This is a genomic window from Bradyrhizobium sp. USDA3010 (assembly GCF_056429065.1).
In genome coordinates this window covers 277,478-332,649 of the sequence record NZ_JBWJZD010000002.1, presented here as the reverse complement: position 1 = coordinate 332,649, position 55,172 = coordinate 277,478, and the positions used below count along the sequence as shown (strand labels likewise).

At 63.0% G+C, this 55,172-nt stretch carries 57 protein-coding genes and 1 tRNA gene (2 of these 58 running past the window's edge); 25 read left to right on the top strand and 33 right to left on the bottom strand.

Annotated elements, in window-relative coordinates; genetic code table 11:
• The 3 genes from rpsI to AC066Y_RS04620 all read right to left on the bottom strand — a co-directional run.
• Nucleotides 1-470, bottom strand: partial view of a 30S ribosomal protein S9 gene (gene rpsI / locus AC066Y_RS04630; RefSeq protein ID WP_092114692.1) — the 5' portion only. Its footprint begins 7 nt before the window's first position; the window shows 470 of its 477 coding nt (coding positions 1-470); the start codon lies at nt 468-470; its stop codon lies beyond the left edge, outside the window.
• The gene (gene rplM / locus AC066Y_RS04625; protein WP_050405657.1) at nt 470-934 is read right to left on the bottom strand and encodes a 50S ribosomal protein L13; all 465 of its coding nucleotides are present in this window, start codon (nt 932-934) and stop codon (nt 470-472) included. Before rplM ends, rpsI begins: the two co-directional genes overlap by 1 nt.
• Before the next feature lie 153 nt (nt 935-1,087).
• Entirely contained in the window at nt 1,088-1,516 is a 429-nt protein-coding gene (locus AC066Y_RS04620) for a PaaI family thioesterase (RefSeq protein WP_342728767.1), read from the bottom strand.
• A gap of 70 nt (nt 1,517-1,586) precedes the next feature.
• On the opposite strand from AC066Y_RS04620, the gene AC066Y_RS04615 reads away from it, so the two are divergent.
• The 8 genes from AC066Y_RS04615 to nadC all read left to right on the top strand — a co-directional run bounded on the left by AC066Y_RS04615 (nt 1,587) and on the right by nadC (nt 9,510).
• A complete protein-coding gene (locus AC066Y_RS04615) occupies nt 1,587-2,414 on the top strand; it encodes an enoyl-CoA hydratase (protein WP_176530969.1) in 828 nt (275 codons plus the stop codon).
• 110 nt (nt 2,415-2,524) lie between these two features.
• Complete coding sequence (locus AC066Y_RS04610) at nt 2,525-3,109, top strand: CoA-binding protein (protein WP_092114695.1); 585 nt, start codon at nt 2,525-2,527, stop codon at nt 3,107-3,109.
• A 147-nt stretch (nt 3,110-3,256) separates the two neighbouring features.
• Nucleotides 3,257-4,537, top strand: a complete 1,281-nt coding sequence (locus tag AC066Y_RS04605) for an O-acetylhomoserine aminocarboxypropyltransferase (protein ID WP_420964254.1) — start codon at nt 3,257-3,259, stop codon at nt 4,535-4,537.
• 158 nt (nt 4,538-4,695) lie between these two features.
• The gene (locus AC066Y_RS04600) at nt 4,696-5,100 is read left to right on the top strand and encodes a hypothetical protein (RefSeq protein ID WP_478272846.1); all 405 of its coding nucleotides are present in this window, start codon (nt 4,696-4,698) and stop codon (nt 5,098-5,100) included.
• A 14-nt stretch (nt 5,101-5,114) separates the two neighbouring features.
• Nucleotides 5,115-6,074 (top strand): NUDIX hydrolase, encoded by a 960-nt coding sequence (locus tag AC066Y_RS04595; RefSeq protein WP_478272845.1) that lies wholly within the window; start codon nt 5,115-5,117, stop codon nt 6,072-6,074.
• 54 nt (nt 6,075-6,128) lie between these two features.
• Nucleotides 6,129-7,115: a quinolinate synthase NadA gene (gene nadA / locus AC066Y_RS04590; RefSeq protein WP_478272844.1), complete on the top strand. Its 987-nt coding sequence runs from the start codon at nt 6,129-6,131 to the stop codon at nt 7,113-7,115.
• The gene (locus AC066Y_RS04585) at nt 7,112-8,662 is read left to right on the top strand and encodes an L-aspartate oxidase (RefSeq protein ID WP_478272843.1); all 1,551 of its coding nucleotides are present in this window, start codon (nt 7,112-7,114) and stop codon (nt 8,660-8,662) included. Before nadA ends, AC066Y_RS04585 begins: the two co-directional genes overlap by 4 nt.
• Nucleotides 8,659-9,510 carry a carboxylating nicotinate-nucleotide diphosphorylase gene (nadC, locus tag AC066Y_RS04580; protein ID WP_478272842.1) on the top strand — a complete coding sequence of 284 codons (852 nt, stop codon included), beginning with the start codon at nt 8,659-8,661 and terminating at the stop codon, nt 9,508-9,510. Before AC066Y_RS04585 ends, nadC begins: the two co-directional genes overlap by 4 nt.
• A 4-nt stretch (nt 9,511-9,514) precedes the next feature.
• On the opposite strand, the gene AC066Y_RS04575 is transcribed toward nadC, so the two are convergent.
• Complete coding sequence (locus AC066Y_RS04575; protein ID WP_478272841.1) at nt 9,515-10,600, bottom strand: COX15/CtaA family protein; 1,086 nt, start codon at nt 10,598-10,600, stop codon at nt 9,515-9,517.
• Between the two features lie 191 nt (nt 10,601-10,791).
• Here AC066Y_RS04575 and AC066Y_RS04570 point away from each other — a divergent pair, with 191 nt between their 5' ends.
• Nucleotides 10,792-11,001, top strand: coding sequence for a DUF2842 domain-containing protein (locus AC066Y_RS04570; protein ID WP_050400909.1), 210 nt, complete (start codon nt 10,792-10,794; stop codon nt 10,999-11,001).
• Here AC066Y_RS04570 and AC066Y_RS04565 read toward each other — a convergent pair.
• Entirely contained in the window at nt 10,998-12,062 is a 1,065-nt protein-coding gene (locus AC066Y_RS04565; protein ID WP_478272840.1) for a polysaccharide deacetylase family protein, read from the bottom strand. The two genes, AC066Y_RS04570 and AC066Y_RS04565, sit on opposite strands and share 4 nt — an antisense overlap.
• A 132-nt stretch (nt 12,063-12,194) precedes the next feature.
• Between AC066Y_RS04565 and AC066Y_RS04560 the strand changes: the two genes are divergently transcribed.
• Entirely contained in the window at nt 12,195-13,388 is a 1,194-nt protein-coding gene (locus AC066Y_RS04560; RefSeq protein ID WP_478272839.1) for a GNAT family N-acetyltransferase, read from the top strand.
• A gap of 3 nt (nt 13,389-13,391) precedes the next feature.
• Here AC066Y_RS04560 and AC066Y_RS04555 read toward each other — a convergent pair whose 3' ends face one another.
• Nucleotides 13,392-14,330: a LysR family transcriptional regulator gene (locus AC066Y_RS04555; protein ID WP_478272838.1), complete on the bottom strand. Its 939-nt coding sequence runs from the start codon at nt 14,328-14,330 to the stop codon at nt 13,392-13,394.
• Between the two features lie 323 nt (nt 14,331-14,653).
• On the opposite strand from AC066Y_RS04555, the gene AC066Y_RS04550 reads away from it, so the two are divergent.
• Nucleotides 14,654-15,991 (top strand): MFS transporter, encoded by a 1,338-nt coding sequence (locus AC066Y_RS04550; protein WP_478272837.1) that lies wholly within the window; start codon nt 14,654-14,656, stop codon nt 15,989-15,991.
• A gap of 84 nt (nt 15,992-16,075) precedes the next feature.
• Here AC066Y_RS04550 and AC066Y_RS04545 read toward each other — a convergent pair whose 3' ends face one another.
• Entirely contained in the window at nt 16,076-18,412 is a 2,337-nt protein-coding gene (locus tag AC066Y_RS04545; protein ID WP_478272836.1) for a GumC family protein, read from the bottom strand.
• Between the two features lie 175 nt (nt 18,413-18,587).
• Here AC066Y_RS04545 and AC066Y_RS04540 point away from each other — a divergent pair, with 175 nt between their 5' ends.
• The 4 genes from AC066Y_RS04540 to AC066Y_RS04525 all read left to right on the top strand — a co-directional run bounded on the left by AC066Y_RS04540 (nt 18,588) and on the right by AC066Y_RS04525 (nt 23,413).
• Nucleotides 18,588-19,220: a polysaccharide biosynthesis/export family protein gene (locus tag AC066Y_RS04540; protein ID WP_478272835.1), complete on the top strand. Its 633-nt coding sequence runs from the start codon at nt 18,588-18,590 to the stop codon at nt 19,218-19,220.
• A gap of 3 nt (nt 19,221-19,223) precedes the next feature.
• Entirely contained in the window at nt 19,224-20,363 is a 1,140-nt protein-coding gene (locus AC066Y_RS04535; RefSeq protein WP_478272834.1) for a glycosyltransferase family 4 protein, read from the top strand.
• Between the two features lie 115 nt (nt 20,364-20,478).
• Entirely contained in the window at nt 20,479-22,014 is a 1,536-nt protein-coding gene (locus AC066Y_RS04530; RefSeq protein ID WP_478272833.1) for an undecaprenyl-phosphate glucose phosphotransferase, read from the top strand.
• 130 nt (nt 22,015-22,144) lie between these two features.
• Nucleotides 22,145-23,413 carry an O-antigen ligase family protein gene (locus AC066Y_RS04525; RefSeq protein ID WP_478272832.1) on the top strand — a complete coding sequence of 423 codons (1,269 nt, stop codon included), beginning with the start codon at nt 22,145-22,147 and terminating at the stop codon, nt 23,411-23,413.
• Here the strand turns inward: AC066Y_RS04525 and AC066Y_RS04520 are convergent.
• Complete coding sequence (locus AC066Y_RS04520; RefSeq protein WP_456656640.1) at nt 23,385-23,858, bottom strand: MarR family transcriptional regulator; 474 nt, start codon at nt 23,856-23,858, stop codon at nt 23,385-23,387. The genes AC066Y_RS04525 and AC066Y_RS04520 overlap by 29 nt on opposite strands.
• A gap of 148 nt (nt 23,859-24,006) precedes the next feature.
• On the opposite strand from AC066Y_RS04520, the gene AC066Y_RS04515 reads away from it, so the two are divergent.
• On the top strand, nt 24,007-25,206 hold the full coding sequence (locus AC066Y_RS04515) for an FAD-dependent oxidoreductase (protein ID WP_478272831.1): 1,200 nt from the start codon (nt 24,007-24,009) through the stop codon (nt 25,204-25,206).
• A gap of 131 nt (nt 25,207-25,337) precedes the next feature.
• On the opposite strand, the gene AC066Y_RS04510 is transcribed toward AC066Y_RS04515, so the two are convergent.
• The 3 genes from AC066Y_RS04510 to AC066Y_RS04500 form a co-directional block, all read right to left on the bottom strand.
• On the bottom strand, nt 25,338-26,513 hold the full coding sequence (locus AC066Y_RS04510; protein ID WP_478272830.1) for a saccharopine dehydrogenase family protein: 1,176 nt from the start codon (nt 26,511-26,513) through the stop codon (nt 25,338-25,340).
• Nucleotides 26,514-26,593: 80 nt separating this feature from the next.
• Nucleotides 26,594-27,379 (bottom strand): DUF169 domain-containing protein, encoded by a 786-nt coding sequence (locus AC066Y_RS04505; protein WP_478272829.1) that lies wholly within the window; start codon nt 27,377-27,379, stop codon nt 26,594-26,596.
• Between the two features lie 92 nt (nt 27,380-27,471).
• Nucleotides 27,472-28,266, bottom strand: a complete 795-nt coding sequence (locus tag AC066Y_RS04500) for a YdcF family protein (RefSeq protein ID WP_478272828.1) — start codon at nt 28,264-28,266, stop codon at nt 27,472-27,474.
• A 570-nt stretch (nt 28,267-28,836) separates the two neighbouring features.
• On the opposite strand from AC066Y_RS04500, the gene AC066Y_RS04495 reads away from it, so the two are divergent.
• Both AC066Y_RS04495 and AC066Y_RS04490 read left to right on the top strand, forming a co-directional pair.
• Nucleotides 28,837-29,784: a thymidylate synthase gene (locus AC066Y_RS04495; protein ID WP_478272827.1), complete on the top strand. Its 948-nt coding sequence runs from the start codon at nt 28,837-28,839 to the stop codon at nt 29,782-29,784.
• A 4-nt stretch (nt 29,785-29,788) separates the two neighbouring features.
• Nucleotides 29,789-30,703, top strand: a complete 915-nt coding sequence (locus AC066Y_RS04490) for an alpha-glutamyl/putrescinyl thymine pyrophosphorylase clade 3 protein (protein WP_478272826.1) — start codon at nt 29,789-29,791, stop codon at nt 30,701-30,703.
• On the opposite strand, the gene AC066Y_RS04485 is transcribed toward AC066Y_RS04490, so the two are convergent.
• The 12 genes from AC066Y_RS04485 to AC066Y_RS04430 form a co-directional block, all read right to left on the bottom strand.
• Entirely contained in the window at nt 30,700-31,803 is a 1,104-nt protein-coding gene (locus AC066Y_RS04485) for an ImmA/IrrE family metallo-endopeptidase (RefSeq protein ID WP_478272825.1), read from the bottom strand. The two genes, AC066Y_RS04490 and AC066Y_RS04485, sit on opposite strands and share 4 nt — an antisense overlap.
• Complete coding sequence (locus AC066Y_RS04480) at nt 31,796-32,173, bottom strand: hypothetical protein (protein ID WP_478272824.1); 378 nt, start codon at nt 32,171-32,173, stop codon at nt 31,796-31,798. Before AC066Y_RS04480 ends, AC066Y_RS04485 begins: the two co-directional genes overlap by 8 nt.
• A gap of 258 nt (nt 32,174-32,431) precedes the next feature.
• Complete coding sequence (locus tag AC066Y_RS04475; protein ID WP_478272823.1) at nt 32,432-33,268, bottom strand: hypothetical protein; 837 nt, start codon at nt 33,266-33,268, stop codon at nt 32,432-32,434.
• A gap of 51 nt (nt 33,269-33,319) precedes the next feature.
• Entirely contained in the window at nt 33,320-33,730 is a 411-nt protein-coding gene (locus tag AC066Y_RS04470) for a hypothetical protein (protein WP_478272822.1), read from the bottom strand.
• Between the two features lies 1 nt (nt 33,731).
• On the bottom strand, nt 33,732-35,300 hold the full coding sequence (locus tag AC066Y_RS04465) for a hypothetical protein (protein ID WP_478272821.1): 1,569 nt from the start codon (nt 35,298-35,300) through the stop codon (nt 33,732-33,734).
• Entirely contained in the window at nt 35,300-35,452 is a 153-nt protein-coding gene (locus AC066Y_RS04460) for a hypothetical protein (RefSeq protein WP_478272820.1), read from the bottom strand. Before AC066Y_RS04460 ends, AC066Y_RS04465 begins: the two co-directional genes overlap by 1 nt.
• 1 nt (nt 35,453) lies before the next feature.
• Entirely contained in the window at nt 35,454-35,879 is a 426-nt protein-coding gene (locus tag AC066Y_RS04455) for a hypothetical protein (RefSeq protein ID WP_478272819.1), read from the bottom strand.
• 303 nt (nt 35,880-36,182) lie between these two features.
• On the bottom strand, nt 36,183-36,539 hold the full coding sequence (locus AC066Y_RS04450) for a hypothetical protein (protein ID WP_478272818.1): 357 nt from the start codon (nt 36,537-36,539) through the stop codon (nt 36,183-36,185).
• A gap of 194 nt (nt 36,540-36,733) precedes the next feature.
• Entirely contained in the window at nt 36,734-37,129 is a 396-nt protein-coding gene (locus AC066Y_RS04445; RefSeq protein ID WP_478272817.1) for a hypothetical protein, read from the bottom strand.
• 233 nt (nt 37,130-37,362) lie between these two features.
• A complete protein-coding gene (locus AC066Y_RS04440; RefSeq protein WP_478272816.1) occupies nt 37,363-38,262 on the bottom strand; it encodes a hypothetical protein in 900 nt (299 codons plus the stop codon).
• 126 nt (nt 38,263-38,388) lie between these two features.
• Nucleotides 38,389-38,640, bottom strand: a complete 252-nt coding sequence (locus AC066Y_RS04435) for a hypothetical protein (protein WP_478272815.1) — start codon at nt 38,638-38,640, stop codon at nt 38,389-38,391.
• A gap of 297 nt (nt 38,641-38,937) precedes the next feature.
• Nucleotides 38,938-40,572, bottom strand: coding sequence for a tyrosine-type recombinase/integrase (locus tag AC066Y_RS04430; RefSeq protein WP_478272814.1), 1,635 nt, complete (start codon nt 40,570-40,572; stop codon nt 38,938-38,940).
• A gap of 158 nt (nt 40,573-40,730) precedes the next feature.
• Between AC066Y_RS04430 and AC066Y_RS04425 the strand changes: the two genes are divergently transcribed.
• The 4 genes from AC066Y_RS04425 to AC066Y_RS04410 all read left to right on the top strand — a co-directional run bounded on the left by AC066Y_RS04425 (nt 40,731) and on the right by AC066Y_RS04410 (nt 44,494).
• Complete coding sequence (locus AC066Y_RS04425; RefSeq protein WP_478272813.1) at nt 40,731-41,681, top strand: acetamidase/formamidase family protein; 951 nt, start codon at nt 40,731-40,733, stop codon at nt 41,679-41,681.
• A gap of 87 nt (nt 41,682-41,768) precedes the next feature.
• Nucleotides 41,769-43,595, top strand: a complete 1,827-nt coding sequence (locus tag AC066Y_RS04420) for an AMP-binding protein (RefSeq protein WP_478272812.1) — start codon at nt 41,769-41,771, stop codon at nt 43,593-43,595.
• A 173-nt stretch (nt 43,596-43,768) separates the two neighbouring features.
• Nucleotides 43,769-43,969, top strand: coding sequence for a hypothetical protein (locus tag AC066Y_RS04415; protein WP_016844973.1), 201 nt, complete (start codon nt 43,769-43,771; stop codon nt 43,967-43,969).
• Between the two features lie 48 nt (nt 43,970-44,017).
• Complete coding sequence (locus AC066Y_RS04410; protein WP_478272811.1) at nt 44,018-44,494, top strand: GcrA family cell cycle regulator; 477 nt, start codon at nt 44,018-44,020, stop codon at nt 44,492-44,494.
• A gap of 74 nt (nt 44,495-44,568) precedes the next feature.
• On the opposite strand, the gene AC066Y_RS04405 is transcribed toward AC066Y_RS04410, so the two are convergent.
• From AC066Y_RS04405 to AC066Y_RS04395, 3 genes are all read right to left on the bottom strand, one after another.
• Nucleotides 44,569-45,531, bottom strand: coding sequence for an SDR family oxidoreductase (locus AC066Y_RS04405; RefSeq protein ID WP_478272810.1), 963 nt, complete (start codon nt 45,529-45,531; stop codon nt 44,569-44,571).
• A gap of 508 nt (nt 45,532-46,039) precedes the next feature.
• Nucleotides 46,040-46,252, bottom strand: coding sequence for a hypothetical protein (locus AC066Y_RS04400; RefSeq protein ID WP_050400924.1), 213 nt, complete (start codon nt 46,250-46,252; stop codon nt 46,040-46,042).
• Nucleotides 46,253-46,648: 396 nt separating this feature from the next.
• Nucleotides 46,649-48,187 carry a porin gene (locus AC066Y_RS04395; RefSeq protein WP_456722825.1) on the bottom strand — a complete coding sequence of 513 codons (1,539 nt, stop codon included), beginning with the start codon at nt 48,185-48,187 and terminating at the stop codon, nt 46,649-46,651.
• 453 nt (nt 48,188-48,640) lie between these two features.
• On the opposite strand from AC066Y_RS04395, the gene AC066Y_RS04390 reads away from it, so the two are divergent.
• Nucleotides 48,641-49,153 (top strand): MarR family winged helix-turn-helix transcriptional regulator, encoded by a 513-nt coding sequence (locus tag AC066Y_RS04390; RefSeq protein WP_456722824.1) that lies wholly within the window; start codon nt 48,641-48,643, stop codon nt 49,151-49,153.
• A gap of 62 nt (nt 49,154-49,215) precedes the next feature.
• On the opposite strand, the gene AC066Y_RS04385 is transcribed toward AC066Y_RS04390, so the two are convergent.
• The 7 genes from AC066Y_RS04385 to AC066Y_RS04355 all read right to left on the bottom strand — a co-directional run bounded on the left by AC066Y_RS04385 (nt 49,216) and on the right by AC066Y_RS04355 (nt 54,070).
• Nucleotides 49,216-49,293, bottom strand: a tRNA-Pro gene (locus tag AC066Y_RS04385).
• 98 nt (nt 49,294-49,391) lie between these two features.
• The gene (locus AC066Y_RS04380) at nt 49,392-49,985 is read right to left on the bottom strand and encodes a MerR family transcriptional regulator (RefSeq protein WP_456722795.1); all 594 of its coding nucleotides are present in this window, start codon (nt 49,983-49,985) and stop codon (nt 49,392-49,394) included.
• 122 nt (nt 49,986-50,107) lie between these two features.
• Nucleotides 50,108-50,443, bottom strand: coding sequence for an integration host factor subunit alpha (locus AC066Y_RS04375; RefSeq protein WP_021079083.1), 336 nt, complete (start codon nt 50,441-50,443; stop codon nt 50,108-50,110).
• A 130-nt stretch (nt 50,444-50,573) separates the two neighbouring features.
• Nucleotides 50,574-51,551: a beta-ketoacyl-ACP synthase III gene (locus AC066Y_RS04370; protein ID WP_478272809.1), complete on the bottom strand. Its 978-nt coding sequence runs from the start codon at nt 51,549-51,551 to the stop codon at nt 50,574-50,576.
• Nucleotides 51,548-52,609 (bottom strand): phosphate acyltransferase PlsX, encoded by a 1,062-nt coding sequence (gene plsX / locus AC066Y_RS04365; protein ID WP_092114721.1) that lies wholly within the window; start codon nt 52,607-52,609, stop codon nt 51,548-51,550. The genes AC066Y_RS04370 and plsX overlap by 4 nt, the downstream gene beginning before the upstream one ends.
• Nucleotides 52,610-52,934: 325 nt before the next feature.
• Nucleotides 52,935-53,522 carry a YceD family protein gene (locus AC066Y_RS04360; protein ID WP_478272808.1) on the bottom strand — a complete coding sequence of 196 codons (588 nt, stop codon included), beginning with the start codon at nt 53,520-53,522 and terminating at the stop codon, nt 52,935-52,937.
• Entirely contained in the window at nt 53,519-54,070 is a 552-nt protein-coding gene (locus tag AC066Y_RS04355; protein WP_478272807.1) for a ubiquinol-cytochrome C chaperone family protein, read from the bottom strand. The genes AC066Y_RS04360 and AC066Y_RS04355 overlap by 4 nt, the downstream gene beginning before the upstream one ends.
• 137 nt (nt 54,071-54,207) lie before the next feature.
• Here AC066Y_RS04355 and AC066Y_RS04350 point away from each other — a divergent pair, with 137 nt between their 5' ends.
• The gene (locus tag AC066Y_RS04350; RefSeq protein ID WP_478272806.1) at nt 54,208-54,687 is read left to right on the top strand and encodes an outer membrane protein assembly factor BamE; all 480 of its coding nucleotides are present in this window, start codon (nt 54,208-54,210) and stop codon (nt 54,685-54,687) included.
• A gap of 152 nt (nt 54,688-54,839) precedes the next feature.
• Nucleotides 54,840-55,172, top strand: the 5' portion of a protein-coding gene (locus tag AC066Y_RS04345; RefSeq protein WP_478272805.1) for a Bug family tripartite tricarboxylate transporter substrate binding protein. 675 nt of this gene lie beyond the right edge of the window; the window shows 333 of its 1,008 coding nt (coding positions 1-333); the start codon lies at nt 54,840-54,842; its stop codon lies beyond the right edge, outside the window.

The following is a 55,172-nucleotide window of genomic DNA, read 5'->3' as shown; positions in this document are numbered from 1 at the left end:
TTCGAGAACTGGAAGGACTTGCGGGCCTTGGCCTTGCCGTACTTCTTGCGCTCGACCGTGCGGCTATCGCGGGTCAGGAAGCCGCCCTTCTTGAGGACGCCGCGCAGCTCGGGCTCGAAGTTGGTCAGCGCCTTCGAGATACCGTGGCGGACGGCACCGGCCTGGCCGGACAGACCGCCGCCGGCGACGGTGCAAATCACGTCGTACTGGCCGTTACGGGCGGCAGCGACCAGCGGCTGCTGGATCATCATGCGCAGCACCGGGCGGGCGAAGTAGATTTCGATGTCGCGGGTGTTGACCGAGATCTTGCCGGCGCCCGGCTTGATCCAGACGCGGGCGACCGCGTCCTTGCGCTTGCCAGTGGCATAGGCGCGGTTGAACTTGTCGACCTTCTTGACGTACTTCGGCGCGTCGGGAGCCGCCGGCTTGACCTGCGAGAGCTGGTCGAGGGACTGCAAAGTATCGGACATTATGCGGCCCTCGTGTTCTTGCGATTCAGGGAAGCGATATCGACCTTCTCGGGGCTCTGGGCCTCATGCGGATGCTCGGCACCCGGATAGACGCGCAGATTGCCCATCTGCATGCGGCCGAGCGGACCGCGCGGGATCATGCGCTCGATCGCCTTCTCGACGACACGCTCCGGGAAGCGCCCCTCGAGGATCTGCTTCGCGGTGCGCTCCTTGATGCCACCGATGAAGCCGGTGTGCTTGTAGTAGACCTTCTGGTCGCGCTTGCGACCGGTCAGCACCACATGCGCGGCGTTGACGATGATGACGTTGTCGCCGCAATCGACGTGCGGGGTGTATGTAGGCAGGTGTTTGCCGCGCAGGCGCATCGCGACGAGCGTGGCGAGGCGACCGACGACCAGACCCTTGGCGTCGATCACAACCCACTTCTTCGTCACTTCGGCGGGCTTGGCCGAGAACGTGCTCATGTGTGAAATCCGTGAAAAGGAAATCGGCGCCGAATGCGCCGAACTGCGTGGGTTTCTAGAGAAGCCGCGGGTGCGCGTCAACGTCGAAACGCGCAATTTATATCAGTGAAAACAATAGCTTGTAAATATGGTGCAATAATACCGCAAAAAAGCCTATTGATTTGGAATGGAATAGGTCGCCGTGACATGGGCGATCGGATCCGGAGAGGTGCCGGACAGCAGGTTCACCTCACCGACCGCAAGCCGCTTGCCGAGCTTGAGCAGCTTGGCGACCGCGAGCACGTCCTGCCCCGGCTGCCCCTTGCGCAGGAAATTGATGTTGAGGTTGGTGGTGACGGCAAGGCCGATCGGCCCGATCGCCGACAATAGCACCACATACATCGCAAAATCCGCCAGCCCCATCAGGGTCGGTCCGGACACCGTGCCACCCGGCCGCAGCATGCGTTCGCTGTAGCGCTGGCGCAGCAAAGCCGTCTCGCCGTCGGCACTTTCGATCCTGATGTCGTCGTGGGTGAATGCCTGCGGAAATTCCTTGCGCAGGAACTCCTCCAGATCAGCCACGCTCATTTTCGCAATCGCCATGCCGCCCCTGCCCTCGCTTCAGCCTGCCTGTTACATTAAGTTGTCATACAGACCAAAGTGGAATTTCACCATGTCCGCCCAAGCCGCCCGCGCGGAAGCGCCGCAACACCAGCCGATCCTGCTGCGCGAGACCGTCGGCAGTATCGCGCTACTGACGCTCAATCGCCCCGCGGCCCGCAACAGCCTCTCCGAGGGCCTGATCGGCGAGTTGCACGCGGCGCTGAACGATATCGGCGCTGACAAGAGCATCCGTGCCGTCGTGCTCGCCGCCAACGGCCCGGCCTTCTGCGCCGGCCATGACCTCAAGGAGCTCACCGCGCGGCGCACCGACGCCGACCGCGGCCGCGCCTATTTCGCAGAGATCATGAACGCCTGCAGCGCGATGATGCAGGCGATCGTGCACCTGCCGAAGCCGGTAGTGGCGTCCGTCCAGGGCATCGCAACCGCGGCGGGCTGCCAGCTCGTCGCGAGCTGCGACCTCGCGGTCGCCTCCGAAGCGGCGGCGTTTGCGACGCCAGGCGTCGATATCGGGCTGTTCTGCTCGACGCCGATGGTGGCGCTGTCGCGCAACGTGCCGCGCAAGCAGGCGATGGAGATGCTGCTGACCGGTGAACCGGTCTCGGCGGCAACGGCGCAGAGCATCGGCCTCGTCAACCGCGTGGTATCGGCCGGCACCGAACGCGACGCCGCGATCGCGTTGGCCGAGAAGGTCGCGCTGAAATCGGCCTACACCGTCAAGCTCGGCAAGGAAGCGTTCTATCGCCAGGCCGAGATGAGCCTCGCGGACGCCTATCGCTTCGCGGCCGAGGTGATGACCGAGAACATGATGGCGCGGGACGCCGAGGAAGGCATCGGCGCCTTCATCGAGAAGCGCGACCCGAAATGGCAGGACAAATAACCTTCGTCGTTGCGAGCGGAGCGAGGCAATCCACCTCACCATGCGACCATAGAATGGATTGCTTCGTCGCTACGCTCCGCGCAATGACGTCACCGGACAATTGATCAGAAATGAACCACGACGCCTACGACGACAACTACATCCGCAGCATCCTGAACAACGTGAAATCGATCGCGATGGTCGGCGCCTCGCCGGTCAATGTGCGGCCGAGCTATTTCGCGTTCAAATATCTGGCGCAGCGCGGCTACGACATGATCCCGGTCAACCCCGGCCATGTCGGCAAGGCGCTGATGGGCAAACCGTTCGTGGCATCGCTCGCTGACATCGATCGCCCGATCGACATGATCGACATCTTCCGCAATTCGAGCCACATCATGCCGGTCGTCGAGGAGGCACTGAAATTGTCGCCGCTGCCGAAGGTGATCTGGATGCAGCTCGGCGCGCGCGACGATGCCGCTGCCGAGAGGGCGGAAGCCGCGGGACTCAAGGTGGTGATGAACCGCTGCCCGAAGATCGAGTATGGCCGGCTGTCGTCGGAGATTTCCTGGATGGGCGTCAATTCGCGCACGCTGAGTTCCAAGCGCGCGCCGATCCCGACGCAGGGCATGCGGCTGTCGCTCAACCGCACGAGCTTTGGCGGCGGCCAGACTGCGGCATCCGACCGCGCGGCGAAGAACAAGACGGAGACGACCTGACATCGTAGCGGAATAATCGCTCCGATCGTCCGGTATAGCCCGGGATGCCTCTCCCAAAACCGGCGGCGTACCCAACTCGCTTGACGGCGAGCGCCGCCGCCATCAGCATGCCGCGCGTTTCGACCAGGCCACAACAGGACACAAAGAATGACCGATCGCCTTCCGGGATTTTCCACCCTCGCCGTGCACGCCGGCGCACAGCCTGATCCCACCACCGGCGCGCGGGCGACGCCGATCTACCAGACCACGTCATTCGTCTTCAACGATGCCGACCATGCGGCTTCGCTGTTCGGCCTGCAGGCTTTCGGCAATATCTATACCCGCATCGGCAACCCGACCAACGCGGTGCTCGAGGAACGCGTCGCAGCGCTCGAGGGCGGCACGGCAGCGCTGGCGGTCGCCTCCGGCCACGCCGCGCAGCTCGTGGTGTTGCAACAACTGCTCCGGCCCGGCGACGAAATCATCGCAGCGCGAAAACTCTATGGCGGCTCGATCAACCAGTTCACCCACGCCTTCAAGGCGTTCGGCTGGAACGTGGCCTGGGCCGATCCCGACGAGATCGAAAGCTTCGAGCGCGCGGTGACGCCACACACCAAGGCGATCTTCATCGAATCGATCGCCAACCCCGCCGGCAGCATCACCGACATCGAGGCGATCGCGGCCGTCGCGCGCAAGGCCGGCGTGCCGCTGATCGTCGACAACACGCTGGCTTCGCCCTATCTGATCAAGCCGATCGACCATGGCGCCGACATCGTCGTGCACTCTCTGACCAAGTTCCTCGGCGGTCACGGCAACTCGCTCGGCGGCATCATCGTCGACGCCGGCACCTTCGACTGGTCGAAGGACAACAAATATCCGATGCTGAGCGAGCCGCGCCCGGAATATCACGGCATCCGGATCCAGGAGACCTTTGGCAATTTCGCCTTCGCGATCGCCTGCCGCGTGCTCGGCCTGCGCGACCTCGGCCCCGCGCTGTCGCCGTTCAACGCCTTCATGATCCTGACCGGCATCGAGACGCTGCCGTTGCGCATGCAGAAGCACTGCGACAATGCCAAGGCGGTGGCGGAATTCCTCTCCACCCACCCGGCCGTGTCGGCCGTGAACTACGCCGGCCTGCCCGGCGACAGGTACAACGCCCTGCAGCGCAAATACGCGCCGAAGGGCGCCGGCGCGGTGTTCACCTTCAGCCTCAAGGGCGGCTACGACGCGGGCGTCAATCTGGTGTCGAACCTGAGGCTGTTCTCGCACCTCGCCAATGTCGGCGACACCCGCTCGCTGGTGATCCACCCGGCCTCCACCACCCACAGCCAGCTCGACGACGCCGCCAAGGTGAAGTCCGGCGCAGCGCCCGAGGTGGTGCGGCTATCGATCGGCATCGAGGACAAGGAAGACCTGATCGCCGATCTCGACCAGGCCCTGCGCGCCTGATCCCGACGTTGGTTCCGGAGCGGTGCGCCCAGCGTCGCTCCGGCAATCTTGCCCGAAACGACCGTCTCGTTAACGCTTAATGCCGACGGGTCTCTCGTTAACGCTCAATCCGGCATAAAGTGGCAGTGATAGGCTCCGGATGATTCGGGAGACCATTGATGCTGCGCTGGATATTGCCGCTCGCGATCGCGCTGTTTGCGATTTCGCCCGCTGACGCCGCCGACGGCCCTGTCGTCACCAAACGCGCCACCGTGAAGGCTGCGCGCCAGCTGCCGGCCGGCCTGCCGCGCCGGCACTACGCCTACCGCACCACCATCACACAGCCGACCTATGTGCGGCGCGGACGCCAGCTCGTGGTCGTCGAGCCCGAAGTGATCCCGCTCAACGCAGAGCCGTATATCCCGTTCGTGCCGGGCGAACCGCTGCTGCCGGGGTCATCGTCGCTGCCGGGCTATTACGGCAACTGGCATTCCTACAACTATTTCGGCCCGTATTACGGCGGCGCCTATGTCGACTATTGGGATCGCCTGCCCTACGCCTGCGGCGTCTACGGCTACTGCTAGCCCGGAACGCGCGCGTGGCCAGATCGCCGCAGAAGAAAACCAGCGCACCGGCTTCGGGCAACGCGGTGACCGCCGACCTCGTGGCGGTGCTGGTCGCCGTGACCGACGGCACGCCGAAGATCATGACCATCGCCGGCGGCTCCGCGCTGCCGAGCGGCCCGTTCGAGTTCACCCACCGCTCGCTGCAGACCGCGCTGCGGGCGTGGGTCGAGGCCCAGACCGGCCATCCGCTTGGCTACGTCGAGCAGCTCTACACCTTTGCCGACCGCGGCCGGTCCGGCGACGCCAAGACGCCGCATAGCGTCTCGATCAGCTATCTCGGCCTGACCCGCGAAGACCAGGTCGGCGAAGGCTTCGAGGCGCATTGGTCCGGCTGGTACGACTATTTCCCCTGGGAGGATCACCGCGCCGGCACGCCGGCCTGCCTGGCGAAGATGATCGCGCCGAAGCTGAAGACGTGGGCGAAGGCGGCACCGTCACCAACGCTGCAGCGCGAGCGCTGGCAGCGCTGTGCGATCACGTTCGGTCTCGAAGATCGCGGCTGGAACGAAGAGCTCGTGTTGCAACGCTACGAGCTGCTGTACGAGGCGTTGCTGATCCCGGAAGCCGGACGCGCGCATGACCGCGAGGCGCCAATCGTGCCGGGCAAGCCGATGACGGCGGATCATCGCCGCATTCTCGCGACCGGAATCGCGCGGCTGCGCGCCAAGATCAAATACCGTCCGGTGGTATTCGAATTGATGCCGGCCGCGTTCACCCTGCTGCAACTGCAACGCAGTGTTGAGGCACTCGCAGGCCGGCTGGTCCACAAGCAGAACTTCCGCCGGCTCATGGAGCAGCAGGAACTCGTTGAAGAGACTGGCGCAATGGCCGGCGATACCGTCGGACGGCCGGCCAAGCTGTTCCGCTTCCGCCATGCCGTCTTGGCCGAACGGGCCGTCGTCGGCACCAAGCTTCCGCTTTCGCGCACTTGACACGCCTTATGCTCAGGATAAGTATAAGCCATCTTATGCTCAAGGAGAGTATAAATGGTTGCACTCGATACCGATCTGCTCACCCGCACCGCGCCGATCTATGAGCGCGTCAAGCGCGTCATCCCGCCGTTCGAATGGGCCACTTTCGCCGAGGACGTCGATGCTATCCTCGACCTGAAGCGCCGCCGCAACGCGGTGGTGCTGGCACACAACTACCAGACGCCGGAGATCTTCCACGGCGTCGCCGATATCGTCGGCGACAGCCTCTTGCTCGCGCGTGAAGCGACCAAGGTCGACGCCGATGTCATCGTGCTCGCGGGCGTGCACTTCATGGCAGAGACGGCGAAGCTCTTGAACCCGGCCAAGACCGTGTTGATCCCCGACCTCAAGGCCGGTTGCTCGCTGGCGGATTCCATCACGGCACAGGACGTGCGGCTGATGCGCGCGCGCTATCCGGACGCGCCTGTTATCGCCTATGTCAACACATCGACCGCGGTGAAGGCGGAGTCCGATATCTGCTGCACGTCAGGCAATGCGCTCAGGATCGTGGAATCGCTCGGCACCGAGCGCGTCATCATGCTGCCCGATGAATATCTGGCACAGAACATCGCCAAGCAGACCAGCAAGAAGATCATCGCCTGGAAAGGCCACTGCGAGGTGCACGAGCTGTTCACCGCCGACGACGTGCGCCAGCTGCGTGAAAATTATCCCGACGTCACCATCCTGGCGCATCCGGAATGCCCGCCCGAGGTGGTCGCCGAAGCGGACTTTTCGGGGTCGACGGCAGCGATGCAGTCGTTCGTCGAGACCAAACGTCCGCCGCGCGTCGTGCTGCTGACGGAATGTTCGATGAGCGACAACATCGCGGCCCGCAATCCCGATGTCGACTTCGTCCGGCCCTGCAATCTCTGTCCGCACATGAAGCGGATCACGCTGAAGAACATCCGCCACGCGCTGGAGACCAATCAGCACGAGGTCACGATCGACCCCGCGATCGCCGATCGCGCGCGCAGGAGCGTCGAAAGGATGCTGGCGATATGAGTACCGATATCTCCGATCTCAACGGCCGCCCCGTCATCATCGGCGGCGGCGCCGCCGGGCTGATGACCGCGCTGCAACTCGCGCCCGAGCCGGTCGTGCTGCTGTCGAAATCGCCACTCGGCGCGGAAGCCTCCAGCATGTGGGCGCAGGGTGGCCTGGCCGCACCGGTCGGCGCGGATGACACCCCTGCTCTCCATCTCGCCGACACGCTTGCGGCCGGCGCCGGCCTCTGTGATGCGGCCGCAGCATCGCGGATCGTCCATGCCGCGCCTGCCGCCGTGGAGCATCTGGCCGAGCTCGGCGTCGCCTTCGACCGGCGCGCCGACGGCAGCTGGCGTCTCGGGCTCGAGGCCGCGCACGGCCGCAACCGCATCGTGCACGCCGCCGGCGACGGCACCGGCCGCGAGATCATGCGCGCGCTGATCGCCGCGGTCCGCCGGACGCCATCGATCACCTTGCTGGAAGGCGTCGAGGCGCGGCGGCTGCTGGTCGAGGACAATGCAGTCAGGGGCGTGCTCGCAGCCAGCGACCGCGGCGCGCTGACGATCGCGACCAACCGCGTCGTGATCGCGACCGGCGGCATCGGCGGGCTGTTTTCAGACAGCACCAATCCGGGCGGATGTTTCGGCCAGGGGCTCGCGCTCGCGGCCCATGCCGGCGCAAAACTGTCGGATCTCGAATTCGTCCAGTTTCATCCGACCGCCTTCGATGGGCCGTCACGGCCGATGCCGCTGTTGACCGAGGCGATCCGTGGCGACGGCGCGACCCTGATCGACGAGACCGGCCAGCGCTTCATGGCCGATCAGCCCGGCGCCGAGCTTGCGCCACGCGACATCGTCGCGCGCGCCGTCTGGCACCATCGCGCCGCAGGACACCGCACCTTCCTCGATGCGCGCCAGCATCCGGGCGCGGACTTCGCGCAGCGCTATCCCGTGATCAGCGCGTTCTGCAAGATGGCCGGCATCGATCCCGCCACGGATCCGATCCCGATCCGGCCGGCGGTGCACTACCACATGGGCGGCATCGCGGTTGACGGCCATGGCCGCAGCACGGTGCAGGGCCTGTGGGCCTGCGGCGAGGCCGCGCGCACCGGGCTGCACGGCGCCAACCGGCTCGCCAGCAACTCGCTGATGGAAGCGATCGTCTGCGCGCGCTGGGTCGCCGAGAGCATCGAAGGCGTCAGCGCAGGTCCACGCGCGATGCTGAGCGACGAGGTCATGTCGCCCGCCGCCGATCCTTCCGCCGTGCGTCCGATCCTCACCCAGGGACTCGGCGTGCTGCGCGACCGCGACGGCATCGCACGCGCGATTAGCCGCCTCTATCCGCTCGCGCGCAGTCCGAGTGCGGCATCCGACGCAGCATTGGTCGGCTTGATGATCGCGGTTGCCGCAATCAGGCGTGAGGAAAGCCGCGGCGGTCATTTCCGCACCGATTTTCCGCACACCGCTTTATCGGCGGCGCCGTCTTCCCTCACCCGTGACGAGGCGCTCGCCGCCGCGCACGACATCGTTGAATCCAAGCTACCAGCCAGGAGTGCCCGCTCATGACCCTCAATCCCCTGTTGCCGCTGCTGTATGAGCCGATCGTGCAAACCGCCTTGCGCGAGGATCTCGGCCGCGCCGGCGATATCACGGCGGACGCCATCGTGCCCGTCAGCCAGCAGGCCCGGCTGGTGATGCGGGCGCGGCAGCCCGGCGTGATCGCCGGGCTCGACATCGCACGGTCAGCCTTCCAGACAGTGTCGCCGGCGATCGAGCTGCGCGCCGAGCGGCCCGACGGCAGCGCGGTCGAACCCGACCAGGTGATCGCGATCATCGACGGTCCGGCGCGCAGCCTGCTCACCGCGGAGCGCACCGCGCTCAACTTTCTCTGCCATCTGAGCGGCGTCGCGACCGCCACCGCCACGCTCGTCAAGGCTGTCGCTGGCACGCGCGCGCAGATCGTCTGCACCCGCAAGACCACGCCCGGACTGCGTGCGCTGGAGAAATATGCGGTGCGCGCCGGCGGCGGCGGCAATCACCGTTTTGGGCTCGACGACGCCGTGCTGATCAAGGACAACCACATCGCGCTCGCCGGCGGCATCCGCACCGCGATCGAACGTGCCAAGGCCAATACCGGTCATCTCGTGAAGATCGAAGTCGAGGTCGACACACTGGCGCAGCTTGAAGAGGCGCTGGCACTCGGCGTCGACGCGGTGCTGCTCGACAACATGACGACCGAACAGCTCAGCCAGGCGGTGGCGATGGCGCGCGGCAAGGCGCTCACCGAAGCCTCCGGCCGCATCACGGCTGCGACCGCCGCGGCGATCGCCGCCACCGGCGTTGATTTGATCTCGGTCGGCTGGGTGACCCACAGCTCGGCCGCGCTCGATATCGGGCTCGACTATCTGTCCTGACGGACTAAAGCGACTGGCCGACCGGAACGAGGGTCGGCTGGTCGCGCTCAGTCCGCCGCGCCGCGAAGCGCTCGGCCTGCAGCACCGCCAATGTCAGCACGACGATCGCGACCGCCTGGTGCGTCAGCGCCAGGTCGATCGGCACCTGATGCAGCAGCGTCAGGATGCCGAGCGTCGCTTGCAGCGTGATCGCCGCCACCAGCCACCAGGCGCCCGCTATCACCGCACTTCCGGCGCGCGCACGCACCGCATCGATCGCATGCGCGATCGCCAGCGCGAACAGCAGGTAGGCAGTCATGCGATGCTCGAACTGCACCGTCAGCGTGTTGTCGAACAGGTTGCGCCACCACGGCGTCTCGAACCAGAGACGGTCGGCCGACGGAATCAAGCCGCCGTCGATCTCAGGCCAGGTGTTGTAGACCCGCCCCGCGCGCAGGCCCGCGACCAGCGCGCCGAAATAGAGCTGCACGAAGGTCAGCACGAGCAGCACGGCGCTGGTGATCTTCAGCCTGAGCGGCGCGATCACGGACGGACGGTCCGTCAAGCGCCGCAGCGTCCAGACGATCGCCGCGAAGATCAGGAGCGCCAGCACCAGATGCGTCGCCAGTCGATACTGCGACACCTCGACGCGCTCCGAGAGGCCGGACGCCACCATCCACCAGCCGACGCCGCCCTGCAGCGCGCCGAGGCCGAAGATCACCCACAGCCGCCGGCCGAGCTCGCCGCTCACCGCGCCGCGCCACAGGAAATACAGGAACGGCAGCAGATAGGCGGCGCCGATCACCCGGCCGAGCAGCCGGTGGCTCCACTCCCACCAGAAGATCGTCTTGAATTGCTCGAGCGTCATCCCGGCGTTGAGCTCGCGATATTGCGGGATGGTCTTGTAGCCCTCGAAGGCCTTCGTCCACTGCACCTCGGTCAGCGGCGGCAGCGCGCCGGTCACCGGCTTCCATTCGACGATCGACAGGCCGGACTCGGTGAGCCGCGTGGCGCCGCCGACCAAAACCATCAGCGCGATCAGGGCGGCGACAGCGATCAGCCAGACCCTGACGGCGCGGAGCTGCGATGGATTTGCGGAAATACCGGCCATTTCGCCCTGACTTGATTGGATTTTCGAGCCCCTTATAGTCCGGCGTATCAGCCGCGCAAGCGCCGCCCGGAGCCTCGTTCGGATCAATCCGGAACGAAGCTCCAGAATCTTGTTTTGACGCGTTTTCTTAACGCGAACCGGTGTCCGCTTCGCTCGAAAACGCTCTGGATCACGAGTCATACATATCCGCCATGGCCATACGCACCCGCAAATTGCTCGGAACCATCGCCCTGCTCATCCTGGTCGTGGTGTGGTCGCTGCTTGGCATGACGGTCGCCCAAACCCCCTGGCTCGCCAATTCGGGGCTGCTGCAGGCGATCTTCTACGTCGTCGCGGGGCTCGGCTGGGTGCTGCCGGCAATGCCGATCGTCTCCTGGATGTCGCGGCCCGACCGCGCCTAGGTCCCGCCCTCGTCGCGCGCATGCCGCGTCGGCCGCACCGGCGCGAACATCACGCCCGAGAGCAGCACGCGCATCATCCGCAGCGATCGCACGCGGCCGTCCCATGCGATGCGCGGCAGTGCGTGAAGGTTGGTGCGCCCCTGCGCCTCGACCACACCTGAGATGGTCGACACCGCGCTGGCGAAGCCGGCCTCCTCGGCCATCACGACATGCGGACGGCGGAACGCGTCGCGGTCCCCGAAGGGGAATGCGAAATGCTTGATCGGCCGCCGCAGCGCACTCTCGGCAACCGCCTTTCCCATCGCCATCTCGCGCTGCGCGGCCGCATCCTTCAGGCTCGACAGCGCCGGATAATTCACGGTCGCGCTACCGAATGTCACGTTCGGATCAGCCGCAAGCTTCGCCAGATCATTCCAGTCGAGCGACGCGCCGCGTGACAATTGCGCCGCATCGGCCGAATAGCGCCGGCCGAGATCGTTCACCGCATAGGACAGATCAGGCGGCGACAGCTTGCGCAGCCAGCCGGACAGGAAATCGAACAGTTCGTATTTGTCCGACAGGCTCGAGACCACGAAATGCCGCTCCCTGCCGTCGATCATCAGGCTGATGCGGCTCTCGCGCGCGATGATGTCCTCGAGCACCAGCCACCACGCCGTGCCCACGCCGTCCGGGAAAGCCGTCGGCAGATAGAGGGTGAAGGGGACGCCATGTCTGGCGAGCACGGGATAGCCATGCGTGACGATGTCCCTGGTCGCACCATCGAAGCTCAGGCAAACAAAGCGGCGGCGCTCCGGCAGGGTCACCGCGCGGCGGCAGGCCTCTTCGATCCCGACGATGTCGTACTTCCAGCGCTTCAGCGCGCGGATGCTGCGATCGAGGAATGCCGGCGTGATCTCCTGGGATTTCAGCGGCTGGAACCGGCCCCGGCGCGCAGGACGGACGCGCGCGAAGCGCAGGATCACCCCGGCGCCCCCGGCCTCGTGTTCCCGCAGCCTGAAGGCGCCGCTGAAATAGGCGAACTCCATCCGGGCCCGCCGCAAAATCCCGTTGTCCGGCGCCAAGATCCCCGCCTCTGCCCGGCGGTTCCCACACCCCGCCGCGGCATTGTTATTACTCTTTGTTGACATTTCCCTGCGAAGGTCGGCCGCAGCCGAGACCTGTAAATTAATACCTTAAAAAATTTGGGCTCCGAAATGATCATGGCGGCGGCAGTTGAAGGCCAGACGGCGGGGACGCAACCATGGCCGAACGCAATCCGCGTTGCCGGCGTCGACATCTTTCATGACCTCACTGCGGCCGAGGCGACCTGGCGCAGTCTCGAGACACCGCGACACAGCTACACGCCCTATCAGCGCTTCGATTTCCTCGCCCACTGGCAGCGCCAGGTCGGCGAGCGCGAGGGCCTGCGGCCCTTCATCGTCGTCGCCCATGACAGCGAACGCCGTCCGCTGCTGCTGTTGCCGCTCGCCGTCGAGCAGCGCCTCGGCGCGAGCTGCGCGGGCTTCATGGGCGGCAAGCATGCGACCTTCAACATGGCGCTGTACGACAAGGACTTCGCCGCCAACGCAACCGAGGCCGACATCACGGCCCTGACCGGATCAATCGCCGAGCGGTCTCGCGTCGACGCGCTCGTGCTGTGTCAGCAGCCGCTGCGCTGGCAGGACCAGCCCAATCCGCTGGCGTTGCTGCCGCACCAGGCTGCGGTGAACGATTGCCCGCTGCTGGTGATCGAGCCCGGCGCAGCCCCCGCGGCGCTGATCAGCAACTCGTTTCGCCGCCGCCTCAAGGGCAAGGAGCGCAAGCTGCAGGCGCTGCCCGGCTACCGCTACCATGTCGCGAGCGCCAGCGCCGACGTCTGCCGCCTGCTCGACTGGTTCTTCCGCGTCAAGCCACAGCGCATGGCCGCGCAGAAACTGCCCGACGTGTTCGCCGAGCCCGGCGTCGAGCAGTTCATTCGCAGCGCCTGCCTCGCGCCGCGCGCCGACGGCAAGGGCTACGCGATCGACATCCACGCGCTGGAGTGCGACGAGGAAGTGATCGCGATCTTCGCCGGCGTCTCCGACGGTCATCGGTTCTCGATGATGTTCAACACCTACACGATGTCGGCGAATTCCAAGTTCAGCCCCGGCCTGATCCTGATGCGCGACATCATCGATCGCCATGCCGGCCTGAACTACCGCGCCTTCGACCTCGGCATCGGCTCGGACGAGTACAAGCGGCTGTTCTGCAAGGACGACGAAGCGATCGTCGACAGCTTCATTCCGCTCAGCCTGCGCGGCAAGCCGGCGGCAAGCGCGCTGTCGGCCATCAGCCGCGCCAAGCGCGCCGTGAAGCAAAATCCGGCGCTGTTCGAGATCGCGCAGAACCTGCGCAGCATGTTCCGCTGAGCCTCAGCTCGCCGCTTCACCCTGCTCTGCGTCGCCACTCGGTACGCCGAGCCGCCTCATCGCGTCGAACAGCAGCGCCGCGGCAGGTGACAGCGCACGCTTGCGCAGCTTGATCAGGCCATAATTCTCCAACAGGAGCCGGTCGCGAAGACGCAGCATCCTGAACCGTTGCGGGTCGACCAGATCGAACACCAGCATGGGAACCGGCACGATCGCGTCGATGCCGGCGGCGATTCCAACCGAGGCAAAGAACGACTCGGTGTTGATGACCCGGCGCGGCGGCGTCACGCCGCGGCTCATGAACAGCCTCTCGAGCGCCTGGCGCATGAAGGATTCCCGCGGCTGGCAAATCCACTGCTGGTCGGCCATGTCCTCCAGCTCGACGGTCTCGCGGCCGGCCAATGGATGCTCGGCACGAACCAGCAGCACCGCCTCTTCTGCGCCGATCTCATAATAGTCGAATTGCCGGGGGTCGATGCCGGCCGGAATCCTGGCGACGACGAAGTCGAACTCGAGCGCGAGCAGACGCGTGATCAATGGCGGGCTGGTGCTGACATCGAGCGAGATGTTCACCCGGTTCAGCTTCTCGCCGAGATACTGGATCACGTCGACAACCAGGTCGATGCTGGGCTTGGCGACTGTTCCGACGGAGACGGTGCCGAGCTCGCCGGACTTGTAGCCCGCGAACTCGTCGGTGACCTGGTCGAGATCGGCAAGCACGCTCTTGCCGCCGCGAATCAGGATCGAGCCATAGGCGGTGGGCTCGACGCCGCGCGCCGTCCGCTCAAACAGGGGAACCCGCGCCAGCGCCTCGATTTCGGCGAGCATCTTCGATGCCGCAGACTGGGTGATGTTCAACCGCTCGGCCGCCAGCTGCAGCTTGCGCTCATTGTCGAGAGCGACCAGCAGGCGCAGCTGGCGCAATTTCAGGTTATTGATCACGGCCTGCTACCATCCTGCCCGGCAAGGGCCTCTTCGTTCCGATTAGATCGGAACGGGGCTCCAGATTCTGTCCTGACGCGTCTTCTTTACGCGAACCGGTGTCCACTTCGCTGGAAAACACTCTGGGGTTCCCGCGCTTATACCGCGGTGCATCATGACAGTTTCGCCGTGGCTCCATTCCCAAATGCCATTAGTCACGCGGCTCTCGATTACACAACAATGAATGCAATACTTGCAAGGGCAAGGCGACGGACCGCTGTGGCTGACGAAGATGCCGCCCGGACAGCGCGATCACCGTGCGCCGAATCGAAAAACCGGAAGGGATGGGAACGATGAGTGACGATGTCGAGAAGCGCGCAATCGGAAAGATGATGCGGCGGCTGATTCCGTTCCTCATCCTGTGTTACTTCGTGGCCTATCTCGATCGCGTCAATGTCGGCTTCGCCAAGCTGCACATGAATACAGCGCTTGGCCTCAGCGAGGCCGCCTACGGCCTCGGTGCGGGCCTGTTCTTCGTCGGCTACTTCTTCTTCGAAGTGCCTTCCAACATTCTTCTGGAACGGTTTGGCGCGCGGCGCTGGATCGCCCGCATCATGATCAGCTGGGGCATCGTCTCGGCGGCATTTGCGTTCATCCCGCAGATGTCCGCGGCGACCGGAATCTCGAGCGAGTGGGTGTTCTACTGCCTGCGGCTCCTGCTCGGCGCCTGCGAGGCCGGTTTCTTCCCCGGCATCATTTTCTATCTGACGCTCTGGTTCCCTTCGGTGTATCGCGCGCGCGTCATCAGCCTGTTCATGCTCGCGATCCCGATCTCGAGCATCATCGGGGCGCCGATCTCGGGTCTGCTGCTCAACCTGTCGGGGTTCAACCTGCACGGCTGGCAGTGGCTGTTCATCTGCGAGGCGCTGCCGTCGGTCCTGGTCGGCTTCGGCGTGCTCGCCTTCCTGCCCGACTTCCCACGTCAGGCGAGCTGGCTGCATCCCGACGAGATCAAATGGATCCAGACCACGCTCGAACGCGAGCGGCAGCAAACCGAGGCCGTGGAGCACATTTCCGTGTTGCAGTCGCTGACCGATTCGCGGGTTCTTGCCTGTGCCTTCGTTTATTTCTGCCTCAATGCGGCGAGCTACGGTGTCGCGTTCTTCCTGCCCACCATCATCAAGGCATTTGGCGTCACCGACACCCAGACCGGCCTGATCGCGGCCCTGCCCTTCGTGTTCGGCGCGGTCGGCATGGTGCTGCTAGGCCGCCATTCCGACAAGACCGGCGAGCGGCGATACCATGTCGCCGGAGCGCTGACGCTCGCAGCCGTCGGCATCGGCCTCGCCGGTCTGGTCTCGAGCCCGTTCTTGATCATCGGCCTGCTCTGCCTCGCGCAAATCGGCGTGTCGGCGGTGCCGCCGATGTTCTGGCCGATGCCGGCCAGCATCCTCACCGGCGCCTCGGCCGCGGCGGGCATTGCCGCGATCAACTCGCTCGGCAATCTGTCGGGCTTCGCCGGTCCCTTCGCCGTCGGCTACCTGAAGGACCTGACCGGCAGCTTCACCGCAGGGCTGCTGCTCCTCGCCGTGATGGGACTGATCGGCGCGCTGGTCACGATCAGGCTGCGGATCGATCCCGTGCTCGAACGCGCCGCGCGCGCGCCGGTGATGGCGCACTGAGGCGTCATCTGGAAGCGAGAGGCGCTCTTCGAAGAGAAGCGCGATGATGTCTCAAACTGAGCTCATCGCGCCCTGGAGGTCCGGTCAGGCCGCCACCACCCGCGGGCCCGTCACGACCGTTTCCGACGGCGCGCAGGGCTTGCTCAGCATCGTCACTTCGGAGAAGCCGACGGCCCTGAGCTGATCGACCATCGAGCGGCGGGCTTCCTGCGCCATGCCGGCGTCGGGCACGACGACAGCTTGCGCCTTTGCGGCCAGCAGCTCGGCCGGCAGGTCGACGGCCGTGCCGGCGTCGAGCAGCACGTGGTCGTAGACCCGGAGCAGCGCGTCGATCGCAAGCGACAGCCGCGGCGATTGCAGATGCGAGCGATCGAAGCCCGGACGCCCGGCGCTGACGATCTGAACCCGCGACTGCCGATCCTTGGTGATGATCTGTGCGAACGTCGCGTCGCCCTGCATCAATTCGGCAAGGCCGGGCGCGCCGGGATCGACCGTGGCCGCCGTCAGCGCCGGCGAGGACGCGACGAGATCGACCACCACGACCTTGGCCTGACGCGCCATCAGACGGGCCAGCGTCAGCGCGGTCAGCGTGACGCTCTCGGCGGCAGCCGGGCCAAGCACCGTGACCTTGTGGGCGGCGGGACCGGCCGCGACCAGACGCTCGGCCAGCTCATCGATCTCGTTGGCCGTCCGGGCGGGCGCAGGCTGCGGCTCGCTGACGACCGGCTCATATGCGACTGCGGGGTCGGGCCTCAGATCAGGCTCGGGCGACAGGCTGGGCGCGAGCGGCGACGCGAGCTCAGGTTCAGGCGGCAGCGTCAGTGCCGGCTCGTCGACAGTTGCGGTCTCCATGACCGGCTCGCGGCGCCGGATCACTGCGGCGGCCGGCGCGAAGGCACGGCCAACCGCGCCGGGCGCGGAGATGCGCAGCAGTTCGCCGGTGATGATGATGCCGGCCGACAGCAGCAGCGTCGCCAGCGTCGCGATCAGCACGATCGGCAGCTTCTTCGGATAGGCCGGCGTGTTCGAGACCGTGGCGCGCGAGATGATGCGGCCGTCGGTCGGCGCGGCCTCGATGTTCTCGCGTGCGGTCGCCTCGCGATATTTGGCAAGATAGGCTTCCAGCAGATCGCGCTGCGCCTTGGCTTCACGCTCGAATCCGCGCAGCTGGACGTCCTGACTGTTGCTCGACGACGCCTGCTTCTTCGATTGATCCAGGCCCACTTGCAGCGCCTGGACGCGGCCATCGGCGACGCGGGCGTCGTTGTCGAGCGAGCGCGAAATCTTGCCGGCTTCCTCGCGCAGTTGGCGGTCGAGGTCGGCGATCTGCGCCTTCAATTCCTTGATGCGCGGATGGTTGTCGAGCAGCGTCGACGACTGCTCGGCGAGCTGTGCGCGCAGCGTGCCGCGCTGTTCGGCGAGCCGGCGGATCAGCTCGGAATTGAGCACTTCCGTAGCCTCGATCGGCTTGCCGCCCTGAAGCATCTCGCGGATCAGGCGCGCCTTGGTCTCGGCATCCGCCTTCAGCGCGCGGGCATTGTTGAGCTGCGTATTCAGCTCGCCCATCTGCTGGTTCGACAGCGGGATGTTGTTGGTGCCGACGAACAGGCTCGACTTGGAGCGGAATTCCTCGACCCGCGAATCCGCTTCCGCGACCTTGCTGCGCAGCTTGTCGATCTCGCCCAGCAGCCAGGTGCTGGCGGACTTGGCCTGGTCCTGCCGCGCCGCCTGCTGCAGCACCAGATAGCCGTCGGCAATCGAGTTGGCGACGCGCGCCGCAAGCTCGGGATCCTCCGACTGGAATTCGATCACCATGACGCGCGACTTGTCGACCGCATAGGCCTGGAAGCGCTCGTAAAAGGAATCGAGCACCCGCTCTTCCGGCGTCAGGCTGAACGGGTCACGGCCGATGCCGAACAGCGCCAGCAGCGACTTCAGCGGGGAAAAGCCCCGCAGCACCGGATCGAACTCGGGGCGCTCGGCGAGCTTGTTCTTCTTGATGATGTCGCGGGCGAGATCGCGCGACAGCAGCAGTTGCACTTGGCTGGTCACGGCCTCGGCGTCGAGCGAGGTGCGCTCGAGGTCGCGCTCGCCGTTCGGGCGCAGGAAGGCGTTCTCGCGATTGTCGATCAGGATTCGGGCTTCCGACTTGTAGCGCGGCGTCACGACGTTGACGGCGGCAAGCGACACCGCAAACACGAGCACGGTCGGCACGATGATCCAGCTTCGCTTGCGCGCCAGCGCACGCCCGAGCACATGCAGATCGAGATCTGTCGCCTCCGCCGGAGGCGCCGGCCTGTCAGGAGCTGATATCGGCGAAGCCGGCCTCGCAACGGCTTCGGCGGCAACGGGCGCAGACTTCGGCAATGCCCGTTGCACCGCGGCCTTTTCCTTGCCTCTACGCCAGAATGCAAAACGCATAACCAACTCCCGCGGACACCGCGATTCCATCTCAATGGCCGCGATTACAGTCCATTAAGGTTGCTGCTGGGTTAATCGGCGCGGTTGACGGATGCGGCGGCCACCACCGTTCCGTCATCGTTTGTTAACCATGAGTGCCGTTAATCGACGCCGATATTGTTGCGGGATTCCTCACATGCGCGATCTGCGCGCTCCCCTCGTTTGTCTGATTGCTGCGCTCGCGCTGTCGGGCTGCATGGGCCGGACGTCGCCGGTTGCCGGCGACCCGGCCCTCGATTCGATGGCGTATGTGCAGCCGGCCTTTGCCACGCCGATGGCCGTGGCCTACGCCGAGCCCGCGCCGACGCGCGAGGCTTACAATCTCGGCCCCGGCGACAAGCTTCGCATCGTGGTCTATGGCCAGGAAGGCCTGACCAATTCCTACGCGATCGATGCGGCCGGCGCGATCACGATGCCGCTGATCGGCTCGGTGCCGGCGCGCGGCCGCACCCCTGCCGGGCTCGCCGCCGAGATCACGGCACGGCTGCGCAACGGCTTTATCCGCGAGCCTTCGGTGGCGGTCGAGATCGAATCCTACCGCCCGTTCTTCATCCTCGGCGAAGTCCAGGCCCCCGGCCAGTACCCCTATTTACCCAACATGACGGTCGAGAGCGCGGTGGCGATCGCCGGCGGCTTCTCGCCGCGCGCCCAGCGCGACCAGGTCACCCTCACCCATACCGATGCATCGGGCGCCGGCCGCTTTGTCGTTCCCTTGGGTACGCCGATCGGGCCCGGCGACACCGTCTTCGTCGGCGAACGCTGGTTCTGATCGATGGCACAGGATCAAAAAGAGGAACCGCTGCTTCGCATCCTGCATGTCGTCCGCGCCCCGGTCGGCGGCATCATCCGTCACATCCTCGATGTCGCCAACGGCCAGATCGAACGCGGTCACCATGTCGGCATCGTTGCCGACAGCCTGACCGGCGGCACACGGGCTGATGCGGTCCTCGCCGAGATCGAGCCGCGCCTCAAGCTCGGGGTCCACCGGGTGGCGATACGCCGCGAGCCACGCTTCGCCGACTTCATGGTCTGGGCGCATATCGCCGGCATGATCCGGAAATTGAAACCCGATGTCGTACATGGTCATGGCGCCAAGGCCGGCGCCTATGTCCGGCTGCGGCGGCGCTCGAACAAGGTGATCCGGGTCTACACGCCGCACGGCGGCTCGCTGCACTATCCGCTCGACACCTGGAAGGGCCGCTTCTACAGCCAGCTCGAGCGCACGCTGATGAACAGCACCGACCTGTTCCTGTTCGAGAGCGCGTTTGCCCGCGACACCTATCAGCGCACCGTGGGCAAGCCCTCAGGCCTTGTCCGCTGCGTCTTCAACGGCGTCACATCGGAGGAATTCGAACCGGTCGCCAAGGCCGACGACGCCTCCGACGTGGCCTATGTCGGCGAATTCCGGCGCATCAAGGGTGCCGATCTCCTGATCGACGCGGTCGCCAAGCTGCGCGCCGACGGCAAGCCGGTGACGCTGACGCTCGGCGGCGACGGCGAGGAGTTCGAACGGCTCAAGGAGCAGGTGAAGCGGCTGTCGCTCGGCGACGCCGTCCGTTTCATCGGCCACGTCAAGGCGCGCTACGGCTTCTCGAAGGGCAGCGTTCTCGTGGTTCCGTCACGGGGCGATTCGATGCCTTATGTGGTGATCGAGGCCGGCGCTGCGGGAATTCCGATGATCGCCGCCAATGTCGGCGGCATCCCGGAGATCTTCGATACCCACACCGACGCGCTGTTCGCGCCCAGCAACGCCGGCGCGATGGCCGACGCCATCAAGGCCGCGCTCGACAATCCCGCCGCGACCGCGGCGCGCGCCGAGCAACTGCGCAAACGGATTTCCGAACATTTCTCGCAGAGTGCGATGGTCGAGGGCGTGCTGGCCGGCTATCGCGACGCATTTGCCAAACATTAACCATTTCTTGCACACGTAACCGTTTCTTCCGATTTGTCCCCTTAACTCGCGTCCGGGGGAATTTCACTGCTGCGCGCGGATGCTCATCTGCAAGCACAGGAATGGACGTGGACTCGTGGAACCGTTTAACGCACGCTCGATGCTGGATGCCGCTGCGTCTGCGACGGCCGCTCAGCCGCAGGTCGAACGCCGCCGCCGCCTGTCGCCGGCCGCGCTCACCGTTACCAATCAGAAAGTTCGCAGCGCCTACTCGCCAGTCGTGATCACCGGCGTGGTTCGCCTCGCCGATTTCGTGCTGCTCAGCCTGGTCGGCGTCGGGCTCTATTTTGCCTATGTCAGGCCGCTCGCCATCCATTGGGGATATATCGCATCGATCCTCGGCATGTCGGCTGCGGCGGTGGTCTGCTTCCAGGCAGCGGACATCTACCAGGTGCAGATATTCCGCGGCCAGCTCCGCCAGATGACGCGGATGATCTCGTCATGGGCCGTCGTGTTCCTGCTGTTCATCGGCGTCTCCTTCCTGGCCAAGCTCGGCGGCGAGGTGTCGCGGGTCTGGCTGTCGTCGTTCTTCTGTGTCGGCCTCGCGGTGCTGATCGCCGAGCGGCTGGCGCTGCGCTCGATCGTGCGCGCCTGGGCGCATGACGGCCGGCTCGACCGCCGCACCATCATCGTCGGCGCCGACCAGAACGGCGAGAAGCTGATCGAGGCGCTGAACGCCGACGACGACACGGATATCCACGTGCTCGGCGTGTTCGACGACCGCAATGACGCCCGCGCGATGGACACCTGTGCCGGCTCACCGAAGCTCGGCAAGGTCGACGACATCGTCGAGTTCGCCCGCCGCACCCGCGTCGACCTCGTGCTGTTCGCGCTGCCGATCTCGGCGGAGACCCGCATCCTGGAAATGCTGAAGAAGCTCTGGGTGCTGCCGGTCGACATCCGCCTGTCGGCCCATACCAACAAGCTGCGCTTCCGCCCCCGCTCCTATTCCTATGTCGGCAAGGTGCCGACGCTCGACGTGTTCGAGGCGCCGATCACCGACTGGGATCTGGTGTTGAAATGGCTGTTCGACCGCGTGGTCGGCGGCCTGGCCCTGCTTGCGGCACTGCCGGTGCTCGGACTGGTGGCGCTTGCGGTGAAGCTCGACAGCCCCGGCCCGGTGCTGTTCCGCCAGAAGCGCTTCGGCTTCAACAATGAGCGGATCGACGTCTACAAGTTCCGCTCGCTCTACCATCACCAGGCTGATCCAACCGCCTCCAAGGTGGTGACCAAGAACGATCCGCGCGTCACCCGCGTCGGCCGCTTCATCCGCAAGAGCTCGCTCGACGAATTACCGCAGCTGTTCAATGTGGTGCTGAAGGGCAATCTCTCGCTGGTCGGCCCGCGTCCGCACGCCGTGCAGAGCAAGCTGGAAAACCGCCTGTTCGACGAGGCCGTCGACGGTTACTTCGCCCGTCACCGCGTCAAGCCCGGCATCACCGGCTGGGCGCAGATCAACGGCTGGCGCGGCGAGGTCGACACCGACGAGAAGATCCAGAAGCGCGTCGAATACGACCTCTATTACATCGAGAACTGGTCGGTGCTGTTCGATCTCTACATCCTGCTCAAGACCCCGTTCTCGCTGCTGACCAAGAGCGAGAACGCGTACTGAGATCGACTATCGTCATTGCGAGGAGCGAAGCGACGAAGCAATCCATGCCGCAATTCGGGGATAGGTGGATTGCTTCGCTCCGCTCGCACTGACGGAACCAAGATTTTGTATCGAGTTGCGTGAGTATCCGATGGCCTATGCGGCGACAGCCGGGACGTCCCATTCGCCGACAACGGCGCCGTCAGGCGTACTGGCGCTGCAGCGGGCGCTGGTGTGGCTCGCCGGCGCGTCGATCGCCATCGTATTCATCGAGCCGAGCCCGTATGAACTCGTCACGCTGACCGCCTGCGTGCTGTTCTTTGGTACCGGCCTGCGCATGCAGCTCGTGTTCATGCCGCTGCTGTTCGCGCTGATCGTGCTCAATGTCGGCTACAGCATCGGCGCGGTACCGTTCCTCGACAAGCCGGAGGTGGTGAACTGGGTCCTCACCTCCTGGTACATGGCCGTCACCGTCATCTTCTTCGCGATGGTGATGTCGGAGGATACCGAAGCGCGGCTCGACATGCTGCGCCGCGGCCTGATCGTCGGCGCGATGATCGCCTCGCTTGCGGGCATCGCCGGCTACTTTCATCTGGTGCCCGGCGGCTATGATCTGCTGACGCTGTATGACCGCGCCCGCGGCACCTTCAAGGACCCGAACGTGCTCGGCGCGTTCCTGATCCTGCCGGCGCTGTTCACGCTGCAAAGCGTGGTCACCGACCGCTTCGGCAAGGCGTTCCGCAACGCGATCGCCTTCGGCATCATCTCGCTTGCGATCCTGCTGTCGTTCTCCCGCGCCGCCTGGGGTGGCCTGCTGGTCACCGCGGCCTTCATGCTGGCGCTGATGGTGTTCACCAGCCGCTCGCAGGCGCAGCGCTCGCGCATCATCGTGATGACCCTGATCGCCGCGGTCCTGGCCGTTGCGCTGGTCGCGGTGCTGCTCTCGATCGGCTCGGTCGCCGACATGTTCAAGCAGCGCGCGAGCTTCGACCAGAGTTACGACGAAGGCCGCTTCGGCCGGTTCGGCCGCCACATCCTCGGCGCCCAGATGGCACTCGAATTGCCGTTCGGAATCGGTCCGCTGCAATTCCACACCTACTTCCCCGAGGACACCCACAACTCCTTCCTCAACGCCTTCATGTCGGGCGGCTGGATCTCGGGCATCTGTTATCCGGCGCTGGTGTTCGTCAGCGCGATCATCGGCTTCCGCTACGTCTACAAGCGGGTGCCGTGGCAGCGCGACTATCTCGCGATCTTCTCGGCATTCCTCGGCATCGTCGGCGAGAGCTTCATCATCGATACCGACCATTGGCGGCACTTCTGGCTGATGCTCGGCACGATGTGGGGCATGTACGCGGCGACCGAGCGCACCCGCGCGACACCGGCCGAGGTCAGCGACGAGACTTCGGCGGCAGCTTGAGCTCGGCGCGCTGCTCCGGCGGCATGTCGATCACCGCCTTCAATGCGCCGGTCGCTTCCAGCACGCCCTTGTAGCCGTCATTGGCGAAGCGCAGCAGCAGCCGTAGTTCGTCGTCGGTGTAGCGGCTCCAGAGCTTGAGCATCGCCTCCTGCATCGGCACGTAGAACTTGCCGATCTCCGCCGCTTTTTCCTCCACCACCGAGATGAAGACCTTGCGGCGGTCGCTCTCGTCCCGCTCGCGGCGCACATAGCCCGCCTTCTCCAGGCGATCGACCACGCCGGTGATCGCGCCGGTGGTCAGCCCGGTGACTTCGGCAAGACGCCCCGCGGTCACGCGCCCTTCAAGGTGGAGGATGTCCATGCATTCCATGTCAGAATTGGAAATTCCGGCCATGTTTGCAACGGCTTGGCCGTACATCACGCCCTGCGCGGATGACCGGCGCATCGCCTCCTCGAGTTCCTGCATCAGCGCTGCGCGCGACTTCGCACTTGACAAAGCTGCTCCTTTATCTTACTCGCCTAATATCTTATTTTCTAAGATAATTAGCAACTGACCTTTCGTAGGTATCCCACACGGATGCATGGAGCAAGGCATGACCTCACGTCCCCGTAAAGCTCTGATCATCGGCGCCGGCATCGCAGGTCCGGTGACCGCGATGTTCCTGACCCGCGCCGGCATCGAGGCCGAGCTCTATGAAGCATGGCCCTACTCCACCGGGATCGGCGGGGGCTTGCAGATCGCGCCGAACGGCATGCATGTGCTGGCGGAGCTCGGCCTCGCTGACGAGCTGATCCGCAGCGGCTCGATCGCGGAGTCCTTCGATTTCTATTCGCAGGCCGGCAAGAAGCTCGGCTCGCTCAACCAGAACATGCAGCAGCGTTTCGGCCAGCCCGCGGTGAACATGTGCCGCGCGACCCTGAACGAGACGCTGATCGACAAGGCTTGGGCCTCCAACGTCTCGGTGTTCTTCGAGAAGAAGTTGGTGAAGATCGAGGATCGCGGCGACCAGCCGGTCATCGCCTATTTCAACGACGGCACCACTGCCGAGGGCGATTTCGTGATCGGCGCCGACGGCGTGCATTCCGCGGTGCGGCGGCACGTGATCCCGGATGGCCCGACGCCGTTCGACACCGGGCTGATCGGCTTCGGCGGCTTCGTGCCGCGGGCCATGTTCGAGTGCCTGCCGATCGGCCAGAAGGTGGAGACGACGTTCGGGCAAAGCGGCTTCTTCGGCTATGGCCTGTGCAGCCCCGATCCGGACACGGGTGGAATGTGGTGGAGCACCCAGCCCTCGCACGGCATGACCGCGGCCGCCTACCGGCTGCAGAGCCAGGACGCGATCAGGCAGCATCTGCGCGACTTCCACGCCGGCTGGCACGCGCCGATCCCCGATATCATCGAGGCCGCCGAGAACATCGTGGTGACCGATACGCTCGACGTCGCGACGTTGCCGACCTGGTCGCGCAAGCGCACGCTCCTGATCGGCGATGCCGCGCACGCGACCAGCCCGCATGCGGGCCAGGGCGCATCGCTCGCGCTGGAAGATGCGATGCGGCTCGGCATGCTGATGCGCGACGGCCAGGAACTCGGCATGACGTTCCAGGCGTTCGAGCGCGAGCGGCGCCCGCGCGCCGAGAAGATCGTGGCGATCGCCCGGCGCAACGGCAACAGCAAGCGCGAGTTCGGCCCGACCGGCGCCTGGCTGCGCGATCACATGCTGAAGCTGCTGCTGCCGGTGTCGTCCAAGGGTATGGATTTCATGTACGCCTATGATCCGCGCGCGGCGGCGTAGTCCCGGCTGTCATCACCCGCGAAAGCGGGTGATCCAGTATTCCAGAGGCGGTCATTATTGAGCCGACGGGCCGCGGCGTACTGGATCGCCCGGACGAGCCGGGCGATGACACCGGGGTAAGCGGCGAAAACCTACTTCTCGACCTCAAACGTCAGCCCGGCGTGATCGACCAGCCGCTTGATGAGCTTGCCCTGCATTGCCGCTCCCGGCGTCCAGAAGCCGGCGGCGACGTCGGGCGTATCCCGCAACAGGCAGATCGCGCATTCCGAGATCATCTTCGAGGTCGAGCCGTAGCCGGGATCGCGATCACCTTTGATGCCGGCGCGGACCATGCGGCCGTCGGGCGCGACCGCGAGATAAAGCAGATCGTAGCGGCCGTTCTCGCGCTCTTCCTTCGACGGCCCCTCGCCAGGCTTCGGCGCGCTCGGACCGGTCTTCTCCGCATTCAGCGCCATCACGCGCTTGGCAATCGCTTCGCCCTTCTCGCCCGGACCGGTCAGAACCATCTCGTCGTAGACGAACTCCTTGCCGTAGGGAAAGCCCATCAGCATGTTGGAGCGATGCACGTTGCGCGTGTTGATCAGCGCCATCATGAACGGCGCGGTCCATGAGTGCAGGTCGTCTTCATAGGCCGGCTTGCTGCCGCGTGGCTGCTTCGGGCCCTCGAAGCCCGGCGTCAATGCAAACGGGTTGTTGAGGATCGCGACCAGGCTCAAGTCCTTGGCGACCGCATCGAAGGTTGCCTTCGCGCTCGCGGCCGTGCCGCCGGACAGCGTGCCGCGCATGTCGCGCACGCGGCCCTTGACGCGCTGCGCCGGCGCACCGAACACCCGCTTGGCTTCCTCCTGGACGAAGAAGGCGCCGAGCTCGAACGGCACCGAGTCGAAGCCGCAGGAGAACACGATGCGCGCACCGCTGGCCTTTGCGGCCGCTTCGTGCTTGTCGATCATCTGCCGCATCCAGACCGGCTCGCCGCAGAGATCGAAATAGTCGGTGCCGCTTTCCACGCAGGCCGCGATCAACTCATTGCCATAGAGCTGATACGGACCGACCGTCGAGATCACAGACTTGGTCTGCGCCAGCATCGCCTTCAGCGATGCGGCATCACCGGCATCGGCGACGATCAGCGGCGTGTCGGCGGGCGCACCGATTGCGTCGCGAACCGAGGCGAGCTTGTCCTTGCTGCGCCCGGCCATTGCCCATTTCAGGCTGCCGTCGCGATAATGGGCCGCGAGATATTCGGCGACGAGCTGGCCGGTGAACCCGGTTGCGCCATAGACGACGATGTCGAGTTTCGACGAGGACATGGATCGGGCTCCCTGCGCAGCAAAATGGGCGCCCCTTTTGTCATCGCGGGCGCGGCGACGCAATCAGCTATTTCTTGCCGCTATTTCTTGGCATAGGACACGCCCATGCCGGCGCGGACGTCGGCCTGGATCCCATAGGGTGCGATCGGGTAGCGCAGCCCGTTCTTGGCGAGCTGCTTCATCCCCGCGATCGCCTTCACCAGATAGGCTGGCGGCAGCGCCATCAGCATCTCCTCGTCGGGCACGCCGCCATAGCGGCGCTCGGCAAAGCACGGCAGTGACAAGCTCGGCTCGCCGGTCTTCAGCGCCCGCCCCCAGGAATCCGCGCATGCGGTCTCACCGACCACGCCCCACTCGAACTTCTTGTAGCCGGTGTACTGCAGCCCGTTGATCAGGATGATCATCTGTCCCGGCGTCGCATAGACGAGGCAGATGTCGGGCGGATTGAGCCGTCCGCTGGTGAGCGGGCTCACCGCCATCGCCTGGTACTGACCGTAAGGCACCACGTCGAGCGCCTCCTGGCGCTTGCGCGCGTCTTCTGCCGTGCCATGCCAGACGCCGACATAGTTCTCGCCGGCCAGCCACTCCTCGTCCTGCGGGGCGAACCCGATCACCGCGCGGCATTGCGCGCCGACCAGATCATCGCCGGTAATGCCGACGGTCCAGCCGAGCCGCGAGGCCATGCTGACGATCTGGTCCGTGGTGTGCACCGCCGACGGCCGGCGGATTTTCGGGATCGCCTCCATCTCCTCGACGCGCGCGAACATCTTGATGCCGATGACCGTGGTCTTCAGCCGCAGCAGGTTGTTCAGGTCGGCCACGATCGCGGAGAGGTCGAACTGTTCCGGCGGTGTCTGCTGTTGCATGGCGAAAACTCCCGTGATCGGCGGCTTGGCGCCGCCTGTTCGTGTGATGTTAGCCGGATTGGCCGAGGGAAGCGACAAGCTCGTGGCCAACCTCAACGTGCGGCCGGTCCCGGCAGCAAATCGTCGGTCTTGCCCGCCAGATGATAGGCGACCAGCCCGATCCACTCCCGTGTGCCGAGATCGGTGCGCGACAGGCCGTCGATCGCGAGCGTCGCGAAGCTCACGACATTGCCGACGCGCCAGTCGACCGGATAGGCCTCGACATTGAATCCCGCCTTGCGGAACAGCCCGACCGACCTCGGCATGTGATAGGCCGACGTCACGAGCAGCCAGCGCTCACCCGGCTTGGGATCAACCAGCGCCTTGGAGAACTCGGCATTCTCCACCGTGTTGCGCGAGCGGCGCTCGATGGTCAATCGCGATTTGGCAATGCCGAGGCTCTCGAACATCTCGGCGGCGTAGTCGGCTTCGCGCGCGTCGTTCGAGATCAGGTTCGCGCTGCCGCCGGTGAACACGAGGCGCGCGTTCGGATATCTGCGCGCGAGCGCCGCCGCCGCGATGACGCGATCCGCCGCAGTGCGCACCACCGGCGTGTCATGCGCAACCGACAGATCGGCATCGATCGAGCCGCCGAGCACGATGATGCCGTCAGGCGCGCCGCGCGAGGTGTCCCATGGCGGGAAGCGCTGCTCCAGGGCGGCGATCAGCACATTGCCGAGCGGCGAGAAGCTGCAGATCGCGAGCAGCAGCGCTGACGCCACCATCAACCTGCGGCCGAGCCGAGCAAACCGCGTCAGCAGCAGAACGGCGCCGATCACGCCGATACCGATCAGGAAATTGATCGGCAGCAGCATGATGCCGAGCGTCTTGGAGAGCACAAAAAACAAGGGAAGCCTCTGCGAAGTTCTGCTACAGCGTCATACGCTGCCCGAAGTGCAATCAAAAGCCGTCACATGACCCATCATCAGATGACCGAGGATTTAATCCCTTAATTATTTTCAACTAAATCAATGGTTTAAATGGACCCTCTGCCGTCAACTATTCCCGCAAGCTAGGTCTAAGTTAGGTCTCGGACGTTCCCCGAAGGTTCGTCGTTTGTCGTTTTCCCAGAACGCGAGACTGATCGGAGATTTCATCGCGTACGCGCAAGGGCCCCGCGCAATCGCGCTAGGAGCGGGCTGGAGCGGCGTTCGGGGGACCGTGGGGGCGTGACATAGGGGGAGCGCCGGAAACCGCGTCCGGGCTCAGTTGCTGGGACCGTGGATAGACCCCGTTAACGGGCAATCCTGTATTCCGGAAGGGCCTAAATCACCTAGACTAGGGTCAGCTCCGCAATCAAAGTGCATTAGTCCTACGACCTTTTGACAGGTCGCCTGAACGCGCAGGGTTCAACGAATCATTGATTATGTATCTACTTTTAGTTTTGTAGAGACATCCCCCCAATTTTTGGTTTGCAGATGTTCATCCGGACCGAGACGCTTGATGACGCACTGTTGCAGCTGTATCCGCAACTTCTTGCCCGTAGCGATGGGGTCGTCACGGCGTCACGTGGCGATACCGTTGAAGCCATCGGTGCACTCATCGAGATTACAGACCCGCGCGCAAGGTTGAGCCGGTCTGAGACCCGAGGGAAATTGTTTAGCTCGTTGGGGGAACTGCTCTGGTATCTGACCCGCGACAATCAACTGGATTTCATTCTCCCTTACGTTAAACGATACAAGTGCGAGACTGAGGACGGAAAAACGGTCTATGGAGGCTACGGACCCAGACTGTTTGGTCCTCCTGATCAGATCGCGAATGTCATTGCGCTGTTGAAGGAGCGCCCCTCGTCCCGCCGAGCCGTAATTCAGCTCTTCGACAAGAGTGACATCGCCGAGCCTCATAAGGAGATTCCGTGCACCACGAATCTTCAGTTTTTTGTGCGAGGTGAAAAGTTGGACATGATCGCTACAATGCGGTCGAACGACGCCTATTTTGGCCTGCCCCACGATGCATTCTGCTTTACGATGCTTCAGGAGATAATTGCTCGCACATTGGCGCTCGAGGTCGGCACCTATCGGCATTTCGCTGGAAGCATGCATATCTATCGAGAGCGCTGGGCAGACGCGCAGCACTTTGTCGACGAGGGTTATCAAGCGCGCGTAGCCATGCCTGAAATGCCATCGGGAGACCCGTGGCCCGCCATTGAAGTCGTATTGGACGCCGAAAAGCGCATTCGTTCTGGGGAGCAGCTGGATGTAACCACCCTGGGCCTTCCCGACTACTGGTTAGACCTGGTCCGGATTATTCAAATCTTCTTTGCGAACGGCGATCAGACAATTCTCACGTCCATCCCGGATCAACTCTCATTCAAGCGGTTCCGTCCGTACATCCTTGGGCGCATTCGGTCGGACAAGGGAAACTAGACAGATGTGGCCGACGCGTTCGGAGAGAAGAGAAGAACTGGCTCAAGCACTTCTTGATTTTTCAAATCGCCACGTAACCCTAGCCGGCATCACAGATGATCGGCATCGCGATACGCTCGCAATGCAGATGATTGCCAGCCTACGACGTATCGACTACACGCGCGCCATAAAATCGCGCGACATTGCTAGCGATCGTACCGACCCCAACTCCAGCCTGTTCGAGCCCGAACGAGCAGCGGCACTCTTGGCACGAAATGGGCAGCTTGACGAAGCCATCTGGCTCATATTTCTCGCGACACACTTCGGCCAGCACGGTCGTCACAAATGGCGAATGCTCCGAGACGTGTATTCTGGGCTGGGGAGACGGCCGTGGACGTGGAGTCGCGTCTCATCAAATCCGCGACTATTCCGTGATTGGCTGCAAAGTAACTTCCATCGCATAGGTGGCGCGTTCGGCAATCACAGAAAATATGAGACGTTAAATCCTGCATCCGACAACGGCACAGCTACGGTGGTCGAAAGCTTCGTAACCTGTTTTGCGCCAACGCCGTCGCGATGGTTTTCTGATCTCGTCCGGTCGGAAGGCAACGATCCGCACAGGCTCTTTGATGCTGCGTATCGCAAACTGACGATCGCAAGATTTGGCCGATTAGCCAAGTTTGATTTTCTCGCGTTACTCGGCCGACTGGACTTGGCGCCAATCGCGCCTGGCTCGGCCTATCTAACTGGAGCTACCGGCCCTCTTCGCGGCGCGAGGCTCCTCGTAGATGGAAACGTCAACTCTACTAGAAGCGCGGCGGAGCTTGAGCGCATACTTCAAGAGCTGGATCGATATCTCCATGTCGGAATGCAGGTAATGGAAGATTCGATCTGCAACTGGCAAAAGAGCCCCACGACGTTCGTTCACTTTCGAGGCTAACCAAGTGCCGCGCCGATTTCGTCCCACTTAAATCGTCGCTTGAGATAGTTCATTTTCTTTGGGCTCAGCAAATTCCGATGCTGCATCTGCCCCACGACAATGCCCGCCGATACGCCTATCGAATAAGCATAACGAATGATGCGCTCGCTCTTTGCGGAAAGATCCGCGAGTTCGTCTCGGCGGCTAGGAGGGATAAGCACATCGGCAGCAAAGGCGTTGGCTTCCGCTTCCAGCTCTCCCGAAATGCCCGGCTCGCCATCGACAAACGTCATGGACGATTTGTGCAACAAAAGGTGGCCGAGCTCATGGAAGAACGTGAACCAAAAGTGATCGTCTGAAAGATATCTGAAGCTCAGTATGACCATAGCCTTGTTGCGTGATATGAACCGAGTGGCCCCACTTGCCCTGCAGCCTGCTGGCGCGCGAACAAATACGACCGCGACGCCAGCATCGGCGCACATCTTCCTGACGCGCGGCAGAAAATAATCCGGCGACTTGGCCTTGGTGAGAATCCTAATCTCAGGCAACAATTTTCGAAGTCGGTCGGGCTGCCAGCTTGCGCATGAAATGGCAGCAGCCTCAATTTCTCCTCGTCGAAGCCAAGCCGATATTGCGCCGACTTTCGAAGTAAACGATGGCGACGTTCGGAACGCCGTTTCTTTCATCGACTGTTCATACCTGTCGCTCCATTCTTGCGGCGTGCTCACACCGAAGTACGCGAGGTATGCACGAATAAGCTCGTCTTGCTTTGGGTGACGGTTCACCCAGCCATATTGTGCCATGTCCCGATGCGGGAATAGCTTGATCCAGTCCGATCCGCTCTCCCTCGGAATCGCACTGGCGGCACGAGAGAGCGCTTCGAAATATTTGACCTGACGAGCCCGCCAAAACGAGGGGGTTGCCCCAACGTGCCGCGAAAGTCCCGTCGCCAAATGCTCATCGACAGCAACACTACCTGATAGCAGCCCGTTGATCGTTGCTGTGTTGCAGCCGAGCAATTTTGCCAACGTCTCCGACGTGAGCGCACGCTCCTCCATCAAGCTCAAAAGTGTGTCGCCAGGCTTGGAGAACCAATCAGGCTGGAAAGATGCTTCAGGCATCAAGTCTCTCAATCGCTGCAATCATCAACCTAGTAGTGTTCGGCCAGTCAGGAGGAACGGCACTGGCCCCGAGGTTACGAGGATGTCCCGGCCTGAAAACTAGACAATAACCTATCCCCAAATCAAAACACTTCTCGTACTCCCCGCGATCCGTTATGCGACTGCGAAACGTCGCCGCGAAGTCGGGAAAATTATCGAAAGCCTCAATGTCCGCCAAAACGCGCGCAAGTTCCAGCGCCGCATCATCGCCCAATTTGGCCCTTGCTTCGCTGCGCTTCTCGCAGATATCCCGCAATTCGGGGGTGAACGATGAAAGCTCCAAACAAATGCCCTTGAAATCGGATAAAGCCGCATAATCCTGCTCGCGCAAGAGCTTCGGGTGGAGATGTTACCATATATCTGATTCGTGCAACTAATACGGGTATAGCGCCCGCCGTCGCCCCCGCTGGGGAGTGAGAGGCGACGGCGAGCCTGCCCGCCACGCCCGGTAGGAAGCCGGGCTGCGGGCTCTGTGCTGTTATTCTGTGACGGACACCTGCACAGTGGCCCGGCCGGATCGTGAAAGTTATCAAAAGCCGATCCGGAGAAGCCTCCGCGCGCTGTGGACCGACCACGCGGAGGGAATGGTTCATGCCGCGTTCGCGATCGAGCGAACGCTGATCCCCAAGACCGCATTTGGAGAAGCGATTGGACGCCGAGGGATCACTTGGTTCTGTTCTTCGGCTGCCATGATGAGCTGTTCTTCAAGCCGCTCCAGTTCGTAAAGGCGGTCTTTCAGGTCACGTAGGCGCTCGGACTTCTCCGACGCTGTGAGCGCGAGCCTGGGCTCGGGCATTCCGTCAATGAGTTCATTCAGCTTTCGCTCGAACCCCTTCGGATCGAACCACGCGAGGGCGGCGGCGATATCGAGGATAGGCGCCGTCGCATTGTCCAAATACGTCTGGAACTGGACAGTGAATGCGTCGTGCGTCGCGGTGACGGCTGGACGCGCAAGATGTCCGCGCAGTTCAATCCATTCTCTGACTCGCTGCTTCACCTCGGAGCGTGGCGGAGCCGACTGATCGACACGAATTCGCTCGGAGACGGCACCGATGATCTCGCCACGTACACGTTCAACAGCAGCGAGATAGCTTTCGCCGTCTCGCAGTTTCAAGCGCACCGGCTTGGCCTCCGTCAGCTGTACGTTGGCCGGTAGCCGTTCAAGGTAAGCTCGGAGCCGTGCATTCAAGCCAGCGAGATCGTGATGCCTATCTTGATGTTGCTGGTGCGAGTTCTGAAGCGTCACCAACTCACGACGCATGGCCTTAAGCCTATCATCGTCAGCCGGATTGTTCCCAATTGCGCGCTCGATATCGCTGATGCGAGCAACTGTCGAATGCATCAGCACGTAAGCTTGCCGCTCTTGATCAGCAAGCCGTAAAATCTTGTCGTGCACCTTCGCGGGAAGCGTAGGGCTGGTGCTCATGTTTTACCTTCCTGATGTTATGAGGCCCGCCAGTATGACGAGCCTCGTTTCTCACTGCTTCCAACTATCTTCTAGACGCTTGTCCCGGCAGGCCAACAGTTCGTCGTGCGTGAGAGTGCCCGGACGCGTGTCGCGCGACTGAGCTAACTGCTGATCGATGACCCGAGGCGGATTACGCCAGGCATTCGAAAGTGCAGCATCACGCTGATCGCGGAGGCGCTCTCGTTCCGTGCCCGCCGCAGCATCCAAAACGCCAAAGCCGGGCCGATGGCCTGCTCCGTGCGCGTCAAACTGTTCGATACGCTTTGCCGTCCGTGCGGCTGCCATGGCCGCCATCAGAGCCGGATTGCCGTTGTCCATCAGCCGAACTGGAACGCGCATGACATCGCCATCTTCGACGATGTTGCTGCGCGTGACGCGTTTGCCATTCCGGTCGATGATTTCGTGGTCGTTGGTATTCATGTCAAAGTCCTCGTGAAGTTAGAAAGCCGCTTAGTCTTTCTGCGCCGAAACTGCGCTTTCGCTCCATCTCCTCATCGGAAATCGCCCAGCTGTAATCGGCCACGAACTTTCGCGTGCGGAGACCCGTAACTGCGCCAGCCACGACGTTCGCTATATCGTCGTGACCGTTAGGAGCATGGTCGATGCTGTCTTTGCCGGATCGCGCAGTTCTGCGCTCCAGCCCGCACAACTGATTGATCAATTTCGGATGATCGAGGAGATCGACCTTCTTCGACATCAGCAACGGCAGGAATTCGCCGTAAATCGCACTCTTGGGCTTTGCGGCGGGCTCATATGTGATGCCGTGCTCGCGAAACTGTTCGCGGGGCCATTCCCCCGCGTATCTGTCTCCCGAGACTTTGCTGATGGCATACGCCTTTATATCGGCGCTGCACTTTTCGACGACTTCGCGGGGACTGAATGGCGGCTTAAACTCCCGCACCAGATCGAGCACCGATACGCCGTTCTCCGAGTGCGCTATCGCAAGCGTGAAGGAGTCCCTACCAGAGCCTCCAGCCGCATCGACGAAAGCGCTGTACCTGAACTGAGCCAGATAAGGCCGCTCGCGCTCGTCCGATGTGACGGCCTCGACTGCCTCGCGTGCAATAAAGGCCTCGACGTCAATCCGGAACTGAGCGCCATATTCTGCTGCCGCGGAAACTGGATCACGCTCGTACTGCTCGGCGAGGAACGCGGGATCAATCGAGGGGTTCATGACCTCGGTTGCGGCTTGCCAGCTTAAAACGCGAGGATCATCCTTACCGTGGTACTGACGATAAGCATCGTACAACACGCCCCGACGAGCGTAAGGTGACGATGCTAGCAGCAGCATTGATCGACCTGCGAGGGTCGCCATGCTGGGCCTGATTGCATTGATGACCTCGACGTCGGGGTTTGCCCCCTCGTCATTCCAGAACGCTATCTCGTCGCACAGCGCTGCCACAACGGTTCGGCCGCGAACTGAACGGAAAGATGCCGTGACGATCTCGATGGAGATGGAGTTCGCCAGTTCGATGCCCCATTGCGTCTCACGCTGCACTTTGCGCGAGAGCATCGGGACTTTCTTGATGAAGCCACGCACATAGCGCAAGATGACGCGGGCTTGATCCCTGTCTGCCGCGAGAACCTGGACGACACCAAGCTCGCCTTCGTCGAGATACTGGCGATAGTCATGGAAAGCAGCGAGCCATGTCGCGATCAGTGCGAGGATGCGCGACTTGCCGCCGCGTCTGCCGATAACGAGGACGCATTCACGAGCCTGTTCGGTCGGAGGATCGGTGCGGCCTGTACAGGCTCGATAGATCGCAAGTTCCTCGTCCGACATCGGCAAGCCGAAGGCCGCACAGATGAAGCTTTTCCAGCTCAACCAGCTTTCCGGATCGGGGAAGAACTTCGCGAACACATTGGGGTCCGCGATTGCGTCCAGCAGTGTGAAGTCGCGAGAGCGAGGAGCCGGAAGCTTGATTGGTCTTTGAGGTGTGGCGGTGGTCTGAGTGTCGTCAAGGCGTTCACGATGACGACGAGTGCTCATCAATCCCCCGATAGTATGAATGCCATGGCGACTGCATTGTCATGCTGGATCGCCTCGGCCTCTGTCATCGCCCGGTCGAGTGTGGCCGATGCTGAGCCGGGATCGAGCGTGAATGCCGCGCTGACGATGCTGCCTTGTGCAGATGCGTCCATCTCAGTCCCCCATGCGTTCACCGTGTGAATGACGAGAGCCGCCACGCTTGGCATATTCCAGCGGGTCTAGATCGTCGTCATCATCATCACGCTTGACGGCGGTCAAGCCAGCGTCTCGCATATGGCGTCGCATCGAGTTTGCGATGCGCTGATACTCAACACGGTCTTTCGTCGTGAACTTGCCAGACTGCGCATATTCGGCCTGCAAGTCTTCAAGCTGGCATTGGAGCAGCGCTATGTCCCGAATCAGCGCACGCTGGGACTCCGTGATGTTGCCCTCGCCTCCTGCGTCATGGATGTAGATCGTGACCAAGTCTTTGAAGCGCATGCCGTGAGCGGTGCGTAGATCAAGCCGCTCAGCGAACAAGCGCGCTCCTGACGTGACGGCAGAGCGTGTTCGCGTTGTCTTCTTCAGGGTGCCATGCATCTTCGGTCTTCCCGCGTTCCTCGATCAATCCATGCGCAAATACGGCATCTGCAAAATGAACCTGATTTGGGCGCGAAACGTAACCTCGGACCTCGCCTCAGGACTAGCCCCTTGGCAGAAAGCCACTAATGACAGGGCTTTCTATGCTTCGCCACGTGATAGAGAGTCATGAGAACTCGCCGCACTCGCCCAAATCAGGCGGCGCAAGGGACGCGCGTCGATAATTTCTCGACGCAACGGAATGTGTGGTTCGCACCAAAAATGGGGATGTAAATCTGGCGTCCGCGTCCCCCAGTCCTGCCCTCACCCTCGCCGCTTCTGATCGCGCTGATGCCGGCGCCGATAACGTTCAAGCCGCTGTTTGTCCAGCAATCCTTCCTCGATCAGGAGCTTCACAATCTCGCGCATCTCCGAGCGAACATTGCTGACGGTGATGCCACTGACCGAAATGCCGCCGCGCTGCAATTCGTCGTGCACCTCGCGGAATGAATCAGATTGAAGCGTGAGGCAACGGATTTTGTTCTTGAGTCCCTGTCCAGTGATCTCCCGCGCCGTCGTCGTTTCTCCTTTTTGGGCTTCTTGCTGACGGTGTTTCGGCTCCGGCCGCTTCGGTCTGTTTGTCTTCGATGTCAGCGTGCGTGGAATTTCATCGAGTCGCATGCGACGTCGTTTGGCTCCCGGGCCAGCGTGATCATAGAGGCCCTCATCATCCCGTGCGCCCATCTAGGTCCTTTCCGTCATCCGTGATTCATTTTGGGGCGGCTTCCTGCGCAGCGGAGCAGTTCCTGGGCGGCATTGCGTCGATCCGCGGTCCTGTGCCCCGATCCCGCGCAAATCGCTTCCATGCTGCTTCCCTATTTCTCCGGGTGTGTGACGCGCGCATGGAGTCGTTCCCGGACGATGCTGCGTCGCGTTGTTCCCGTGGCTAGATAGCTGCTCAGCGTCTCCCAATGTCTCTTGTCGTCGTTCCGACGCTCCGAGATCGTTTTCATCAGCCGGATGAAAATCGGGTCTGCTGGTACGAGCGTGGCGGGGGCGGCTTTCTCGCACCGCCGTTTGTGGGAGCGCTTCCTGTCACGGGCGAGGCGCTCTTCCCTCTTCTGCCGAGACTCCGGGCTGTAGACGAAAACCATCGCCTTCCTGCAGCGAGGGTGCTTGCCCTCTTTCATTCTGAGGCTGTCCAATCTTTCTCGCTTCATTTTTCCTTTCTCCATTGATCGAACGAAGTGAGGATCGGCGCGCAGCGCCATTTCCTTCTTACAAGTGTGCTCTCAATACAGTGTGATCTAAACAGATGTATTCTATATAGGGAGGCGGCTTGAATTCCATTTGTGCCTCTCTTGCAGCGGTTTCTTTCATTTATCGTCACACTCAATCGCGTCAGCAGGACGGAAGCACCACGTCAGCAGGACGGAGCATTTCTCCAAGCCACGTCAGCAGGACGGAGCGTGACAGGAAAAACCGCGTCAGCAGGACGGAAGCGTTATTCATGGGAACGCCCTCGGCGAACCTGGCCGAAATAGACGCGATCATCCTCAATCTTCATAGCGTAGTGGCTCGGAATGTCATTCCAGCGTGGCGAGTACTTGGTCTGGTTATGCTCGATGCAATTGATGACGGCCCATAACGCGCGATCAAGCCGACGTGCCTGCTCAAATGGAGCGCAGGGTGTCATGCCGATCCAATCGCACAATTTGGACAGCCTGATGTACGGGCCGTCGCTCATCGCCCGTAGGAACAGCAGTAGATGCAGCGCCGTTCTGGATTTCGTCGGGAGCGGTATCGGCACTTTGACTCTCGGGAGATCGCGATCAATCCAATCACCCGATACCGCGAACCGTATCTTTCCCTCATCGAGGATGCGATAGTTGATCAAGGGAGCGGGCTTGTTGTCGATAATTGGCTTCCGCAGTCTCGCGAGCGCTGCGTCCATCTTGGACAAGTTCGCGGCGCTGTCAGACAAACCGGAATGGGCCAGCATCGTGGATGCCGAAAGATCAAACCGCAAGATGACGGGTGGACGTAACGTGGTCTTCAATTGCGCGAGACGTGCACGGTAGCCGCGGCTTCTCGCTTGCTTTGCGAGTGCTCCATATTTCCTTCCATGCTTTTGCTGATATCTGACCATTGCGCGGTCACCCGCGGGCTTCGCCTTGAGATCGAGCGTCTCTAGCCATCGTCTGGTCGCGCCTCGTATCAATCCTGCGAGCAACGAGAATTCGATGATGCCGAGACCGAACTGCGCCGGGTTCTGTGTCAGGGCTCGCGGGATCATCGCGAACGTCTCTTTGGGCCTAGTAGTCTTCGGCGCTGATCTTTTTCTCGATTGATCCCGCGCGATCGTCGGCTTGTCGGCCGGTCGCTTCTTGGATACGATTGTCATTGTTGATGTCTTTCGCGGACGTCAGTGATGATGACGCACAATGAGGCCCCGCCCAGTTGACGCTGAGCGGGGTCGTTGCATTTTCACGATGACGTTGATGGAGTTCTGACGATGCTCGGTGCGACGCTAACTTTGCGCGCCGACGATGCGATTGATGTCCGCGAGCCGATAAAACACGGTGCGGGCTTTAGGGTGCAGGCGGATCACGACCAACGAACCGCCTCGGCCCTCTTCCAACTTTTTTACGGAGTCGGGATGATAGCCGAGGATTGCAGCGGCCTCCTTGCGCGAGACGAGCTTTCGTACTTCGGTGATCTCCTTCAGCTTGTTTGGTCCGCGAGGAACAACGGTGCGGACGGGCTTCTTCGACTTCTCCATGACAACAATCCAATAGCTACCGCATCCCGCCCAACCATGATGAACGAGCCTGCGCGCCACTCCTGTGGCCTGCATTGAATGTGACAAATCGATTAATCGCGATCAACGGTGACGCGCCGCGAATTAGGACGATCTTACAGGGGCTTACCGCGGACGCAGGAAAATCTTTTCCAGTTATGAAATCCCATTAGGGAAAAACGCGCTGGGGAGCAGCATGGAGCGGTTCTCCTCGTCCTCCGCGTCTGGGGCGTGTCCGCGCAGATTTCCTCACGGATGCTGCTCCTGCTGCGCTGGACGTTATCGCGAGATGGGCACTACGTTCCCTGCGCCTCGGGGCTCCAAGATGCGGCCAATCAGCGTCGAGAGGGCGACAAGCCCCTGTGCTCGCTCGTTGTCGTAGCTGTGGCGATCGTAAGTGCCCTCTACGCCCTTGATCGCATGTCCCAGGACACGTTCCGCAATGTCAGGCCGGACCTTCGCGCGTGACATCAACGAGCGTGCTGTCCGCCGGAGGTCATGGAGAATCCACCAAAGCCGTTTCAGTTCAGCTTTCAACTTCTTCTTGGCCTTGTCGTCTTTCTCGGCCTCAATGGCCGCAAACAGCGCTCTGATCTTCGCGACGAATGCCAACATCGATTTGTCGTCACGTTGAACGGCGACGGAATGGAGTTCCTCCAACATCCGCTTGTCGAGGGCCGCCTTGCCCTGACTGAACGCTGTCAGTGACCCAAAGTATTGGCCCGGCTTGCCGCGTTGTCCGACAGTGGCTGCGGAGAAGACGAAGTCATTGATTAGAAGTTCTCGTTGCGCCTCGATGATCGCGAGTGCAGCCTTGGGCAGCTTCAATCGTTCGGCGTTGCCCTTCTCACGATCTTCGGTCGCGATTGACCAGACGTCGCGGTTGAGGTCATCCCACTTCATCGTGGCGACCTTGGTCCGACGCTGGGCTGTCAACAACAACAGCTTGCAGAAGTTTCCAAACGTCCCCAACCCTTCGCAGGCCTTCCACATGGCCCTGATTTCATCATCGCTGAGAATTCGTTCGCGGGTGTGGTCGCTCGGGTTCTCGATCCGGGCCAAGCCAGGTCGCATGGGGGAGTTATAGTCGTCATGGGAGACACTATACTTCGCCATCATCCGGCGCAGCACCGCGAGCGTGAGGTCTGCGGTTCTTTGTCCCCGAGTCTCCTCGATATCGTCAAGAAGGTTCGACACGTCCGATCGTTTGATTTCTTCAAACGGCTTTTTTCCCCAAACCGGGTAAAGCTTCTCGACCATCCTGCGGATTTGGGAGGCTGTCCGCAGCTTTCCGTCAACGAAGCGCTTGAGATAGCGCTCGGCGACGACCTCGAAACTTTCCCGGCTTGCGTCGGCTTGCTTCGCCCTGTCGGCTAGGATGCTATCCTTGTTGGACTTGAACCTCGCGGCCGCATTGCGCGCAGCTTTCACACCCATATGATCCGAAGCGCCGGGCCGGAAATAGCCAAGGTGCTCCGTTCGCATCTTGCCGAGCGCCTTATTGTAAAAGCTGACGCGCCAAGCCCTGGAGCCAGACACGTTGAGCACCAGTATCAACCCGGATGGCTTCTCGTCCCGGTATGTGGTCTGCACGGCTTCCCCCTCACGCAATTTGAGCTGGAGTTTGGGGATGTCCAGCTCCGTGAACAAACAGACGAGGTCGTTGACAACTTCCTCAACGCCATTCCTTTTTCGAGTCTTGGTCTTTTTGCGACGGCCCTTCGTGGACTCCCTTGACTTGCCCTTAGTGTCCGAGAGCGATACGTCGCTCTCCTCCAAATGCTTCCGCAGCAACCGCAGGGCATTGTCGGCTTCATGCTCGTTTGCATTCCCCTTCACGTGGGCGAGGAGCTTAAGGGCGCGATCGAGTTTGGCTTTCGCATCGCGGGGAGGCCGATTGTCCGGGTCAGTCATGGATCACGATGCTAGGTTTGAGGTTACGTTTCGAGGGCTCTTTGACGATCCCGGACGATCATCCGCGATCCCTCGAATTTTAGGCTAACTTCTTGATAAGTTGAAGGTTTCGTTTCCACCAATCATCGCCAATCAAGGCCAATCAACGAGTCTCATGGATGAGCAATCCGCCCCATCATCATCTGAAATCCAGTCCCGAAACCTGCCATTGGGGCTTCTTCGAAGCAAAGCTGAAACCGGTCCTGACCATCGCGAGCGGCGACGAGGTCACGATCGAGACCGTCAGCGGCGGCCCCGACGTGGTGCCGGACCGCGGCAAGTTTTATGTGCCGCCGGAGCTCGACGACATTCATGCGAAGAACGAGCGGATGGTGCCCGGGCACATCCTGACCGGCCCGATCGCGATCAGCAGTGCCGAGCCCGGCGACGTGCTCGAGGTCGATATTCTCGACGTCCAGCTCCGGCAGGACTGGGGTTACAATCTGATCAAGCCGCTGTCCGGCACCCTGCCCGACGATTTCCACGAGACCCGCATCCTCAACATCCCGCTCGATCGCGCGCGCATGGTCGGCCGCATGCCGTGGGGGCTCGACCTGCCGCTGAAGCCGTTCTTCGGCGTGATGGGCGTGTCGCCGCCGCCGGCCTGGGGCCGCATCTCCTCGCTGATCCCGCGCGCGATGGGCGGCAATCTCGACAACAAGGAGCTCGGGGCCGGAGCCAAATTGTATCTGCCGGTGTTCGTGCCGGGCGCGCTGTTCTCCTGCGGCGACGGCCATGGCGTGCAGGGCGACGGCGAGGTCTGCGTCACCGCGATCGAGACCGCGCTCGCCGGCCGCTTCCGCCTGACCCTGCGCAAGGATCTCAAGCTCGCCTATCCGCGCGCCGAGACCGCCGACCATTACATGACCATGGCGATGGATCCCGATCTCGACCAGTGCGTGGTGCGGGCACTGCGCGACATGATCGTGCTGCTCGGCGAGAAGCGCAATCTGTCGCGCGAGGACGCCTATACGCTGTGCAGCCTGGCCGCCGACCTGCGCGTCACGCAGACGGTCAACGGCTCCAAGGGCATTCACTGCATGATCGCCAAATCGGTCGTTCACGGCTGACGGCCGATCGATAAGCCGCACTTGTGTTCCGGAAGCGCGGCTCGATACAATCCCCCTCCCAACGAACAAAAGTGGACGGGGACGAATATGCTGAAGGACAGGCTTTCTCCGGCCGACGAGGCTGCGCGCGACAAGGAGATGCAGGAGACGCTCGCCGCCTGCCCGCGCATCCTCGATCTCATTGCCCGCGGTCCGCAGGGCGCGCCTGAGGCGGAAGCCGCGATCTATCTGCGTTCGCCGCTCGATCCCAACCCGGTCGTGATCTCGAACGATCATTTGATGGGCTGCATCAAGGCGGCCGAGAACTATTTCCGCAGCCAGGGCATCGGCAAGGACGACGCGGTCGCCGTCCTGCTCCCGGCCTGTCCCGCGACCGTGGTCGCGATCTTCGGCGCGGCCGCCTGCGGTGTCGCCGAGCCGCTCAATTTGCTGTTCACGCGCGAGGCGATTGTCGCGCAGCTCAACGCCATCAAGGCAAAGCTGTTGCTGGCGCCGCCGCCGGGCACGCCGGGCGGGCTCTATGAGCGGGTCGAAGGCCTGCAGCGCGAGGTGCCGTCGCTCAAGCGCATCGTGATCGTGCCGCTCGACGGCAGCATTGCGTTCGACGGCGAGGTGCTGCGGCCTGATCCTGCGTGGCGCGACGACTACGGCAAGTCCAAGGACATGAGCGAGGCCGACCGCGTCGCGGTAATGCTGCCGACCGGCGGCACGACAGGTCATCCCAAGGTGGCGCAGCTCACCAACCGCGCGATGGTCGCCTCCACCGTATCCTCGCGCATGGCGCTCGATTTCCATCGCGGCGAGCGCGCGATGATCACGCTGCCGCTGTTCCATGTCGGTGGCTTGTTCTGCACGACGGCCAATTGCCTTTCCGCCGGCACGACGATTTTCATCCCCGGCCCGGCCGGCGCCCGCGATCCGTCACTGATCACGCACTTCTGGAAGATCGTCGAGAAATACCGCGTCAACATCTCCGGCAACGTGCCGACCACGCTCGGAGCGCTGGCGGACATCCCGGTCGCGGACAGCGACATCTCGACCCTCCGCGTCACCGCCACCGGCGCCTCGATCTGCCCGCCGGAAATCGAACGGCGTTATCTCGCGACCTGGGGCGGTGCCTGCATCCAGCAGCTCTACGGCATGACCGAGCTCGCCGGCGCCATCACCCACGACGTGCACGGCGTCAAGCCACGCGCCGAGAGCGTCGGCACCCGCAATCCGCTGGTCGAGCTCGCGATCCTCGAAGGCGGCAAGCTGCACACCGGGCCGTGGCCCTCGCCGGTCGGCGAGCTCCTGACCAGGGGCCCGCAGGTATTCGCCGGTTACGTCGACAAGAAGCAGACCGAAGAGGCGTTCCGCGACGGCTGGCTGCGCACCGGCGACATCTGCCGGATCGACGCCGACGGCTTCGTCTACATCCTGGGCCGCGCCAAGGACGTCATCATCCGCGGCGGCCATAACATCGACCCGCGGGCGATCGAGGATGCCGCGCTGGCGTTTCCGGGCGTGGCGCTGGCCGCGGCCGTCGGGCGTCCCGACACCTACGCCGGTGAAGTGCCGATGCTGTTCGTCTCGGCACAGCCCGGCGCCCATATCGATCCGAACGCGCTCGCCGCCTTCGTGCAGGACAACATCCTGGAGCCGCCCGCGCGGCCGCGCGTGGTGTCGGTGATCCCGGAGATGCCGGTCACGCCGGTCGGCAAGATCTTCAAGCCGAAGCTGCGCGAGATCGCCGCCGGCGAAGCCGCGCGCGAGCTGCTGGCTCGGGAAGGCTTGTCCGGCGAGGTCAGTGTCGAGGCCATCACCGACCCGTCCCGCGGGCTGTACCTGAGCGTGAGCGCGCCTGCGGACAAGGCCGAAACAGCTGAGCGGCTTCTCAAGAAGTTCCCAGTCAAGGTCGAGTTACGGCCATAACAAACTGATTCATATATCTAATTTTACCAAAGCGCCGCGTCGGAACCAGCTTCCGGCGCGGGCGAGCGTGCGCGTGCCGTTTCACAGCTCATGGCTTGACGGACTGCCATACTCCTAAATAGACTCTAAATAGATACTTTTCAGTACAGGCGTTCAGGGTTAAGCGTTTTCTCATGGCTACAGAAAAGGCCGAAACCGACCGCGTCCCGGTCACATTGGCGCTCTCGACCATTGGTTATCTCGAGAAGCTGGTGAGACAGGGCACCCACGGCACGAGCGTCCCGGGCGTCGCACGGACATTGATCGAGGAAGGCATTCGGCTCGCCATCAAGGACGGGTTGCTTGCAATCCGCGACAACGGACGCACGCCCTGACGACGTGTGCGTCGGCGCGGCGGTTCAACAGAACGTGGAACCGTCAAAATGATTACCATCGAGCCGACCTGGACGCCGGAGCGCGTCGACCAACTCAAGATCTACTTTGAAGCCGGCCTCTCCTGCCGCGACATCGCCGTCAATATCGGCGTCAGCCGCAATGCGGTGATCGGCAAGCTGTCGCGGCTGAACCTCACGCGCACGACGCCGGACGAACGCCGGGCAAGGCGGAAGAAATCCACCGCGCACACCGCGCACGCCGCGCAACGGGCGACCGCGAAGCAGCAGCTCCAGTTGCTGCAGGCGGCCTACGAACAAGAGCCCGACGATGCGACGATCGTCAGCGCCAACAACTGCTCGCTGTTCGAGCTGAGCGAGCAACGTTGCCGCTGGCCGATCAGCACGCCGGGCGCCGACGATTTCTGCTTTTGCGGCAACACGCCGCTCGGCGGCATGCCCTATTGCTCCGGGCATTGCCGCCTCGCCTATCAGGCGGGGTCACGGCAGCGCGCGATGCGCGGGTAGCGTTTCGCGCGACGCACACCGCGTCAAAACGGGAAGCAGGTCCGGTTCTGATCCATCAGAACCGGATCGCTGGTTCACCCGACCTTCCAGCCGGTCGCCGCCACGATGCCCTGGTAGAACTCCGGCGTGTAGGCCTGCTCCGGGGTCTTGCGCACACGCTCGTCGAGCAGATGCGCATCGTCGCCGACCAGGATACGCCAGCGTTCGGCCTTCACGCCGTCGAGGATGATCTTGGCGGCGGCAGCCGCCGAGGTCGGTGCCTCGTCATGGAAGATGCGAGCGCGGTCGAGCGCGAGCTGCTGGATGTCGGCATCCGACATCTTGGCGACGTCGATGCCCTGCCCTTGCAGACGCTGGCGGGCCTGCTTGAGCTCGTCGGGATTGAGCTGGTCGGCGCCGTTCTGCACCTTGCGCGAGTTCGATACGATCGAGGTGCCGATGTGACCGGGCATCACCACCGAGCATTTGACATGCGGCGCGTTGAGCCGGAGATCGTTGATCATCGCCTCGGTGAATCCCTTCACCGCGAACTTCGCCGCGCTGTACGCGGTGTGCGACACGCCCATGCCGACCGAGGCCCAGAAGCCGTTGACGCTCGAGGTGTTGACGATATGCGCCTCGTCGGCCTTCACCAGCAGCGGCAGGAAGGTGCGGACGCCGAGATAGACGCCGCCCCAGCAGATGTTGAAGGTGCGCTCCCACTGCTCGCGCGTGTTGGTGAACAGGCTGCCGCCACCGCCGATGCCGGCATTGTTGAACAGCAAATGGATCTTGTCGGTCGCCTGCTGCTCGATCAGCTCATCGCGAAAGCGCTTGTAGTGATCCTCGATCGAGACGTCGGCAACGTGGGTGGTGATGCGCAGGCCCTGCGGCAGCTTCTCGACCTCGCAGAGCCGCTTGGTCTCGGCCATCGCCTCGGCCGAGACGTCGCACATCGCGACATTGCATCCTTCAGCAACGAGCTGCCGCGCCAGCTCGCGCCCCATGCCCGTGCCGCCACCGGTGATGACGGCAATCTTTCCGGCAAAATCCTTCATGTGAGATCCGTTCCTTCCTTGATTCTTCTTGCCCTGCTTGTTCTTGGTTTCGGCTGGAGCGCGGATCGCAGTCGCAGCCGCTTGGCTGCGGCACTCTACATCACCGAATTATCGCGCAGCAACGGCGCCCGCCCTTCACGCGCAAGTGTGCCGGCAGCAGCAGATCGAGGCAGCCGGCGCTGTAACGAAGTCATTCCGCGCAGCGAACAATCCGACATCGACAAGCGGAGACAACGATCGTGCAGATCTGAATGGATTGGTCGTAACGACGCTGATGGCGATCGCGGCCGGCATTGCCGTTACAGCCGCTGCCGCCGAGGTCACACCGCCGAAGCCCCGCGACGGCGCCTGCGCCGACGGCTCACGCTGATCAGATCAGACAAGGGCAGAAGCGGCGTGGCGCAATACATCGTCATCGCATGCGCGCGATCAGATGCGATGTCGCCCGATCTCGAACGCTTGTCCGCGCCCCCGTTGAACGCCAGGTCGGACGCCGGACCGCTCCGCGCTATTCGGCCGTCTCGATCCGCACGGGCGCGCGCCGTCGCAGCACGCCGCTGGCAACGCTCAAGACAAGCTTGAGCAGGCCGCGCCACGAGAAGTCGATGACAACCTCATGGTGCCGCAATCCCTTGCCACCCTTCACCAGCCCGAGATCCCGGATCAAGCAGTAATGGCCGCTGCTCATCCGAGCCAGGCGGCTGTTCTTGAAGCGTCCCATGAATGACGAGAATGCACTGCGGATCGATTCCGTCAAATCTTGACGACATTGAATCGATGAGATGGTGCGGGCCCTGCTGCGAGCAGCTGTTTGCGACCGTCGCGCGCGTCACGATCCCCCGCGCCTTGAATCAAAAACCTCCGGCAGGGCATTGCCGGAGGTTTGGGAGGCTTAGCATGAGCTAAGAGCCATCATTCAATGTGTTGGCCGCCACGTATATAGTTTAGTAGATCAGGTAAGTAAATAAATTTGCCGCGAATGAATCGCATGGCACGTCTTCGTTGTTCGCCTGGACCGAAATGACGCAGCCAATCTTCCGCTACCTATTCCAGTCAGTGAAAAACCCCGGCAGTTGCCTGCCGGGGTTCTGTAGGATCGTGATCAGATCAACCGGTATTACCAGTTGCGCTGAGCGCGGAGGAGCATCTGGACAGTGTCCTGATCCTTCAGCTCGTAGATCGCCGAAGGCTTGCCGACCGCGGCAGCGGACGTGGTGATTACGCCCGAATACTTCTGATCGAGATGCGAGTAGGTCACGTCGGCCGAGAAGGTCAGGTTCTTGACCGGGGTCCAGCGCGTGATCACACCGATCTGCGCGATGTTGTAGTCGGGGTTGCAGTTGGTCACGCCAGCGCCACCGGCGAACGCGGCACGGAAGGTACCACCCACGCCGCCAACGCCGCAGATGAGGGCCTTGGCCGTGTCGTTGTACGAGATAGCAGCGTAAGCACCGTAGATGCTGGTGTTCCAGTAGGGATCCCAGTTGTGGGTGTACGCACCGCGCATACCCCAGGTCTTGATGCTTTGCTGCTGGCCGCCGGGGCCGAACACCGTGTCAGGCGCAGTGCCGAAGCCGACGCTGCCATACGCACCCGGGAGGTTCGAACCGCTGTAGATCGCGATCGAGCCGGCCTGGCTGGCCAGGTCCTGGATGTTGTAACGGGTCGCACCGTCGGTGTAGACGCCCTGGATGTTGATGGTGTCGCCGGGTCCGGTCGGGATGTTCTTGATCGACAGGGCCAGCGCACCAGCCCAGCCCCACTTGTCGTCCGGATGGCCGGTCAACTCGGTGCCGCCGTAGTAGGCTGCGTGATTGTCATGCGCCGCGACCGACGCCTGGAAGATACCCCAAGCCTGGTCCACCTTGAGCGCGGCGATGAAGTCCGGCGCAATCGTGCCGGCGAAGTCGCTCGAGCCATAGGCACCACCGGCGCCGAGGTTGTTCACGCCGGCCTGGGAGTACGCCACCTGATCCTGCGCCGACAGAGCCAGCGAGACGCCGTTGCCGAACTGCGCGGTGTAGGTGAACTGGTTCACGCCGTTGGTGGTGTTCACGCCGCCGACGAGACCGTCATAGTTGTTGCCCGGATAGCCCGTCCATGGAGCGGCGAACTGCGAGACCGCCTTACCCATGGTGAAGCCGGCGAACTGGATGAAGGCGTAGTAGACGCCGACCGAACCGGCCGCAACGTTGCCCGAGCTGGCGTTGTTCGGAGCAGAGGACGTGCCGATCGGCGAATAGATCGTCGAACCGGCGGCAGCGCCCGGACCGTAGCTGTCCGAGGTCCAGGTGAACACCGCATCGAAGTAGGTACGGACCACGCCGTACTCGGTCGCGGTGCGGGTATCGATGTTCAGGTCTTCACGAGAACGCCAGGTGTAGCCGTTGGTGAAGCGGTTGTTGGCACCGCTGGCGCCATTGTAGTTCGGGCCGTAGACGCTGTTGCCGTTGATGACCAAGTCGGCGCGCACGTAGCCGCCGAGCTTGATGCAGGTGTCGGTGCCGGGGATGTAGTAGAAGCCCGGACCATAAAGCGAGCAAACCTTCACGTATTCGACCGCTTTGGCCTTAACGGGAAGATCGGCCGCCTGTGCCCCGCCGACCGCGACCAGCGCAGCGGCCGAGCCCAGAATAAGGCTCTTCGCCAATTTCATATCAAACCTCCAAGTTGCTCATATGCGTAGAGTCCGGGTCGCGAGCGCCCCGTGATCCTCCCGCATTGTCCAAGACCGTTTTCCCCAAACCTCGCACCCTCAGATCAATCTGTGGTGTGCGACGGACTTGAACGATCACCGCAACGGGACGATCGAGATTCCCCTACCGCCGGGTTCAATATGCATGGGCGAGTTGCCCAATCAAAATAGTTTATAAAGTCAGGAATACGAATGCGGCCACACTGTGTCTCGCCGGCAACGCTCGACTTAAGCCCCTTACCTGCATGGGCAAATTTGTCGCACCCCAAATAGCCGAACGGTCACATACGCATCATAATTGCTTTACGTTCACTTGCCTTCCTGAGCGACTTACTAGAAAAAAAGTCCCGCCGACGCGGGAATCAAGAAATAAATCAGCACAAAGCTGAGTCGGCACCTAGGGAAGGGGAAGCTGTGTCAGTGACCAGGAAGGATCAGGCGCGTCTGCGCGCCATCGAGAATCTCGACATCATCAAGCGCTTTACGCTCGAGATCTCGTCCATCAACTCGCATCTTGAACGGGTCCGCCAGCTCTGGGGCAAGGCGCTTGGCGTCAGCGGTCCGCAATGGATGATCCTGATCGCGATCTCGGACCTCGACAAGGATGACGGCGTGCCGATCAACGTGGTGTCGAAGCTGCTGCATGTCGATCCGTCGTTCGTGACCACGCAGTCCAAGCTGCTCGAGCAGAAGGAGCTGCTGCGCCGCGCGCCCTCCCCGGCCGATGCGCGCGTGGTCCGCCTGTCGCTGACCGACAAGACCCGAAAGCATCTGGCGGGCCTCGCCGACCAGCACAAGGCGTTCAAGAAGACCGTGTTCGAGGAATTCAGCGAGCCCGAACTGGCCGAGTTCACGGCCAAGCTTGCGATGCTCAACAACCGCATGGAAAAGGCCTGCCTGATCGCCGCGATGGATTTCGAGACCTGACGATGGCCGCATCGGGCGGCGAGCAACGCCCGAATGCTCTCAACATCGCATGCTTTGAAAAATGGTCGGAGCGAGAGGATTTGAACCTCCGACCCCTAGTCTCCCAGACTAGTGCGCTAACCGGGCTGCGCCACGCTCCGATGCCGTTCCATTAGCTGCGATCCTGCGTTCGCGCAAGGCGGAGCAAGCCCTTTGAGGGCTGCAATCCGGGCCCGGTTCCCATGACGGCTTCCTTGGCTCAGCCGTCCTTCATCGCCGCATCGATCAGCTGCCGGCAGGCGACCAGTTCCTGCAGCACGCGTTCGAGCCGCTCCCGATCGACTGGCGGAACGGTCGGGCGCACCGGCGGCGCAGCCGACGCCTTGCCCGGGTGGGCGTGCGCCTTGTAGGTCGACAGGATCGGATCCACGTCGGGATCGACGAATCGGTAGTCGATTCCCCCCTCGTCCCCGTCGCCCTCCTCGCCGTCGAAATCGAGGCCGTCATTGCTCTGGAGATCGTCGGGCTCGGCCATGCTGTTGCCGACCGCCTCCTCGACCGCGCCGAACGAGACGGCGGCGGTCTGGTCGGCGATGCCCTGCACCGACTTGATGCCGTGCTCTTTCAGGATCCGCTGCACGCCGCGGATGGTGTAGCCCTCGCCGTAGAGCAGCCGGCGGATACCTTTGAGCAGGTCGACGTCGTCGGGGCGATAATAGCGGCGTCCGCCGCTGCGCTTCATCGGCTTGATCTGCGCGAAGCGCGTTTCCCAGAATCTCAGCACATGCTGGGGAATATCGAGCTCATCTGCGACTTCGCTGATGGTACGGAACGCATCCGGCGCCTTGTCCAAATGCCCGCTCCTCTTGCCTCAATGCCTGGAACCCCTCCCGTCCGATCGAAACGGGGCTCCGCATTCGGGTTTTGGCGCGTTTTCTTCACGCGAACCGGGTATCCACTTCGCTTGAAAACGCGCTAGTCGGCCTTGCTGCCGTCGCCATTGGTGACGGCATGGCCATTGATCCGCTGCTTCAGGATCGCCGACGGCTTGAACACCATCACCCGCCGCGGCGAGATCGGCACCTCGGTGCCGGTCTTTGGATTGCGCCCGATACGCTGGCCCTTCTTGCGCACCATGAAGGAGCCGAATGAGGACAGCTTCACAGTCTCGCCCTTTTCCAGGCAATCGGTGATCTCCTTCAGCACCAACTCGACAAACGCCGACGATTCCGTGCGCGACAGACCTACCTTTTGGTAGACCGCCTCACACAAATCGACGCGCGTCACTGTTTTTCCGGTTCCCGTGGTCATCGCCTGCCCCGCACTCTCGGCGAACAATTTCTTGACTGAAATTAAAAGCTTAGCGCGCAATGGTCAACAGCGACCAGCATCCGGGCGCTGGAAAGATGCCGGCAACCTGCCGATACTCTTTGACGATGCGCTACCAGCGCACGAGCGCCGAACCCCAGGTGAAGCCGCCGCCCATCGCCTCGAACAGCACCAGATCGCCCTTCTTGACGCGTCCGTCCCTTACGGCGACCGATAGCGCGAGCGGGATCGAGGCTGCCGAGGTGTTGCCGTGCTTGTCGACTGTCAAGACCACCTTCTGCGGCGCAATATGCAGCTTGTGGGCCGAGGCATCGATGATTCGCTTGTTGGCCTGATGCGGAATGAACCAGTTGATGTCGTCGGCGGTAAAGCCGGTGGCGTTGAACGCATCGACGATCACATCGGTGATCATGCCGACGGCGTGCTTGAATACCTCGCGGCCCTCCATCCGGAGATGGCCGACCGTCTTGGTCGAGCCGGGACCGCCATCGACGAACAGCTTCGACTTGTGGCGTCCGTCCGAGCGCAGATGCGTCGTCAGCACGCCGGGATCGTCGGTCGTGCCGGAATGCTGCTGCGCTTCCAGCACCACCGCGCCGGCGCCATCGCCGAACAGCACGCAGGTGCCGCGGTCGTTCCAGTCGAGGATGCGCGAGAAGGTTTCGGCGCCGATCACCAAGGCCCGCTTGTGGGCCCCGGCGCGCAGGAAATTGTCCGCGGTGGTCAGCGCAAAGATGAAGCCGGAGCACACCGCCTGCAGATCGAACGCGACGCCGTGGTTGATGCCGAGCCCGTGCTGGACTGCGACCGCGGTCGCCGGAAACGTGTTGTCGGGGGTCGAGGTCGCCAGCACGATCAGGTCGATCGACTGGGGGTCGATCTTGGCATCGGCGAGCGCGGCGCGCGCGGCATTGATGGCGAGATGCGAGGTGAATTCGTCATCGGCGGCGATGTGCCGCTCGCTGATGCCGGTGCGCTGCACGATCCAGTCATCGGACGTGTCGATTCGGCTCGCCAGTTCGGCATTGGTCAAAACCCGCTCCGGCAAATATGAGCCGCAGCCGAGCACTACCGAACGTATCGCAGTCACGAGACAGCCTCCTGCGCGGTCTGCGCCTTTACCAGGGCGCCGCCATCGCGGTTGAGCATCTGATTGATCTTGGTGAGGAGATCGTAGTGGGCCATCTCATAGCCAACATCCACCGCATAGGCAAAGCCTTCCGCGTTGATGCCGCCATGGCTCTTGACCACCACGCCGTTCAGGCCGAGCAGCAGGCCGCCATTCGACTTGTTGGGATCGAGCTTGTCGCGCAGCTTCTGGAACGCGCCGCGGGCAAACAGATAGCCGATCCGCGCCAGCCAGCTCGACGACATCGCCTCGCGCAATAGCGTGAACATCTGGCGCGCGGTGCCCTCGGCGGCCTTGAGCGCGATATTGCCGCTGAAGCCTTCCGACACGATCACGTCGGCGAGCCCCTTGCCGATCGCATCGCCCTCGACAAAGCCGATATAGTTGAACTGGGGTGCGTTCATCGCGCGCAGCATCTCGGCGGCCTCGCGGATTTCCCCGTGCCCCTTGATCTCCTCGGACCCGATATTGAGCAGGCCGACGGTCGGCCGTTCGAGGTTGAACAGCACGCTCGCCATCGCGCTGCCCATCACCGCGAGCGTCGCCAGATGGCGGGCGTCGCCGCCGATCGAGGCTCCGAGATCGAGCACCACCGAATCGCCTCGCAGCGTCGGCCACGCCGCAGCGAGCGCCGGGCGGTCGACGCCCGGCAACGTCCGCAGATTGATGCTGCCCATCGCCATCAGCGCGCCTGAGTTGCCAGCCGAGACCGCAACGTCGGCCTCGCCGTGCTTCACCGCATCGATCGCCAGCCACATCGACGACGCCCTGCGGGTCCGCCGCAGCGCCTGGCTCGGCTTCTCGTCATTCTTCACCGCGACGTCGGTATGGATCACCTTCGATACCGCCTTCAGCGCAGGATGTTTCGCAAGCTCCGGCTCGATCTGGGCCCGGTCTCCGACCAGCAGGAATTCGCTGTCGGGATGACGGCTCAACGAGATCGCGGCGCCGGGAATGACCACCGATGCGCCGACATCGCCCCCCATGGCGTCAAGCGCGATTCGAACCTTATGAGGCATGAACGTCCCGGAAGCCTGCTCTCCCACAGCCCTTCAGATGAAGACCGCGAGCTTGAAGTCACCGCCGTCACCGGCGCGCGGCGAAACGCCGGGCCGCGACAATAGCGTGTCCGCGGTCCGACACAACCTCTTGACCACAAACAAGCGAGGCGCCGAACCGTCACGCAACACATCAAGACATAGCAGAAATACATGATATTTCAAACTATTATGACACTTACTTGAAGTAATCGGAAATCCCCCTCGCGCAGGCCTGCAGGCAAGCCATCCCCTCAAATGTTGGAGCAAACTGCCCTCAAATTCCGTCAGCTTCCCTCAACTCCCCTCAACTTCCTTTGGGCTTCTTGCCGTCCGCCTTTTCCTTCAGCGCCTTGAGCGCGGCGAAGGGATGATTTTCCGGATCAGGCGCTTCAACCTCTTGTTCAAAGACCGCATCCGCCTTGCGCGGATAGGGGTCGATGCCAAGAAACAGCGCATCGGTGGCGAGCCGGCCGATGTCGATGAAGCCGCCGACGATCGGCTCCGGCGGATCCGGCGTCTCCTCATCACCCTGCTCGGCGTCGTCGACGAGGTCGGCCATCTCCGGGATCTGCTCGGGAGGCGCGAACACCACGTCGATCGGCTCGTCGATCTCGTTCTCGATCGGATCGAGCGTCACTACGCAGGTCTGCCCGACCCTGGCCCAAACCCGGCCGGTGACGTGGCAGCTGCCGTCGCGCTTGGGCTGCAGATCGAACGCCGCCCGCGCGGAGACCACCTCGCGCAACTCGCCGACCTCGGCGATCGCCTTGCGCGTCGCCTCGTCGGCCACGATCTCGCGATGCAGGCCGGTATCAGGGATCTGCGCGACATTGACCAGCACGCGCCAAGGGTCCCGCGCGGCTTCGGGCCGTCCTGTGCTGCCGCCGCTCATGCCGTGGTCCTCGCAGCTTGCGGCGCCGGGAAGCGCCATGCCCCCTGGGTCAGCGCCGCGAGGTCCGCGCGCGCCAACACCGCCATCGCCTCTCTGGCATAGACGGCCAGTTCGCGGGCCTTGTCGATATTCTGACCATTGAGGATGTTCTTGCAGAGCGACTGGGCCAGGGCCTCGTCGCCGTCCGTCAGCGCCAGATCATAGGCCGCAGTGCGGCCGTAGAAGGCCTCGCCGAAAGCCTGCATCCGCTTCGGCACCGTGAGGTCGCCGACGCCCATTTCCCTGAGATTGTCGTCCATGTCGATGCAGAAATGATCGAACAGGGCCTGCGACAGCCCAACGCCGCCTTCCGCGGATTTCAATTGCCGCAGTACCAGCCACAGATGCATCAGAAGCAGGTCAAAACGGCCATTAACCGTGTCCGGAACGCCCAAGTCACGGTAAAACAACGGTTCTCGCGCCTGCGTCACGATCATGCCATAGATGGTCTCAATGGTGCTGCGCGCGGGCACCCGGGGTCTTCTGAAGTGATTGAACGGCCAAAGCATAGCGGGTTCCGGCTGCCGGCCCCCCAAAGGACGCCTGTTGAGGGTTCGCCCATTGGAGCTCGGCATGATTGCAATCCATTGAGCTGCCCGGTACGTCAATGCTCCGGCCGATGCAAGGGGACGGATCAGTTCCGCCGATGAACCACACTCTTCCAAGACAGTCTCGCGCGGCTTCCGCGCGCGGGTTCTTCACGCGCTTCCGCGCCATCGCGGTCGTTGGTCTGTTCTGCGCCGCCGCGCTCGGCGGCTGCGCCGGCGAGCAATTCCAGAAGGGCTACATCCTGCCCGACGGAGCGCTCGAGCAGATTCCGATCGGCGCGAGCCAGGATCAGGTGCTGATCGTGCTCGGCACGCCCTCGACGGTCGCAACGCTCGACGGCGAGGTGTTTTACTACATCTCGCAGCGGACCTCGCGGCCGGTTGCCTTCATGAACCAGCGCGTGGTCGACCAGCGCGTCATCGCGGTCTATTTCGACAAGAACCGCCAGGTGCGCCGGCTTGCCAATTACGGCCTGAAGGACGGCAAGATCTTCGACTTCGTCAGCCGGACCACGCCGACGTCGGGCCAGGAAATGTCCTACCTGACACCGCTCTTCAAGCTGCTGAGCTTCAACTAGAGCATGATCCGGAAAAGTGCGAAGCGGTTTTCCGAAAAGATCATGCTCAAAAAATAAGGCCTGAAGGACTGCGCCAGTTTGTCGCTTGCCCCACGGGCAAGCGGTCACCTACGCTTGCTCGCAAACAAGAAGCCTGAGCAGGGAGTAAGCGCGTGAGAGCCAGGAGATTTTCCCGTCGTACGGTATTGTCGGGCGCGGCCTCATTGGCGGCGGCGGCGATCCTGCCGCGTGCCAGTCTCGGTGCCGGCGACTGGCGGCCGTCCGAGACGGTCCGGATCATCGTGCCGGCGGCGGCCGGCGGCTCGACCGACGTGATGGGGCGGCTGCTGGCGGCGCATTTGCAGCCGCTCTGGGGCCAGTCGGTCGTGGTGGAGAATCGCTCCGGCGCCGGCGGCACCATCGGCACCGCGGAGGTCGCGCGCAGCAAGGGCGACGGCCACACCATCCTGATCGGCAATCCCGGCCCCAACGCGATCGCCTTCAGC

Excerpts from the sequence above, each read along its gene's own strand:
- AC066Y_RS04540 (WP_478272835.1), top strand. The coding sequence starts at position 18,588 with ATGCGCGATCTGCGCGCTCCCCTCGTTTGTCTGATTGCTGCGCTCGCG.
- AC066Y_RS04585 (WP_478272843.1), top strand. The coding sequence starts at position 7,112 with ATGAGTACCGATATCTCCGATCTCAACGGCCGCCCCGTCATCATCGGC.
- AC066Y_RS04415 (WP_016844973.1), top strand. The coding sequence starts at position 43,769 with ATGGCTACAGAAAAGGCCGAAACCGACCGCGTCCCGGTCACATTGGCG.
- AC066Y_RS04375 (WP_021079083.1), bottom strand. The coding sequence starts at position 50,443 with ATGACCACGGGAACCGGAAAAACAGTGACGCGCGTCGATTTGTGTGAG.
- AC066Y_RS04405 (WP_478272810.1), bottom strand. The coding sequence starts at position 45,531 with ATGAAGGATTTTGCCGGAAAGATTGCCGTCATCACCGGTGGCGGCACG.
- AC066Y_RS04600 (WP_478272846.1), top strand. The coding sequence starts at position 4,696 with ATGCTGCGCTGGATATTGCCGCTCGCGATCGCGCTGTTTGCGATTTCG.
- AC066Y_RS04465 (WP_478272821.1), bottom strand. The coding sequence starts at position 35,300 with ATGAGCACTCGTCGTCATCGTGAACGCCTTGACGACACTCAGACCACC.
- AC066Y_RS04435 (WP_478272815.1), bottom strand. The coding sequence starts at position 38,640 with ATGGAGAAGTCGAAGAAGCCCGTCCGCACCGTTGTTCCTCGCGGACCA.
- AC066Y_RS04485 (WP_478272825.1), bottom strand. The coding sequence starts at position 31,803 with ATGCCTGAAGCATCTTTCCAGCCTGATTGGTTCTCCAAGCCTGGCGAC.
- AC066Y_RS04355 (WP_478272807.1), bottom strand. The coding sequence starts at position 54,070 with ATGCTTTGGCCGTTCAATCACTTCAGAAGACCCCGGGTGCCCGCGCGC.
- AC066Y_RS04515 (WP_478272831.1), top strand. The coding sequence starts at position 24,007 with ATGACCTCACGTCCCCGTAAAGCTCTGATCATCGGCGCCGGCATCGCA.
- AC066Y_RS04450 (WP_478272818.1), bottom strand. The coding sequence starts at position 36,539 with ATGCGACTCGATGAAATTCCACGCACGCTGACATCGAAGACAAACAGA.
- AC066Y_RS04490 (WP_478272826.1), top strand. The coding sequence starts at position 29,789 with ATGTGGCCGACGCGTTCGGAGAGAAGAGAAGAACTGGCTCAAGCACTT.
- AC066Y_RS04410 (WP_478272811.1), top strand. The coding sequence starts at position 44,018 with ATGATTACCATCGAGCCGACCTGGACGCCGGAGCGCGTCGACCAACTC.
- AC066Y_RS04510 (WP_478272830.1), bottom strand. The coding sequence starts at position 26,513 with ATGTCCTCGTCGAAACTCGACATCGTCGTCTATGGCGCAACCGGGTTC.
- AC066Y_RS04520 (WP_456656640.1), bottom strand. The coding sequence starts at position 23,858 with ATGCGCCGGTCATCCGCGCAGGGCGTGATGTACGGCCAAGCCGTTGCA.
- AC066Y_RS04430 (WP_478272814.1), bottom strand. The coding sequence starts at position 40,572 with ATGACTGACCCGGACAATCGGCCTCCCCGCGATGCGAAAGCCAAACTC.
- AC066Y_RS04605 (WP_420964254.1), top strand. The coding sequence starts at position 3,257 with ATGACCGATCGCCTTCCGGGATTTTCCACCCTCGCCGTGCACGCCGGC.
- AC066Y_RS04455 (WP_478272819.1), bottom strand. The coding sequence starts at position 35,879 with ATGCATGGCACCCTGAAGAAGACAACGCGAACACGCTCTGCCGTCACG.
- AC066Y_RS04470 (WP_478272822.1), bottom strand. The coding sequence starts at position 33,730 with ATGAATACCAACGACCACGAAATCATCGACCGGAATGGCAAACGCGTC.
- AC066Y_RS04495 (WP_478272827.1), top strand. The coding sequence starts at position 28,837 with ATGTTCATCCGGACCGAGACGCTTGATGACGCACTGTTGCAGCTGTAT.
- AC066Y_RS04400 (WP_050400924.1), bottom strand. The coding sequence starts at position 46,252 with ATGGGACGCTTCAAGAACAGCCGCCTGGCTCGGATGAGCAGCGGCCAT.
- AC066Y_RS04545 (WP_478272836.1), bottom strand. The coding sequence starts at position 18,412 with ATGCGTTTTGCATTCTGGCGTAGAGGCAAGGAAAAGGCCGCGGTGCAA.
- AC066Y_RS04425 (WP_478272813.1), top strand. The coding sequence starts at position 40,731 with ATGAGCAATCCGCCCCATCATCATCTGAAATCCAGTCCCGAAACCTGC.
- AC066Y_RS04360 (WP_478272808.1), bottom strand. The coding sequence starts at position 53,522 with ATGAGCGGCGGCAGCACAGGACGGCCCGAAGCCGCGCGGGACCCTTGG.
- AC066Y_RS04505 (WP_478272829.1), bottom strand. The coding sequence starts at position 27,379 with ATGCAACAGCAGACACCGCCGGAACAGTTCGACCTCTCCGCGATCGTG.
- AC066Y_RS04395 (WP_456722825.1), bottom strand. The coding sequence starts at position 48,187 with ATGAAATTGGCGAAGAGCCTTATTCTGGGCTCGGCCGCTGCGCTGGTC.
- AC066Y_RS04460 (WP_478272820.1), bottom strand. The coding sequence starts at position 35,452 with ATGGACGCATCTGCACAAGGCAGCATCGTCAGCGCGGCATTCACGCTC.
- AC066Y_RS04620 (WP_342728767.1), bottom strand. The coding sequence starts at position 1,516 with ATGGCGATTGCGAAAATGAGCGTGGCTGATCTGGAGGAGTTCCTGCGC.
- AC066Y_RS04525 (WP_478272832.1), top strand. The coding sequence starts at position 22,145 with ATGGCCTATGCGGCGACAGCCGGGACGTCCCATTCGCCGACAACGGCG.
- AC066Y_RS04350 (WP_478272806.1), top strand. The coding sequence starts at position 54,208 with ATGAACCACACTCTTCCAAGACAGTCTCGCGCGGCTTCCGCGCGCGGG.
- AC066Y_RS04575 (WP_478272841.1), bottom strand. The coding sequence starts at position 10,600 with ATGGCCGGTATTTCCGCAAATCCATCGCAGCTCCGCGCCGTCAGGGTC.
- AC066Y_RS04475 (WP_478272823.1), bottom strand. The coding sequence starts at position 33,268 with ATGAGCACCAGCCCTACGCTTCCCGCGAAGGTGCACGACAAGATTTTA.
- rplM (WP_050405657.1), bottom strand. The coding sequence starts at position 934 with ATGAGCACGTTCTCGGCCAAGCCCGCCGAAGTGACGAAGAAGTGGGTT.
- AC066Y_RS04445 (WP_478272817.1), bottom strand. The coding sequence starts at position 37,129 with ATGGCGCTGCGCGCCGATCCTCACTTCGTTCGATCAATGGAGAAAGGA.
- AC066Y_RS04570 (WP_050400909.1), top strand. The coding sequence starts at position 10,792 with ATGGCCATACGCACCCGCAAATTGCTCGGAACCATCGCCCTGCTCATC.
- AC066Y_RS04615 (WP_176530969.1), top strand. The coding sequence starts at position 1,587 with ATGTCCGCCCAAGCCGCCCGCGCGGAAGCGCCGCAACACCAGCCGATC.
- AC066Y_RS04550 (WP_478272837.1), top strand. The coding sequence starts at position 14,654 with ATGGGAACGATGAGTGACGATGTCGAGAAGCGCGCAATCGGAAAGATG.
- AC066Y_RS04560 (WP_478272839.1), top strand. The coding sequence starts at position 12,195 with ATGATCATGGCGGCGGCAGTTGAAGGCCAGACGGCGGGGACGCAACCA.
- plsX (WP_092114721.1), bottom strand. The coding sequence starts at position 52,609 with ATGCCTCATAAGGTTCGAATCGCGCTTGACGCCATGGGGGGCGATGTC.
- nadA (WP_478272844.1), top strand. The coding sequence starts at position 6,129 with ATGGTTGCACTCGATACCGATCTGCTCACCCGCACCGCGCCGATCTAT.
- AC066Y_RS04440 (WP_478272816.1), bottom strand. The coding sequence starts at position 38,262 with ATGACAATCGTATCCAAGAAGCGACCGGCCGACAAGCCGACGATCGCG.
- nadC (WP_478272842.1), top strand. The coding sequence starts at position 8,659 with ATGACCCTCAATCCCCTGTTGCCGCTGCTGTATGAGCCGATCGTGCAA.
- AC066Y_RS04420 (WP_478272812.1), top strand. The coding sequence starts at position 41,769 with ATGCTGAAGGACAGGCTTTCTCCGGCCGACGAGGCTGCGCGCGACAAG.
- AC066Y_RS04535 (WP_478272834.1), top strand. The coding sequence starts at position 19,224 with ATGGCACAGGATCAAAAAGAGGAACCGCTGCTTCGCATCCTGCATGTC.
- AC066Y_RS04610 (WP_092114695.1), top strand. The coding sequence starts at position 2,525 with ATGAACCACGACGCCTACGACGACAACTACATCCGCAGCATCCTGAAC.